58 protein-coding genes, 1 pseudogene and 1 riboswitch (2 of these 60 running past the window's edge) are annotated in these 57,671 nt (G+C 34.6%); of the genes and pseudogenes, 13 read left to right on the forward strand and 46 right to left on the reverse strand.

The genetic code is table 11. The features are described from left to right. The 5 genes from thiS to OH814_RS12670 all read right to left on the reverse strand — a co-directional run. Positions 1 to 58: the 5' portion of a sulfur carrier protein ThiS gene (thiS, locus tag OH814_RS12650; RefSeq protein ID WP_074230369.1), read on the reverse strand. The gene continues 149 nt to the left of window position 1, outside the view; the window shows 58 of its 207 coding nt (coding positions 1–58); the start codon lies at positions 56 to 58; its stop codon lies beyond the left edge, outside the window. Between the two features lie 57 nt (positions 59 to 115). Continuing rightward, a riboswitch (TPP riboswitch) is annotated at positions 116 to 216 on the reverse strand. Between the two features lie 285 nt (positions 217 to 501). Further along, positions 502 to 1,182, reverse strand: a complete 681-nt coding sequence (locus tag OH814_RS12655; protein WP_308828467.1) for an RNA pseudouridine synthase — start codon at positions 1,180 to 1,182, stop codon at positions 502 to 504. Positions 1,183 to 1,185: 3 nt separating this feature from the next. Next, on the reverse strand, positions 1,186 to 1,509 hold the full coding sequence (locus tag OH814_RS12660) for a hypothetical protein (RefSeq protein WP_279196901.1): 324 nt from the start codon (positions 1,507 to 1,509) through the stop codon (positions 1,186 to 1,188). After that, positions 1,509 to 2,324: a 3-methyl-2-oxobutanoate hydroxymethyltransferase gene (gene panB / locus OH814_RS12665; protein WP_115620930.1), complete on the reverse strand. Its 816-nt coding sequence runs from the start codon at positions 2,322 to 2,324 to the stop codon at positions 1,509 to 1,511. Before panB ends, OH814_RS12660 begins: the two co-directional genes overlap by 1 nt. Positions 2,325 to 2,383: 59 nt before the next feature. Then, positions 2,384 to 3,097, reverse strand: coding sequence for a Crp/Fnr family transcriptional regulator (locus OH814_RS12670; protein ID WP_074230373.1), 714 nt, complete (start codon positions 3,095 to 3,097; stop codon positions 2,384 to 2,386). A 90-nt stretch (positions 3,098 to 3,187) separates the two neighbouring features. Between OH814_RS12670 and OH814_RS12675 the strand changes: the two genes are divergently transcribed. The 8 genes from OH814_RS12675 to OH814_RS12710 all read left to right on the forward strand — a co-directional run bounded on the left by OH814_RS12675 (position 3,188) and on the right by OH814_RS12710 (position 12,028). Next, the gene (locus tag OH814_RS12675) at positions 3,188 to 5,563 is read left to right on the forward strand and encodes a heavy metal translocating P-type ATPase metal-binding domain-containing protein (protein ID WP_308828468.1); all 2,376 of its coding nucleotides are present in this window, start codon (positions 3,188 to 3,190) and stop codon (positions 5,561 to 5,563) included. 109 nt (positions 5,564 to 5,672) lie between these two features. Beyond that, a complete protein-coding gene (ccoS, locus tag OH814_RS12680; protein WP_076561988.1) occupies positions 5,673 to 5,894 on the forward strand; it encodes a cbb3-type cytochrome oxidase assembly protein CcoS in 222 nt (73 codons plus the stop codon). 5 nt (positions 5,895 to 5,899) lie between these two features. Then, entirely contained in the window at positions 5,900 to 8,158 is a 2,259-nt protein-coding gene (gene ccoN, locus OH814_RS12685) for a cytochrome-c oxidase, cbb3-type subunit I (RefSeq protein WP_076561989.1), read from the forward strand. An 18-nt stretch (positions 8,159 to 8,176) separates the two neighbouring features. Continuing rightward, on the forward strand, positions 8,177 to 8,374 hold the full coding sequence (locus OH814_RS12690) for a cbb3-type cytochrome c oxidase subunit 3 (RefSeq protein ID WP_076561990.1): 198 nt from the start codon (positions 8,177 to 8,179) through the stop codon (positions 8,372 to 8,374). A 10-nt stretch (positions 8,375 to 8,384) separates the two neighbouring features. Next, positions 8,385 to 9,263, forward strand: a complete 879-nt coding sequence (locus OH814_RS12695) for a cbb3-type cytochrome c oxidase N-terminal domain-containing protein (protein ID WP_076561991.1) — start codon at positions 8,385 to 8,387, stop codon at positions 9,261 to 9,263. 95 nt (positions 9,264 to 9,358) lie between these two features. After that, entirely contained in the window at positions 9,359 to 10,813 is a 1,455-nt protein-coding gene (gene ccoG, locus OH814_RS12700; RefSeq protein ID WP_308828393.1) for a cytochrome c oxidase accessory protein CcoG, read from the forward strand. 10 nt (positions 10,814 to 10,823) lie between these two features. Next, a complete protein-coding gene (locus tag OH814_RS12705) occupies positions 10,824 to 11,276 on the forward strand; it encodes a FixH family protein (protein WP_308828394.1) in 453 nt (150 codons plus the stop codon). Further along, on the forward strand, positions 11,267 to 12,028 hold the full coding sequence (locus OH814_RS12710; protein WP_308828395.1) for a sulfite exporter TauE/SafE family protein: 762 nt from the start codon (positions 11,267 to 11,269) through the stop codon (positions 12,026 to 12,028). Before OH814_RS12705 ends, OH814_RS12710 begins: the two co-directional genes overlap by 10 nt. A 64-nt stretch (positions 12,029 to 12,092) precedes the next feature. On the opposite strand, the gene OH814_RS12715 is transcribed toward OH814_RS12710, so the two are convergent. The 29 genes and pseudogenes from OH814_RS12715 to OH814_RS12855 form a co-directional block, all read right to left on the reverse strand. After that, complete coding sequence (locus OH814_RS12715) at positions 12,093 to 12,293, reverse strand: hypothetical protein (protein ID WP_308828396.1); 201 nt, start codon at positions 12,291 to 12,293, stop codon at positions 12,093 to 12,095. Positions 12,294 to 12,422: 129 nt separating this feature from the next. Beyond that, positions 12,423 to 12,866, reverse strand: coding sequence for a hypothetical protein (locus OH814_RS12720; RefSeq protein WP_308828397.1), 444 nt, complete (start codon positions 12,864 to 12,866; stop codon positions 12,423 to 12,425). Positions 12,867 to 13,414: 548 nt separating this feature from the next. Then, on the reverse strand, positions 13,415 to 13,861 hold the full coding sequence (locus OH814_RS12725; protein WP_308828398.1) for a hypothetical protein: 447 nt from the start codon (positions 13,859 to 13,861) through the stop codon (positions 13,415 to 13,417). After that, complete coding sequence (locus OH814_RS12730; RefSeq protein ID WP_308828399.1) at positions 13,858 to 15,087, reverse strand: RHS repeat-associated core domain-containing protein; 1,230 nt, start codon at positions 15,085 to 15,087, stop codon at positions 13,858 to 13,860. The genes OH814_RS12725 and OH814_RS12730 overlap by 4 nt, the downstream gene beginning before the upstream one ends. Before the next feature lie 393 nt (positions 15,088 to 15,480). Beyond that, entirely contained in the window at positions 15,481 to 15,819 is a 339-nt protein-coding gene (locus tag OH814_RS12735; protein WP_308828400.1) for a hypothetical protein, read from the reverse strand. 10 nt (positions 15,820 to 15,829) lie between these two features. Next, the gene (locus OH814_RS12740; RefSeq protein ID WP_374990571.1) at positions 15,830 to 16,669 is read right to left on the reverse strand and encodes an RHS repeat-associated core domain-containing protein; all 840 of its coding nucleotides are present in this window, start codon (positions 16,667 to 16,669) and stop codon (positions 15,830 to 15,832) included. Positions 16,670 to 16,805: 136 nt separating this feature from the next. Continuing rightward, positions 16,806 to 17,258: a hypothetical protein gene (locus OH814_RS12745; protein ID WP_308828401.1), complete on the reverse strand. Its 453-nt coding sequence runs from the start codon at positions 17,256 to 17,258 to the stop codon at positions 16,806 to 16,808. Between the two features lie 16 nt (positions 17,259 to 17,274). Then, the gene (locus OH814_RS12750) at positions 17,275 to 18,162 is read right to left on the reverse strand and encodes an RHS repeat-associated core domain-containing protein (RefSeq protein WP_308828402.1); all 888 of its coding nucleotides are present in this window, start codon (positions 18,160 to 18,162) and stop codon (positions 17,275 to 17,277) included. Positions 18,163 to 18,218: 56 nt separating this feature from the next. Further along, positions 18,219 to 18,677 carry a hypothetical protein gene (locus OH814_RS12755; protein WP_123886617.1) on the reverse strand — a complete coding sequence of 153 codons (459 nt, stop codon included), beginning with the start codon at positions 18,675 to 18,677 and terminating at the stop codon, positions 18,219 to 18,221. Further along, entirely contained in the window at positions 18,649 to 20,523 is a 1,875-nt protein-coding gene (locus OH814_RS12760; RefSeq protein WP_308828403.1) for an RHS repeat-associated core domain-containing protein, read from the reverse strand. Before OH814_RS12760 ends, OH814_RS12755 begins: the two co-directional genes overlap by 29 nt. 44 nt (positions 20,524 to 20,567) lie before the next feature. Continuing rightward, positions 20,568 to 20,699: a hypothetical protein gene (locus OH814_RS12765; RefSeq protein WP_308828404.1), complete on the reverse strand. Its 132-nt coding sequence runs from the start codon at positions 20,697 to 20,699 to the stop codon at positions 20,568 to 20,570. Positions 20,700 to 20,977: 278 nt separating this feature from the next. Further along, positions 20,978 to 21,613, reverse strand: coding sequence for a hypothetical protein (locus tag OH814_RS12770; protein ID WP_308828405.1), 636 nt, complete (start codon positions 21,611 to 21,613; stop codon positions 20,978 to 20,980). Continuing rightward, a complete protein-coding gene (locus OH814_RS12775) occupies positions 21,598 to 23,043 on the reverse strand; it encodes an RHS repeat-associated core domain-containing protein (RefSeq protein ID WP_308828406.1) in 1,446 nt (481 codons plus the stop codon). Before OH814_RS12775 ends, OH814_RS12770 begins: the two co-directional genes overlap by 16 nt. A gap of 25 nt (positions 23,044 to 23,068) precedes the next feature. After that, on the reverse strand, positions 23,069 to 23,305 hold the full coding sequence (locus OH814_RS12780) for a hypothetical protein (protein WP_308828407.1): 237 nt from the start codon (positions 23,303 to 23,305) through the stop codon (positions 23,069 to 23,071). Positions 23,306 to 23,317: 12 nt separating this feature from the next. Next, positions 23,318 to 23,602, reverse strand: coding sequence for a hypothetical protein (locus OH814_RS12785; RefSeq protein WP_308828408.1), 285 nt, complete (start codon positions 23,600 to 23,602; stop codon positions 23,318 to 23,320). A 123-nt stretch (positions 23,603 to 23,725) separates the two neighbouring features. Further along, positions 23,726 to 23,962, reverse strand: coding sequence for a hypothetical protein (locus OH814_RS12790; protein ID WP_308828409.1), 237 nt, complete (start codon positions 23,960 to 23,962; stop codon positions 23,726 to 23,728). Positions 23,963 to 23,973: 11 nt separating this feature from the next. After that, entirely contained in the window at positions 23,974 to 25,065 is a 1,092-nt protein-coding gene (locus OH814_RS12795) for an RHS repeat-associated core domain-containing protein (protein ID WP_308828410.1), read from the reverse strand. Positions 25,066 to 25,093: 28 nt separating this feature from the next. Next, entirely contained in the window at positions 25,094 to 25,567 is a 474-nt protein-coding gene (locus OH814_RS12800) for a hypothetical protein (RefSeq protein WP_308828411.1), read from the reverse strand. Beyond that, on the reverse strand, positions 25,542 to 26,441 hold the full coding sequence (locus OH814_RS12805; protein ID WP_374990572.1) for an RHS repeat-associated core domain-containing protein: 900 nt from the start codon (positions 26,439 to 26,441) through the stop codon (positions 25,542 to 25,544). Before OH814_RS12805 ends, OH814_RS12800 begins: the two co-directional genes overlap by 26 nt. Before the next feature lie 95 nt (positions 26,442 to 26,536). Next, entirely contained in the window at positions 26,537 to 27,064 is a 528-nt protein-coding gene (locus tag OH814_RS12810) for a hypothetical protein (protein ID WP_308828412.1), read from the reverse strand. Continuing rightward, complete coding sequence (locus OH814_RS12815) at positions 27,061 to 27,936, reverse strand: RHS repeat-associated core domain-containing protein (protein WP_308828471.1); 876 nt, start codon at positions 27,934 to 27,936, stop codon at positions 27,061 to 27,063. The genes OH814_RS12810 and OH814_RS12815 overlap by 4 nt, the downstream gene beginning before the upstream one ends. A 54-nt stretch (positions 27,937 to 27,990) precedes the next feature. After that, the gene (locus OH814_RS12820) at positions 27,991 to 28,431 is read right to left on the reverse strand and encodes a hypothetical protein (protein ID WP_308828413.1); all 441 of its coding nucleotides are present in this window, start codon (positions 28,429 to 28,431) and stop codon (positions 27,991 to 27,993) included. Positions 28,432 to 29,076: 645 nt separating this feature from the next. Next, positions 29,077 to 29,259 (reverse strand): annotated as a pseudogene (locus OH814_RS20650) (RHS repeat-associated core domain-containing protein); the annotation flags it as partial. A gap of 31 nt (positions 29,260 to 29,290) precedes the next feature. Next, entirely contained in the window at positions 29,291 to 29,779 is a 489-nt protein-coding gene (locus OH814_RS12830; RefSeq protein ID WP_308828414.1) for a hypothetical protein, read from the reverse strand. Continuing rightward, positions 29,757 to 30,734: an RHS repeat-associated core domain-containing protein gene (locus OH814_RS20655; RefSeq protein WP_374990575.1), complete on the reverse strand. Its 978-nt coding sequence runs from the start codon at positions 30,732 to 30,734 to the stop codon at positions 29,757 to 29,759. The genes OH814_RS12830 and OH814_RS20655 overlap by 23 nt, the downstream gene beginning before the upstream one ends. A gap of 86 nt (positions 30,735 to 30,820) precedes the next feature. After that, a complete protein-coding gene (locus OH814_RS12840) occupies positions 30,821 to 31,114 on the reverse strand; it encodes a hypothetical protein (RefSeq protein ID WP_308828415.1) in 294 nt (97 codons plus the stop codon). A gap of 109 nt (positions 31,115 to 31,223) precedes the next feature. Then, positions 31,224 to 34,772 carry a DUF6443 domain-containing protein gene (locus OH814_RS12845; protein WP_308828416.1) on the reverse strand — a complete coding sequence of 1,183 codons (3,549 nt, stop codon included), beginning with the start codon at positions 34,770 to 34,772 and terminating at the stop codon, positions 31,224 to 31,226. A 9-nt stretch (positions 34,773 to 34,781) separates the two neighbouring features. Then, a complete protein-coding gene (locus OH814_RS12850) occupies positions 34,782 to 37,595 on the reverse strand; it encodes a hypothetical protein (RefSeq protein ID WP_308828417.1) in 2,814 nt (937 codons plus the stop codon). A 6-nt stretch (positions 37,596 to 37,601) separates the two neighbouring features. Further along, positions 37,602 to 39,272, reverse strand: a complete 1,671-nt coding sequence (locus OH814_RS12855) for a T9SS type A sorting domain-containing protein (protein WP_308828418.1) — start codon at positions 39,270 to 39,272, stop codon at positions 37,602 to 37,604. Positions 39,273 to 39,559: 287 nt separating this feature from the next. On the opposite strand from OH814_RS12855, the gene OH814_RS12860 reads away from it, so the two are divergent. Next, positions 39,560 to 40,123 carry a hypothetical protein gene (locus OH814_RS12860; RefSeq protein ID WP_308828419.1) on the forward strand — a complete coding sequence of 188 codons (564 nt, stop codon included), beginning with the start codon at positions 39,560 to 39,562 and terminating at the stop codon, positions 40,121 to 40,123. Positions 40,124 to 40,253: 130 nt separating this feature from the next. Here the strand turns inward: OH814_RS12860 and serS are convergent, their stop codons facing one another. The 4 genes from serS to OH814_RS12880 all read right to left on the reverse strand — a co-directional run bounded on the left by serS (position 40,254) and on the right by OH814_RS12880 (position 44,556). After that, complete coding sequence (gene serS, locus OH814_RS12865) at positions 40,254 to 41,522, reverse strand: serine--tRNA ligase (RefSeq protein WP_076561996.1); 1,269 nt, start codon at positions 41,520 to 41,522, stop codon at positions 40,254 to 40,256. A gap of 114 nt (positions 41,523 to 41,636) precedes the next feature. Then, a complete protein-coding gene (locus tag OH814_RS12870; protein ID WP_308828420.1) occupies positions 41,637 to 42,143 on the reverse strand; it encodes a hypothetical protein in 507 nt (168 codons plus the stop codon). Between the two features lie 26 nt (positions 42,144 to 42,169). After that, complete coding sequence (locus OH814_RS12875; protein WP_308828421.1) at positions 42,170 to 43,414, reverse strand: oligosaccharide flippase family protein; 1,245 nt, start codon at positions 43,412 to 43,414, stop codon at positions 42,170 to 42,172. Next, positions 43,411 to 44,556 (reverse strand): glycosyltransferase, encoded by a 1,146-nt coding sequence (locus OH814_RS12880; RefSeq protein ID WP_308828422.1) that lies wholly within the window; start codon positions 44,554 to 44,556, stop codon positions 43,411 to 43,413. The genes OH814_RS12875 and OH814_RS12880 overlap by 4 nt, the downstream gene beginning before the upstream one ends. A gap of 55 nt (positions 44,557 to 44,611) precedes the next feature. Here OH814_RS12880 and OH814_RS12885 point away from each other — a divergent pair, with 55 nt between their 5' ends. Beyond that, a complete protein-coding gene (locus OH814_RS12885; RefSeq protein WP_308828423.1) occupies positions 44,612 to 45,424 on the forward strand; it encodes a class I SAM-dependent methyltransferase in 813 nt (270 codons plus the stop codon). On the opposite strand, the gene OH814_RS12890 is transcribed toward OH814_RS12885, so the two are convergent. The 6 genes from OH814_RS12890 to OH814_RS12915 all read right to left on the reverse strand — a co-directional run bounded on the left by OH814_RS12890 (position 45,421) and on the right by OH814_RS12915 (position 52,529). Beyond that, entirely contained in the window at positions 45,421 to 45,912 is a 492-nt protein-coding gene (locus OH814_RS12890; protein ID WP_308828424.1) for a hypothetical protein, read from the reverse strand. The genes OH814_RS12885 and OH814_RS12890 overlap by 4 nt on opposite strands. 23 nt (positions 45,913 to 45,935) lie before the next feature. Next, positions 45,936 to 47,066, reverse strand: coding sequence for a hypothetical protein (locus OH814_RS12895; RefSeq protein WP_308828425.1), 1,131 nt, complete (start codon positions 47,064 to 47,066; stop codon positions 45,936 to 45,938). 29 nt (positions 47,067 to 47,095) lie between these two features. After that, the gene (locus OH814_RS12900; protein ID WP_076562003.1) at positions 47,096 to 47,881 is read right to left on the reverse strand and encodes a (Fe-S)-binding protein; all 786 of its coding nucleotides are present in this window, start codon (positions 47,879 to 47,881) and stop codon (positions 47,096 to 47,098) included. A gap of 83 nt (positions 47,882 to 47,964) precedes the next feature. Continuing rightward, a complete protein-coding gene (locus OH814_RS12905) occupies positions 47,965 to 49,296 on the reverse strand; it encodes a (Fe-S)-binding protein (RefSeq protein WP_308828426.1) in 1,332 nt (443 codons plus the stop codon). Between the two features lie 11 nt (positions 49,297 to 49,307). Further along, positions 49,308 to 50,258 carry an MlaD family protein gene (locus tag OH814_RS12910; protein ID WP_308828427.1) on the reverse strand — a complete coding sequence of 317 codons (951 nt, stop codon included), beginning with the start codon at positions 50,256 to 50,258 and terminating at the stop codon, positions 49,308 to 49,310. Positions 50,259 to 50,387: 129 nt separating this feature from the next. Beyond that, positions 50,388 to 52,529, reverse strand: a complete 2,142-nt coding sequence (locus tag OH814_RS12915) for a peptidylprolyl isomerase (protein WP_308828428.1) — start codon at positions 52,527 to 52,529, stop codon at positions 50,388 to 50,390. Between the two features lie 258 nt (positions 52,530 to 52,787). Between OH814_RS12915 and lon the strand changes: the two genes are divergently transcribed. Continuing rightward, positions 52,788 to 55,196, forward strand: a complete 2,409-nt coding sequence (lon, locus tag OH814_RS12920) for an endopeptidase La (RefSeq protein ID WP_308828429.1) — start codon at positions 52,788 to 52,790, stop codon at positions 55,194 to 55,196. 75 nt (positions 55,197 to 55,271) lie between these two features. Further along, positions 55,272 to 56,384, forward strand: coding sequence for an AI-2E family transporter (locus tag OH814_RS12925; RefSeq protein WP_115620908.1), 1,113 nt, complete (start codon positions 55,272 to 55,274; stop codon positions 56,382 to 56,384). Positions 56,385 to 56,459: 75 nt separating this feature from the next. On the opposite strand, the gene OH814_RS12930 is transcribed toward OH814_RS12925, so the two are convergent. Beyond that, positions 56,460 to 56,708, reverse strand: coding sequence for a hypothetical protein (locus tag OH814_RS12930; RefSeq protein WP_308828430.1), 249 nt, complete (start codon positions 56,706 to 56,708; stop codon positions 56,460 to 56,462). Between the two features lie 142 nt (positions 56,709 to 56,850). Here OH814_RS12930 and OH814_RS12935 point away from each other — a divergent pair, with 142 nt between their 5' ends. Then, positions 56,851 to 57,228, forward strand: a complete 378-nt coding sequence (locus OH814_RS12935) for a MauE/DoxX family redox-associated membrane protein (RefSeq protein ID WP_308828431.1) — start codon at positions 56,851 to 56,853, stop codon at positions 57,226 to 57,228. Positions 57,229 to 57,315: 87 nt separating this feature from the next. On the opposite strand, the gene OH814_RS12940 is transcribed toward OH814_RS12935, so the two are convergent. Beyond that, positions 57,316 to 57,671 carry the end of an acyl-CoA dehydrogenase family protein gene (locus OH814_RS12940; protein ID WP_201133039.1) on the reverse strand. Its footprint extends 1,003 nt past the window's final position, so only the last 356 of its 1,359 coding nucleotides appear in the window; the start codon falls outside the window, past its right edge — the gene reads right to left on this strand; the stop codon is at positions 57,316 to 57,318.

Here is a 57,671-nt window from a genome sequence, read left to right on the forward strand (position 1 = left end):
CCAGCGTTTTGGGAAGTACATCAAAATTTCTTAGTGTGTGATTGATTGTGAGCTCCATTCCTAAATTTTTAAATATACTTTAGGAATGCCCATCATTGTACAATAGAATGTACAGCAAAGTCATCTCACTTTTTCCTACGCTAGTATGATCTAGAAATCAGGTTCAAAGGGTAAAGTCTCAGCCTGTTTTGTCAACAGACACCCCTAAAGTTGGGAGCGAAGTTAGACATTTTTTTAAAATGGACAAAATTTTTTGAAAGAGATGGGAGTTTAGAAGATTAAGCTTGGAAGCTTTAAGTGCTTGAAAATATTTTTGCCACGAAGACACGAATGTTTTTCATCTTTAACGTAATAATATTCGTGCATTCGAGGCTTATAAGTTTTTTAGAAGTTGAAATGAAATATTCTGCAAGCCCATACTTAAGATAATTTCAATACAAAAAAAATGGAAACAAGATGATCTCCAGTTTCCATTTTTTTACTTATTTCTATATTTAATATTTATTCTTCACATGCTCTCCAAATTGCGTCATTCTGCGGAACGGGAGCAACAATTGTCACCTCCTCTTTTGTAACAGGATGTATAAACTGAAGTTTTCTGGCGTGAAGATTTATTCCGCCATCGGGATTTGAACGGGGCGCACCGTATTTTAAATCACCTTTAATCGGAACTCCGGTTTTTGATAACTGTGCCCTGATTTGATGATGCCTACCGGTTTCCAAATCAATTTCCAAAAGCAGATAATTATCTAACGCTTTAATTACATTATAAGTAAGAATTGCTTCTTTTGCCCCTTCGGTCACTTTCGTAAAGACGATCGCTTTATTATTTTTCTCGTTTTTCTGAAGATAATGAACCAATCTTTGCGTTTGAGGAATCATTTCTTTAGCAACAACCGCCCAATACGTTTTCTTAATTTCACGGTTTTTCACCATTTGAGTTAATCTTGAAAGCGCTTTTGAAGTTTTAGCATAAATGACCAAACCAGAAGTTGGGCGATCAATACGATGTACCAAACCCAGAAAAACATTTCCGGGTTTATTATCTCTTTTTTTGATGAAATCTTTAATAGAATCAAGTAAAGGTTCGTCGCCGGTTTTATCGCCCTGAACGAGCTGCCCTACTTTTTTATTGATAACTAAAAGATGATTATCCTCAAAAACAATCTGCTCTTCCATAATACCTTAACGATTCTGTGATCTGCTTACAAAAGAAATAACAACTCCGCCTAAAAGACCAATCGTTTTTATGATGTTAAGACTTGAATCGATTGGTAAAAATGCGCCGATGATACACAAACCTGCCGCAGCGTACATAGGATACATAAATTTTGTGTGCATCAACATTCTTCCCTGCACGATAAAACTAATTCCAATTAAAATATAAAATAATCTTGCCGAAAGAAGATAGTTAATATTATCCGGGAAAATTTTAAACCAACCCGCTGCTAAACAAATGATTGCTAAAATTGATAAAATTCCTTGTGTTGCCTGTAAATTACTTTTCATTAATAGCTTTCATTTTGGTTAGGGAAATCAGCATTTTTCACGTCTTTCACGTATTGAGAAACTGCTCCTGTTATTTCTGTATATAAATCGAGGTATCTTCTTAAGAATTTTGGAGAGAAACCTTTATTCATTCCCACCATATCATGATACACCAAAACCTGTCCGTCACAATGAGCTCCGGCTCCAATCCCGATTGTTGGAATCGAAATGCTTTCCGTCACTCTTTTAGCCAAATCTGCTGGAATTTTCTCAAGAACAACTCCAAAACAGCCCAATTCTTCAAGCAATTTTGCATCGTTGATCAATTTTTCAGCTTCAGCTTCTTCTTTAGCTCTCACTTTATACGTTCCAAACTGATAAATAGACTGCGGCGTTAATCCCAAATGTCCCATAATAGGAATTCCGGCGTTGATTATTTTTTTAATCGATTTTGAAATTTCTTTTCCACCTTCAATTTTAATAGCGTGAGCACCCCCTTCTTTCATCATTCTAACTGCAGATTCTAATGCAATATCAGGATTACTTTGGTAGGTTCCGAAAGGTAGATCAGCAATTACCAATGCTCTTTCTACACCTCTTACCACACTTTGAGTATGATAAATCATCTGATCTAATGTAATAGGAAGTGTCGTTTCAAAACCCGCCATTACATTGGCTGCAGAGTCGCCGATAAGAATGGTATCAACCCCACCGGCATCAACCATCTTTGCCGTTGTAAAATCGTAAGCGGTAAGCATTGTTATTTTCTCCTTGTCGAATTTCATTTTTCGTAAGGTTTCTGTAGTAACTCTTTTAATTTCGGAATGAACAGACATAATGTATATGATTGTTTTAAGTTAAAAAGTCGGCTTTCGCCGACTTAGATATTTGAATTTTACAAAACTACGTGTCCTAGTTTCATTAATTTATCGTGGTTGAGAATTTTGATGTTTCTGCCGTCTACTTCGATGAGACTGTCCCCTTTAAATTCGGAGATCAATCGGATGGCACTTTCGGTAGCCGTTCCGATGATATTGGCAATTTCTTCTCTCGTCAAAGAAATTTTGATGAAACCTTCAGGATCAGTTCCTAACTTTTGTTCCAAAAGAATAAGGATTTCTGCCAATCTTTCTCTTACTGTTTTTTGAGCCAAGAAAGTAATCGTATTGGAAGACTCTCCCAATTCGTAAGATATTTTCTGAAGCATCACAAAAGATAACTGTGGATCTACTTCTAATAAGTCCATAAAAATATCTGCAGGTAAGAATGTGCATTCAACATCCGTCATTGCTTCAGCCTTTGCTTGAAAATTTTCTCCACACAACAATGCACGATATCCTATAATATCACCTTCTTTTATAAATCTAAGAATTTGATCTTTACCAAAAGATCCTGATTTGGACAATTTAGCAGCCCCTTTTTCTATTACGTAAACCCCTTTCGGAGTTTCGCCATCGTCAAAAACGATATCGTGTTTTTGAAAAACGAGTTTCTTTTTTGCGTTGATATATCTTTCATAATCAGTATTGGAAAGTCTTTCTTTAAAGGATTTATCATTAAAAACCCTCGCGAATCTTTCTTCAATAGCAATCTGTTGTTCCTGCGACATTGTAATATGACATTTATCACAAAAATAGAACATTTAAACTCTATAAACAAAAAAAAATGTTATAATTTTGTAAGTCAATAATTTATGAAGGTGAGCGAGAACTGTTTTCATTGCGGACAAGGGATAGAAAAAGAAAGAATTTCTTTTGACGAAAAAATTTTCTGTTGTACCGGCTGCAAATCTGTTTATGAAATTTTAAATACCAATAATCTCAGTAATTTTTACGAGCTAAACAAAAAAGCAGGAATCAGGCCTGAAGAAAACTCTTCTCAATTTGACTATCTTGACACCAAGGAAATTTTTGACAGAATTACAGATTTTTCTGAAGGCAATACAAGTCTTGTCACGTTCAGAATTCCGGTAATCCACTGTTCTTCTTGCATCTGGCTATTAGAAAGCCTACACACTTTACATAAAGACATTCACTATTCTCAGGTTAACTTTACAAGGAAGACCCTGCAGATTTCTTTTAACCATAACGAATTAAAATTAAGCAATTTAGCTAAATTCTTAACCAATCTTGGTTATAAACCTGCAATCAACCTTGAGACAGTTGACAAGAATGAAGATAATCTTGACAAATCTCTACTTATAAAACTGGCGATCGCAGGATTTGCTTTTGGTAACGGAATGTTTTTGGCCTTCCCGGAATATATTGGCGGAGAAGATTACTGGATGGAACATTACAAAGGTTTATTCAGAATCTTAATGTTTTTACTCGCTGTTCCGGTTGTGTTTTATTCTGCATCAGACTATTATAAATCTGCCTGGTATGGTCTAAAAAACAAGATCGTCAATATTGATGTACCAATTGTATTGGGAATTTTTGTTCTGTTTGCAAGAAGTATTTACGAAATCGCTACTGACTACGGTCCAGGATATTTCGACACCTTGTGCGGACTTCTGTTTTTTATGCTTTTAGGGAAAATTTTCCAGAAAAGAACGTACAGTTCGCTTTCTTACGACAGAGATTACAAATCGTTTTATCCAATTGCGGTTACCAAAGTTGATTTTAATGGTAAGCAAGAAAACATTTTACTTTCAGAGATTAAAATCGGGGATCGAATTTTAGTAAGAAATCACGAAATCATTCCCGTTGATGCTATTTTGATTAGCGGAAATGGTAATATCGACAACAGTTTTATTACAGGCGAAAGCGAAAGCATTTCTAAAAATCCAGGTGATAAAATCTTTGCCGGAGGAAAACAAATTGGCTCATCTCTCGAACTTGAAGTTATTAAAAACGTTGATCAAAGTTATCTTACCCAGCTTTGGAATAAGGAAGCTTTCAAAAAACATGAGACCGGACTTGACACCTTAATCAATGAAATTAGTAAATATTTTACCTTTATTATATTAGGAATCGCAATTGTTGCCGGAATTTATTGGTATTTTATTGATTTGGAAACGATGTTCCAGGTTATTTCTGCTGTTTTGATTATCGCTTGTCCTTGCGCTTTAGCATTGTCTTCACCATTTACTTTCGGGCACATTATGAGAATTTTAGGCCGAAATAAATTTTACGTAAAAGACACGATAACGATTGAGAAAATTGCAAAAGTTGACGCTTTAGTTTTTGATAAAACCGGAACGATTACACACCGGAAAAAATCAAACATTAGATATGAAGGTTCTGAAATTCAGGAATTTGATTTATTAAATATTAAAAGTTTAGTTAAAAACTCAAATCATCCGCTTTCAAAATCTCTGTATGAATTTTTGGAAGTACAAGACGACTATTTCCCTGTTGACAACTTTGAGGAAATCTCAGGAAAAGGATACGAAGCGAGCGTACGAGGAAATATCTATAAAATAGGTTCAGCAAAATACAACAATCAAGAATCGAAAAATCTTGAAACCGCAGTTTACATCAGCAAAAACAATGAGTTTATCGGAAAATTTATTTTTAAAAATGAATACCGGGAAAATCTTAGAAATCTGTTTACAAAGCTGACCAATTATAAAATCTTCATTTTGAGCGGTGATAATGCTTCTGAAGAAAACCAGCTTAAAGAGATCATTCCGAATTACAGCTCGATGGCTTTCAATCAAAACCCTGAAGATAAGTTGAACTACATTAAAGAACTTCAGGACAGAGGTTTAAAAGTTATCATGCTTGGTGATGGCTTAAACGATGCCGGAGCTTTAAAACAAAGCAACGTAGGAATCGCAATTTCCGACGACAGCAACAGCTTTACGCCATCTTCAGACGTCATCATGAACGGAGAAAAAGTATCGCAACTTGACCATTATCTGAATGTTTGTAAAGGCTCAATTACCATCGTAAAACTCACTTTTCTGATTAGTTTCCTATACAATGTTGTAGGTTTAACGTTTGCTGTAACCGGAAATATGAGCCCATTATTTGCAGCTTTAATTATGCCTGCAAGTTCGATTACCGTCATTTCATTCACCACGATTTCTACCTGGATTCTCGGAAGGAAGTATTTCAAAAAACAGCCTTAAAAGCCCTTATTTAGACTGATTTTAAATTAGAGAAAGCCCGTATTTCGTGATAATTGTCATTATTTTTCACTAATTTTGAACCCCGAAAATAGGTTAATTTTGTTGTCAAATGGATATTCTATATTTAATGATCTTATGCAGCGTTTCTTTGGCTGTAGTTTTTCTGGTCGTATTTATAGTTTTCGCCAGAAAAGGGCAGTTTGAGGACGATGAGTCTCCAGCTGTACGAATACTTTTTGATTCCGGTGAAGTAAAGGAAAAAGAAGAGCCTGGCAACAAAAACGATAAGGAAAAAGGAGATAATAATAAATTTGAAGAAAAAAGTGAATAGTTAATATGGAGACACAAAAGTTTAGTTATGACAACAGTATTGTTCGTGCATTCCTATACGCGACCATAGTTTTTGGAATTATAGGTTTCGTGTTTGGACTTACGGCAGCATTGATGCTTTTCTATCCTGAGCTTCCTGAGTTTTTGTTTGGAACTGACGATACAACAATCAACAGTCTTGCATCAGGAAACATACAAGGGTTAATCAATACCAACGGTGCGTTAGGGTTTGGTAGAATAAGAATGCTACACACCAATACGGTAATTTTTGCATTCGTATGTAATATTGTTTATGTAGGGGTTTACTACTCTACTCAAAGATTATTAAAAACAAGAATGTACAGCGATACTTTATCGTGGATTCATTTTTGGACATGGCAATTTATGATCGTTGCTACGTTTATCACATTCTTTATGGGGATCAACACTTCAAAAGAATATGCTGAGCACGAGTGGCCAATCGATATATTAATCGCAGTTTCGTGGATCATTTTCGGAGCGAACATGATTTTAACGATTGCAAAAAGAAGAGTAAGACACCTTTACGTAGCCATTTGGTTCTATCTTGGGACTTGGGTTGCCGTAGCGATGCTTCACATATTCAACAACTTAGAAGTACCTTTAACGTTCTCTGGCTGGAAATCTTATTCAGCTTATGCAGGAGCAAAAGATGCCATCGTACAATGGTGGTATGGTCACAATGCGGTAGCATTCGTATTGACGACTCCGGTATTAGGTTTAATGTATTATTTCTTACCTAAAGCTGCTGACAGACCTGTATTTTCATACAAACTATCAATCATTCACTTTTGGTCATTGATTTTCGTATATATCTGGGCTGGTCCTCACCACCTTCAGTATACTGCATTACCGGCATGGGCACAAGCAGTGGGAACTGGTTTCTCGATCATGCTTATTGCGCCATCTTGGGGAGGTATGCTAAACGGTCTTCTTACCTTAAGAGGAGCTTGGGATAAAGTACGAGAAAATCCTATTTTGAAATTCTTCGTAGTTGCAGTTACCTGTTATGGTATGGCAACGTTTGAAGGACCTCTTTTGGCAACAAAAAACATCAATAAAATTGGTCACTTTACAGACTGGGTTATCGGTCACGTACATTTAGGAGCATTAGGATGGAATGGTTTCATGGCATTCGGTGTTATCTATTATTTGGTACCGATCATGTGGAGAACCAAAATGTGGTCTGTAAAATTAGCTAACTGGCATTTCTGGTTGGGTACTTTAGGAATTATTTTCTATGCTGTCCCAATGTATATTGCTGGATTTACGCAAGGTTTGATGTGGAAACAATTCAACCCGGACGGAACTTTATTGTGGAAAAACTGGCTAGATACCGTTACCGCAATTATTCCTTACTTTAAAATGAGATTCGTAGGTGGATTATTCTATCTTTCAGGAGGTCTTTTAATGGTGGTGAATGTTTACATGACAATCAAAAAAGGATCTTTCCAAAAAGAAGTTCCTGCAGAGGCACCAGCTTTGGCTAACATCAGCAACAGACGTAAAGAAGGAGAAGGTCTTCACCTTTGGTTAGAAAGAATGCCAATCTTGATGACAGTTTTAGCATTACTTACTATTTCTATAGGTAGTATGGTAGAAATCATTCCTACTTTATCATTGAAGAAAAGTGTCCCTACAATTTCTGCGGTGAAACCTTATTCACCATTAGAATTAGAAGGTAGAGATTTATATATCCGTGAAGGTTGTAACGCTTGTCACTCGCAAATGGTAAGACCATTCAGAGACGAGATCGTAAGATTTAACGGTAAAAATGGACAGTACTCTAAAGCTGGAGAATTTGTTTACGACAGACCTTTCCTTTGGGGATCTAAAAGAACAGGACCAGATTTGCATAGAGAAGGTGGTAAAAACCCAAGTTCTTGGCACTATAAGCATATGTACAACCCAAGACAAACGTCTGCAGGTTCTATTATGCCACGTTACCCTTGGTTGATTTCAAATAATCTTGACCGTTCTCAAATGGTAGACAAAATCAAGTTTATGAAAAACACCTACGATGTACCTTATACAAAAGCTCAGATTGATACTGCAGATAAATGGGCAGATAATCAGGCTGCGAAAATTGTAAAAGATATCTTTGTAGAGGCAGCTGACCTTAAAGAAGCTTATGCTAAAAGACCTCAGGGAGAACTAGAGAAAAAAGAGATTATCGCTCTTATCGCTTATCTTCAGAGATTAGGTACAGACATTAAAACGACAGAAATAAAAACAGCTAGTAACTAATAATATTAAAAGCTTACTATGATTCCTCAAAACTTTAAAGATATATTATCCAATACTGAAAATGCAGGTTTGTATCAAACATTGGCTCTGATTTTCTTTATGTTGTTTTTCATAGCTTTGATAATCTATGTTTTTAGCAGGCCTAAAAAATATTACAAAGAAGAAGAGCACGCTCCACTTGGGGATGACGAAGATGATTTTAATTTAAAAAATTAAACTATTTATTATGAGACAAAGAACACCGGTTGTTGTAAACATTTTAATAATAACAGTATTATTAGTAATATTTTATTATTTATTTGTTCAGAGCTACTCGTTTTTAGCTTCACCATATTTCTGGGGAACTGTTGTGATCAGTGCTATTTTGGCATACATTCACAGCGCTATCGGAGATTTGATTGAGAACAATAAATTTAAAAAATTAACGGCTGAAGAGAAGTCTGCTTATTTAAATGAAAAGAAAATTCCTTTTCTTAGAAGACAATATGATGCAGCTTTCAAGAAGCAATCAGACACGCACGAAAAAGATATTCTTATCGACCACGGTTTCGATGGAATTATGGAATTAGATAATCAATTACCAAAATGGTGGTTAGGTTTATTCTATTTCGGAACTGTATTCTGTATCGTTTATATTTGTGCATATGCTTTTACAGATTTTGCACACCCAATAAGCGAATACGATAAAGAATATAAAGAACAAGAAGCTGCAATTGCAAAATATCTTGCAGATCAACCACCAGTAACAATAGAATCGGCAGTTTTCTCTGAAGATAATATTGCAGCAGGTGAAGAAATCTTCAAAACAAACTGTGTATCTTGTCACTCAGATGGTGGTAAAGGAGGTATCGGACCAAACCTTACAGATAATTTCTGGCACAACCAACCTGAAAAAACATTATTCAAAAACGTATTTCACGTAGTTGAAAACGGTGTTACAGGAACAGCAATGCAGGCTTGGGGTAAAAATGGAGTTCTTCCAGGAGGTGATATTGAAAAAGTAGCAGCTTACGTATACTCTATCAACCAGCTAAAAAAACCAATTACACCTAAAGAAGGAGGCGCACCACCATATGGTGATGAAGCTCATTGGGAAAAACAGTAATTAAAAAAAAATATAAAGCATATGAAAAACATAATTTGTTATTAGATAAAAATAGTAACGAATTATGTTTTTTCGTTTTTTAAAACCTAATATAAATGTCAAAAATAGATGAAGACATCGCTCGCGGTGGACAGGGGCAGGTTTTAGACCCTGAGACCTATAGAGATTCTATAGGCACAATGGAACAATCCGGGAAAAGAAAATGGGTTTTTCCAAAAAAACCAAAAGGTAAATACACCAATTACAGAAACCTCGTAAGTTATACGCTGCTAATTGTATATTTTGCCATTCCGTTTATTAAAATCAATGGAAATCCGTTCTTTTTATTTAACGTTATCGATAGAGAATTTTTTATTGCAGGACAGCCATTTTATCCGCAAGATTTTTTCATCCTTACACTAGGCGCTATTGCATCTCTTATTTTCATTATTATTTTTACGATTGCATTCGGAAGAATTTTCTGCGGGTGGATTTGTCCTCAGACAATTTTTTTGGAATCTGTCTTTCGTAAAATAGAATATCTGATTGAAGGAGATCGTAATAAGCAAATGAAGCTTGACAGACAAGAGTGGAATACAGAAAAAATCTGGAAAAGAAGTTTAAAGTGGTCGGTTTACGTTGTTATTTCTTTAATCATTACCCACTTTATGTTCATGTATATTGTAGGATATGAGCAAGTATTAGACATTATTTCTGAAGGGCCATTTACTCATCCTACCAACTTTATGGTGATGATTCTGTTTACGGCTGCTTTTTACTTTGTGTTTGCATGGTTCAGAGAGCAGGTTTGTACACTGGTTTGTCCCTACGGAAGATTACAGGGTGTTTTAATTGACAAGGAAACCATCAATGTATTCTACGATTATAAAAGAGGTGAAAACCGTTCTAAATGGAGAAAAGGTGAAGACCGAAAAGCAGCAGGAAAAGGAGATTGCATCGATTGTTATCAGTGTGTGGTAGTTTGCCCTACCGGAATTGATATCAGAGACGGGCAACAGCTGGAATGTGTAAACTGTACGGCATGTATCGATGCTTGTGACGAAGTGATGGAAAAAGTTGGTTTACCGAAGGGTTTGGTGCGTTATGCATCCGAAAAAGAAATAGAAACCGGCGCTCCGTACAAATTTACCGGAAGAATGAAAGGCTTTGCAGTCGTTTTGGTCTTATTGGTAGGATTTTTAGGATATTTACTCTCAAGTCGTGGCGAGATGGAAGCAAAATTCATTAAACCCGCTGGCAGTACTTTCTTTGTAAAAGACGGGAAAATACTCAATACATACAACTATACTTTCCTTAATAAAACAAACGACAAAAAAATTGTTACGATCAAAGTAATCGAGCCTGCCCATGCAGAAGTGGGGTACAGCTCATCGAGCAAAATTACTGTAGAACGTGACAAGATTTCTAAAGGGACGATCAACATAAGCTTTCCGGAATCGGAAATGAATCTGTCTAAACAAAACATCACTATCGGCGTTTATGATATGAAAGGAAAATTGATCGATTCTTATCAAACGTATTTCGAAGGACCTTTTAAATTACAGTTTTAAATTTTAAATTATGAAAAATTTCACTTGGGGACACGGTATTTTTTTAGCTTTAGCCTCATTTATTATATTTATTTTATCAATGATTTTTCTTTTTCCAAACGGACAGAAAAACTCTGAAATGGTGACCGACAAATATTATGAAGAAGAACTTCTTTACCAGTCTGTAATTGATGCTAAGAAAAGAGCAGACTTACTTGAAGAAAAACCGGCGTATTCTCAATCCGTTGAAGGAATTAAATTGACCTTTCCAGAAGGTATCGACAACTCAAATTCTGTGGTAAGTTTTGTCTTAAACAGATCTGATGATCAAAATTTGGACGTTAAAAAAACAGTGAAACTAGATGCTAATCGAGCATTCGTTATTCCCGCTTCGGTCTTGAAAAATGGTAATTATACTTTAAGACTCCATTGGATAAAAGATAAAATCGACTACAGACTCGATTATGACGTGATATGGAAATAGCATTGATTATATCCGCAATTGGTTTAGGCTTCGCATCCGGTTTTCACTGTATCGGAATGTGCGGTCCCATTGCGTTATCAATGGGTTTAACCAAAAAACAGGCTACGAATTACTATCTTCAAAATCTCACGTATCAGTTCGGGAGAATTGCCACTTATGCTTTTTTAGGTGCAATTTTAGGAATTGTAGGTCAGGGGTTTGAGATGGCGGGTTTTCAGCAATATCTTACGATTGGAGTGGGAGTTTTGCTGATCATCATGGCATTATTTTCATTTGGTGGAAAAGATTTTGCCTCAAAAATTCCTTTTATATCTAAATTTCTTTTTAAAGTTAAATCAAACCTCGGAAAACTGCTTCAGAAAGCAGATTACCGCTCAAGATTCACCACTGGTATTTTGAATGGATTTTTACCATGCGGAATGGTCTACATGGCTTTAACGGCAAGTCTTGCAAGCGGCGGAATTTGGCAGGGAGCTTCTTTTATGGCTTTATTCGGATTGGGTACACTTCCATTTATGTTCACGGTTGTTTTGGTAGGAAATCTGATGAACCAGGCATTTAGAACTAAAATTTTAAAAGCAATTCCTGTTGTAATGATTATCCTTGGTGGATTGTTTATTCTACGAGGTCTTGAACTTGGAATCCCTTACATCTCTCCGCCATCGGAAGCAATGAAGGTTTCTCCGGAACATGATGTGAATTGTCACAACACAGACCCTAATCATAAACATAATGTGGTAACGTGTCATTGATTTTGGTATTATAGTTCTGTTCATTATACAAAACAGAACATTATATACCACAAAAGAGGCTATCTCAAAGGTGAGACAGCCTCTTTTTGTTTATCAGCTCAAAGTCGGAAGACTTCGCACAGCGGGGTTCTTTACCATTGTACTTATAATCTTTATACGAACCGCCAAAAAATGCATTTCCTGTTTTCAAATGATTCATCCCAAAAGGATAATAATCATTAGCATCTGTAATCTCAGGAACATCTTCGCTTTCTACTAAGCTCACCATTATCTGCCACACGATGCCATCTTGCGGTAGCGGAGGTAATAATCATTCGCATCTGTAATCTCAAGACACCTATCCTTTAGTTCAGCCCTATTGTTTCCCATGATAAAATCGTGTGAGAGCGGGGGCTTACTTAAATTGTATTTCTAATCTTGTATTATTATTCCTAAAGTATTTATTATTTTTATCGCATATAATTGGATTCGTATCTCCCATCGAAATAATCTCAATATTGGAATTATTAATATACTTACGTAAACTTTTTTTCAATGCATCTGAATAAGCTTTATTCAATTTTGAGTTGCCCAGAAAATAATTTATATAAATTTTCACTTTTCCATCAGAAGACTCGGTAAATTTTTTAAATTTTATAAGCTCATCATTATTAAAAAAACGTCCATCTCTATTTTGAAGCATATCAATCACTACTAAATCGCCTGTTTTTAAACTATCCACATAACCATAACGAATATTTTGTCCAAAACAAGAACTGATGTAATTAGTGAAAAGAAAAAAACTAAAACACAAGAAAAAAATGTTATTTTTTCGGTAAATTCTTAATAGCACTTTCATGAAAAATAGTTGTTTTATTTGTTATTTTTGGAGGATTGTATTTAATCGTATTTTCTTTTTTAATCGTAAATCCCCCATGTTACAGAAAATGATTTTTCACCATTTATAATCATTGAAGATTTCGCATTCCAATTAACATCAGAACCTTAAGAAAATAACAAAAATGATATTAAATATATTAATTTTTCCATTTTTCTTACTTTTTATGATAACCATTCTTTATTGAAGTAACTTCTTCTTGATTATAGTAAACTGTTTTCCTAGGATTGTACATAAATAGGGTTACTGTTCTTGGAAAGCTAGAGCTACTTTTTTTATCACCTTGAGATACATTGTGCCGGGTAATCTCGATTTTTCAAAGTCGTTCCCATTCCGTTTAGCCAGCTCAAAGTCGGGAGACTTTTCATAGCGCCCCCCCAAATTATTTTATCAACCAAAAGTCACAAACTTTACACAGGTAGATTTTATTCTCAAACTGATTAAGCTATAAAGTATTATGTAGTAACAAAGCCACTTGGTAGCTTTGTTACTGAGGGTTTAAATTAAATTCACAAAATCGTTATGATTATATTTGATTCTCCCATTTGTTTGTAATTCTCATCATTTATTTTTAATAAAGACTCCTGACAACCATTAGCAAAAATATCTTTAACAATGATACCTTTGCGTTTAAGAATCAGATCCAAACTTTTTTTAAGAGATTCTGTTATCCTAATACTATATGTGGGGATATTGCTATAACAATAATTAATTTGAATCTCAACTTCAAAATTCTTTTCTTTTATTCTTTTAAGAAAATCTACTAAATTATCTAAAGTTGGATTTTCACTATATAAAAATCTTCCATCAGTATTATATGGTAAATTTGAAATTATTTTATCATTTTTTTGATAAGAATTACTTTCAATAATACCGAAAAAAACTTTATTCCTGCTGTTCTGACCATTAACATTTATAAATACACTAATGGTCAATAAGAAAAAAAATATTTTCATTTTTTATTTATTTTAGGTAAATTTTTGATGCCAATATTGTGGAAAACACTGGTCGCAGAATTAATTGTAGGCTTTCTATAAGAAACCTTACCATCTTTAGTAATTGAGAAACCATATTTTACCGTAAAACTTTTCTTTCCACCTATTATCATAGAATTTTGAGCATCCCAATTAACAATACCATTAGAGTTTGGACGTCTTTGAGGATCATCGGAAAAATCTGTTAATGATGGATGATTAAAATATTCACTTTTTGTAGGGTCGGGATTTCCGAACCCATTATCAACTCTTTCTTCAGCTTTTTGTTTAAAATCTTCTAATCCTATATTTGAATCAAAATTAGGGACATTAGATTTAAAAGTTTGAAACCAGCCAGAATTTTCTTCATCATCTGTAAATGCTGGTGAAAAACTCATTTGAATATTTGGACCGACATTTCCTCCTTCAGCATTTTTGTAACTATCATTCCATTGATCCATATAAACAGTACCATCTCCATTTGGTAGTGTATAAGCTCTGGAGTCATCCTTATCACTTACATACGAATAAGAGCTTTCTTTACCCTTATAATTCGTTTTAAATTCTTTTTGACTGTTAGTATTATTATCCCAAAATACATTTCCTGATTTCTTATCTTTAATCCAACCTAACCCCTCCATTCCTGTTGGATCTATATAATTGACTGAATTTTGAAATGTATAAGCATATGGAGTCCATTCTGGATATTTCTCCGCCAGCGGATCCACAACACCCCATCTTCCAATATCCGGCATATAGAATCTCGCTCCATAGTCATACATGCCGCTTTCCTGAAGTTCCTTCCCGTTGTACTTATAAGCTTTATACGAACCGCCAAAGAAAGCATTTCCTGTTTTCAAATGATTCATCCCAAAAGGGTAATAATCATTAGCATCTGTTATTTCAAGAATACCAAAACTGTCTCTACCAAAACTCACCCTTGCATTTCCTAAATGATCTTTATACTGGTAAATATACTGATCTTTCTGGTAATCGTAAAAACCTTCTGCCGTTGGGAAAAACTGCAAGTCCTGTGTTTTCAAAATGGCAGCAATTCCACCAATAGGATTGATTATTCCCGGATCTGAAGGCTCAATAAGATCCTCGAGACTGAAGGCTTCCATCTCCATTGCTCTCCTGGTTTCTACCGGTGCTGCAAGTAATAATTCTACATCTCCCGGATCGCCACCGCCGCCCAATGTTTCCACTTTTGTATTCTTGTATTGGAATCCGTCGAGATAATCGGTAACGTCAGTGGTAACAATAGCATGATACTGTACTCACCGTATTTCCCCTAACCTTTGAGCCTTCCACACGATATGTATGGCTAATTATAACTAAATCCTATTCCGTCTCGTTAATCGAGGTTTTTTTGGCTTATTTTGATTCATACTTTTCAATGTTATAATATCCACCGCCATAATCGTTCATTGTAATTACATATCCATTTAAAAACATTTCGTAAAGAACTGTTTTTAAACTTGACATATTAGGTAATTCTTTTGGAATCAATATAAAAGATTCTTGTTCTGACTGCAAATATCTTTTTTTTATATTTTCAATATTCATATTTGATATGCTTTTATCAATATCATAAATATTTAAAAAATAACCTTTATTCTTATATATATATCGATATTCTCTATTTTTAATAGATTACTCTTCGTAAATAAGTCTGTTAAAAAAGCATTTAAGTTATTTTTATAAGTTTCATCATAATGATCTTGATAAAGTTTATATAAAAAAGTTATATTGGTCTCTATAAGTTTATCATCGTCGGTTTTGAAATATAAATAATAATTAAAGTAAGGGGAAGGCAATCCATTTTCTATAGAAGAGAGTCTCTCTATAAATTCTGGATTTGCTTTTTCATTTTTGCATGAATAAAATATTAATCCGAAAGAAAAAATTAATATCAGGTATTTTATTTTGTATCTCATAACTATAATATTATTTTTTCTTTTTATCATCTTCTGGCACATTATAATTTAGCGGGGTATGATTAATAGGTATACCTCCATAAGTTGTTCTTGCCGGTAATTTTTCTATTTTTCGTGCTTCATTTTCAGTTTTTACAGCCCTTTGTTCAGATGGGTTATCCGCATCACTTGTATTGGTTGCATCGGATTGGTTATTAGTATCTTTATCATACTGGTGTTGCATTTCGTGAGCTACTGTACTTAAATCAGAATTTGGAACACCTTCTGTTTTCTTAAATCTATCTTTTTCTTCCTGACTTGAAAGATTAAATATAGTTTGAGAACCTCCGTCTGGAGTTCCTTGTACACCTGACCCTTGATTTGGAGTTTGGGGGTCAAAAATATAATGCTTATTCTCACTGTTTTCAAGATGATGCAACATTGCTTTTAGAACTTTGCTATCTGAATGCTCAATTTTTCTATAAGCTCTTGCCAGTCTAAATAAATTTTGACTTACTTTATCTTTTCTACCATCGTATTTTTGTCCTTTTTTATCTCCATTTAAATAATAAAAATTCCCTTTATTATATTTTAAATGTACTTGGTTTTTTTCATTTACCATTTGTACAAAAATAATATCTCTTCCGTCTGGGTCAATGTAATTGATTGGATTGTCTACAGCATAGTTATAAGACGACCATCTTCTGTATTTATCTGCCTTCTCGTCTACCACTCCCCATCGTCCGATATCAGGCATATAAAATCTTGCACCATAATCATACATTCCGCTTTCCTGAAGTTCCTTACCATTGTACTTGTAAGCTTTATATGAACCGCCAAAAAATGCATTTCCTGTTTTCAAATGATTCATCCCAAACGGATAATAATCATTAGCATCTGTAATCTCAAGAACACCTGCGTTGTTTTTTCAAAACTTATTCTTGAGTTTCTTAACAATTAATTCTCTCTCACTAGCTCTGATACATTACCAAATCCACCTAGTATAGTTATTTTTTTACTGAGTTAAATTGCTCTTTTGTAATTATTTTTTTTTCCAACATTTTATTAAGGTAAAATAAAGCTTCTTTTTTATCACTGATGGGTAACTTGCTTATATCCACTTGAGATAAATCTTTATAAGGATTTATATTATTTTTTTCACACAAGGCGTTAAAATAATGTAAAAAAGCTTTTTTATAATTATATTCTTCAGCCATTATTTTTGAATAGTACATTAATGTATCTGTTCTTGCTTCCTCATTAGAATCCATTAAATGATAGAAGAGCTCAGTGTATGCCACAGTATCTCCTTTAGTTTTAACAAGATTTATAATGCTATCATAATTTGAGATAGAATTCATTGTAATAATTTCTTCACCACCTTTAGGTTGATACTGTTGATTTTTCTTTTGACAAGAAAAATGAAATAAAAATATTAATATAATTACATAATTTTTCATAATTTATCCTACTTATCTAATTAAATAATCTGTCCCATAAGTTTCTTTGGTCTTTTCCTTCAGGCTTTGTATTTCCTGGCTGTTGTTTTATTCTTTGTCCATTTTGAAAAGAATTCCAAGAACCAAATATTCCTGATGAAATAGGTTTCTCACCTTTTTTAACATCACCATTATGATTTGCGTTTTTTGTTCCAACTGGACCAACCTCTTTTCCGAAACCAAAACCATCTCTTTCATCCGGAGCAATTATTGTAACCCCTTTCATCTCTTTTGAATCGGATATTTTAGAAGCTACTGGATCTATAACATTTCCTATTTTATCAAGTGTATATCTTCCTACTCTACAAGAGTGTAAAACAACGGTAAAGCCGTCTTTACTTTCAGAATTTTTCCATAAATCGCTACCTTGATTTAAAACATTATTAAGATCGCCACCATCATTAATTGTTGTTTCTCCTTTATATGTTTCATTATATAACGCCGCAGGATTTCCGTGAGCAAAAACATGCACAGTTTTAGTGTTTGGATTATCTTTATAAAGGCCACTATTTGCAGCTTTAGTTATAGCTTCATTCTTTTTGACATCTTTGAATAAAATAACTTCCAAGCCTTCGAGTTCCCTTCCATCAATAACTCTATTTTCTGAAAAATTATAATGCGATTGATAAGCATACTTTTCAGAAAGCGGATCAATATTAAAGAATCTACCAACATCTGGCATATATTCACGCCATTTAAACAAGTAAAAACCTGTTTCCTGTAATTCCTGCTCTTGAAATTTGTAATTTTTATACGAACCACTTCCAAAGAAAGCATTCCCTGTTTTCAAATGATTCATCCCAAAAGGATAATAATCATTAGCATCTGTAATCTCAAGAACATCTTCGTTTTCTACTAAGCTCACCATTATCCGCCACACGATGCAGTCGTGCGGTAGCGGGGAATTGGCTTTCTTGTTGATTACTTTTTCTTTTCCTTATATCGTGTAAGAATCAAAACTCCTTCGTAATTATCACGCTTTGTTCCCTGTAATATAATAGTATCACTATTATAAAAAAGAATTTTCCTTTTGCTTTTGTTATAGTTTTTAGTTATAGGATTAAATATAGATTCAATACTAATAACAGAATCATTGATAATAAACCATTTTTCAGGATTATACATATCGTCCTTCGGTATGGTATCTAAATTCTTGGTCGTAGAATTATTGATATATTGAATCTGTCTTCCGTCTTTAAAAAACTCTTTTACTCTATAAGGGTAGAATGAATGATCTTCATCAATACTATAAGAATACCATTTCCTACTTGTTTCTCCAGTAAAAACTGATTTTATTTTATCTTGTTTATTTTCTTTACATGAAAAAAATAAAACAGTAATTATAAATAAACTAATCGCGGGGATTTTTAATGTCTTCATATGGTTTTGCTGGATAAGTGCTGTTTCCTACACTAACTGTTATTGTTGTACTTGTTGGTAAATTATTTCCTCCGTTGTATGCAGTAATGGTCACACCTCCTGTATTTCCTGTACTACTATTATTATAATCATTAATCATATTCATATGATTAGTACCATAACTAGATTCTTTTTCTGCTGCATTAAGTACCCGTTGACTAAAACTTGCAGCTTGCCCGTAACGATATGCTTGGGTTGTCTTGCCAAAGTCAGGATGCCTAGCTTCATTTAAGTACACCTTAGAATGTAATTCAAAGCTGTAATCACCTTTTTTACTTTCATTTTTATGCCCAAATTTTCCTCCTTCATGATTCAAGGTAGATCTGATATTGTAAGCATTATTGTAAGTGCCATTACCTAAATCTTTAATATTAAAGAAAATATTACCCCTATCATTATTATATGCAGATCCTCTAGATCCTTTATACACGCCCGTGTGTCCAGATATACCTTTTGCACTTGCATAATGTGATAATAAATTTGATACCGCTTTGGTTGTTCCACGAGTGCTGTAATCTAATTGAGATAAACTTGCAGCTCCTGTATTACCTTTTAACTGAGATAATTTTGTGGCAGAGCTATTAGTATGTACAACAACATTGTTTGTTTTCTTATTATCGGTTCCAATATAACGTCCATATTTATTAAAGTGATCATCAGCGGGAGCTCTTCCATCCGGATCAATAAATCTGATTGGATTATTAAACGCATAATTAAATGGACTATGACGAGTCATCTTTTCCGCCAGCGGATCCACAACACCCCATCTCCCAATATCGGGCATATAGAATCTTGCACCATAATCATACATTCCCGTCTCCTGTAACTCCTTTCCGTTGTACTTATAAGCTTTATATGAACCGCCAAAAAAAGCATTCCCAGTTTTCAAATGATTCATCCCAAAAGGATAATAATCATTGGCATCGGTTATCTCAAGAACACCTGCGCTGTTTTTACCAAAGCTCACTCTCGCATTTCCTAAATGATCTTTATACTGGTAAATATACTGATCTTTCTGGTAATCGTAAAAACCTTCTGCCGTCGGGAAAAACTGCAAGTCCTGTGTTTTCAAAATGGCAGCAATTCCACCAATAGGATTGATTATTCCCGGATTTGAAGGCTCAATAAGATCCTCCAGACTGAAGGCTTCCATCTCCATTGCTCTGCTGGTTTCTACAGGTGCGACAAGCATTAATTCTAAATCTCCCGGACCGCCGCCTAACGTTTCTATATTTGTTTTTTTATACTGAAATCCGTCCAGATAATCGGTAAGCTCCGTAGTAATGGTCATATTCTGAAAACCTGTTACCGTACTTACCGTAGTTTTCCTAAGCTTTGAGCCATCTGCACGATAAGTATGACTGACATCAAAAGGAGAATTAAAGCCCATATTGATCTCATTGGGAAGGTTCAGAAAATTGTATTGTATTGATGAAATACCTTTTCCAGACATGCTGAGCATATTTCCGTTCAGATCATAATTAATAGGATAAGTCGGAGGATAATTCTCATATCCTGTCTGGTTTTGCGAACTGTCGGTAATTCCCGTAAGCTTATTTCCTCCTTCAGCGTAAGTGTAGGTAAGATCGTCGATTACCGTTGCCGTATTGGTTCCGTAGCTTACTACCGAAGTTCTGTATAGATTGGTAATGTTTCCATTCAGATCATAATCTAAAGATTCTGTATTCTCTTTGCTGTTAGGATTATTCGGGTTTTGGTAATATCCTGCCAGTAGCCTGTTGAGTCTGTCATAAGCATAGCCGTATCTTTCAGGCGTCGTGGATGGATTTTGTCCTATCACCTCCACAGCTCTCCAGTCTACCTTGGCAATGTTTCCGTTGTATTTTGCTTTTACATCTTTCCATGAAACTGGGTAGAGCTGGGATTTTCGATTCCTTCTTTGTGATTGTATTTTATGTTATAAGAAAACAGTTTACCTCCCAAATTGCCCAAAGCCATCTGGTCTTTATTGATATGGGTCATCCAGCCACGGATATTGTAGGTATAATTGATGCTTTGAAGAGTATTTCCTACCTTTTTATTGGCTAGCTGAGACAGCTAGTTGTAACTGTTTTCGGCAAGCAGCTCTTTGTATTGTTGTCTGATGATAATGCTGCAAAAGCCTGTTTTGGGCATCATACACAAACCGTTCTTTTACGGCTATTCCTGATTCACCCTCTTTTCTCAGGGTAACCTTGCAAAATGCGAGGTTTTTATCTTCAACGGAACGAGCGAGACGCTCGCGCCAGGGATATTAAAAATTAATATAAAGCACGAACTTTTTTAAAATACTCCTGAACAATATTCTTATTGTCTGTAAATATATAGGGTATATTTGATTTGCTTACCTCATCATAAAGTGTTATTTCAGAAGACTCAACTCTAAATAAGTACATCGGCTTTTTAGCAATTAATTTTTGTTTTAAAAACAAAGACATTATTTGTGTATTCTTATCAATATATAATGAATCTACCTGTACTGAATCTTGATTCGCAAAATATACATTTCGTATTTCATAGTTATAGCGAATAGAATAACTGCCTATGCGATTAGGATTAATATTTTTGTTTTTCTCGAACCAAGGTAAAAACATATTAAGATCATTCTGTCCAACAATATAGGTCATTTGTATGTTGTGATTTTTCACAGCTGCCAATTTTAAAACCATATAAGGAGCAATGGTAGCTTCTTCTTTAAGCCTTCCTTTTGTATCAAAAAGCTGAATTGAAGGAGCTCCGTCATCAGTGGTATATCTAACACGTACTATATCTGTTTTGCCCGCACTTATTTGATAAGAAAAACCAACGCCCTCAAAATTATTAAAATTAGAATTTCTACAAGATAGAAATAAAAATAATAGCAAAAGTAGAACGATGTTTTTTATTTTGAACCCCATATTATTTTACTTTTCGTTTTTAATCCTTGAAGTGTTGTTACGTTTTCATAACCTAAACGTTGAAAGAAATTTGAGTTAGAATCTTCACCATATGTAGGTGAGCCAACTTTTTGAGCTTGATTTTTCCAGTAAGAATTTTTAAAGAAAAGACCCCATTTACTATTACCTGATAAATTAAAACCTCCTGCATTCAACATAAAATCAATTTTGGATTGCCCCGTTAATGAAGCAGCTCTACCTGCTGCGAAATTTCCAACATCTCTAGCTGACACATACACACCTTCTGAAATTTGTGACCCAGCATATAAACCGCCTCCATTTTGGCTTTTATAATCATATTTATCACCATTTCCACCATTCATAGCATAGTTTTGCCTTGCTGTAAAACCTACGCCAAAATTGTTTTCAAGGTCTTTATTAATTTCATTAGTAAAGTTGTTCAACCAATCTCTTGCTTGATAAGAACCAAAATTTATTTTACCTGCTGATCGACCATTTCCATCGAACTCTGTAAAGGAATTCCAAACTAGTGTAGACCCCATTTTTTCCCCATCTCCAGAGGTATTATTTTTTGAATACTTTTGATTAAGTTCCTGTTTAGTCTCTTCGGAATTACCTTCATGTCGATAAACTCCTAAGTCCCCATCATTATAAACCGCAACGACATTTCCAAATTTATCTGTATGAGTGCTTTCTGTTCCACGACCATCTGGATCAATAAAAAGAATAGGATTATTAGCAGCATAATTAAAAGGGCTAGAGTTATTATATATTTCCGCCAACGGATCTACAACACCCCATCTCCCAATATCCGGCATATAAAATCTCGCTCCATAATCATACATTCCGCTTTCTTGAAGTTCCTTCCCGTTGTACTTGTAATCTTTATACGAACCGCCAAAGAAAGCATTTCCTGTTTTCAAATGATTCATCCCAAAAGGATAATAATCATTAGCATCTGTAATCTCAAGAACACCAAAATTGTTTTTACCAAAACTCACCCTTGCATTTCCTAAATGATCTTTATACTGGTAAATATACTGATCTTTCTGGTAATCGTAAAAACCTTCTGCCGTTGGGAAAAACTGCAAGTCCTGTGTTTTCAAAATGGCAGCAATTCCACCAATAGGATTGATTATTCCCGGATCTGAAGGCTCAATAAGATCCTCGAGACTGAAGGCTTCCATCTCCATTGCTCTCCTGGTTTCTACAGGTGCTGCAAGCAATAATTCTACATCTCCAGGACCGCCACCGCCGCCCAATGTTTCCACTTTTGTATTCTTGTACTGGAATCCGTCGAGATAATCGGTGACCTCAGTGGTAAGAATAGCATTATGGTAACCCGATACTGTACTCTCCGTATTTTTCCTAAGCTTTGAGCCGTCTGCACAATAGATATGGCTGACATCAAAAGGAGAATAAAAACCCATATTGATCTCATTGGGAAGGTTCAGATTATAAAAGATTTAATTTATATGCAATATATGTGAGACCCAAAAACAGCAAACAAAATATAATAAGCCCTATGAAAGAATTGTAAAAACCTTGACCAAAACCATGTATTTCTTCCTTGTCACTTGCAAAATCCTCTCTTTTCAAATTATTATTAAAAATCCTGAAAAAATAATATCTTGTATTTAAACCTAAAATTTGGGTAATTAGTCCCCCGAATATTATTTCAAGTAAAGTCATAATACTATTTTATTAATTAAATTGAGGTCTATAACCTACATTTTTATTCAACCAATTCCGAATAGGACTATTTGGTTTTGCGGCATTTACAGCACCTGTAACAACAGGTCGTGTTATCATCCCCTTTCCGACAGTGCCATTCACAAAATCTACTCCTCTGTTTAAAGTATTATTTATTACTCCTCTGGCTCCAGTGGCAGGACCAAATCTGCTTAGAACACTCAGCCCTTCAGGCATAAGAGAGTTAACAGCTTTAGCCCCTTTTGCATATGGAGCAACTGTAGCTATCGTATTCACTAAAGCATCCGCTTATTAGTAATTAGGTGTACCATCCAAATTTCTATAATTTCCTCATAAAGGGTTTGACCATTTGAGTCTTTCCATAAGTCCTCCATTATAAATCCGCGAGATCGGGAGAAGTTATAAAAGATGGAATACATCTAACATATAAACTATTCCAAAAGATAAAAAGAAAAACACTATAATCCCTATAAAAAAATTATAAAGACTTTGTCCTAAACCATTTATTTCTTCCTCATCATTTACAAAATCCCCCTTCTTTAAATTCTTATTAAAGAGCTTGAAAAAATAATATCTAGTATTCAAGCCTAAGAATTGAGTAATAAGTCCTCCGAATATTATTTCCAATAAGTTCATAATATTGTTTATTAATTAAACTGAGGTCTGTAACCTACATTTCTCTTTAACCAGATACGAATAGGGCTATCCGCCTTTGCAGCATTTCCGGCACCTGTAACAATAGGCCGAGCGATCATTCCTTTTCCTACTGTACCATTTACATAATCCACCCCTCTATTTAAAGTATTATTTATCACTCCTCTTGCACCGGTTGCAGGCTCTAATTTGCTTAGTATACTCATCCCTTCTGGCATAAGAGAGTTTACAACTTTAGCACCTCTTGCATAAGGAGCAGCTGTAGCTACTGTATTTACTAAAGCATCTGCCTGCTGATAATTAGGTGTACCATCCAGATTGCCATAATTTCCACCCAATGGATTTGACCATTCTGGTCTTTCCATAAGACTTCCATCGAAAATTTGTGCAGTAACGTAAGTACTATTAGCTATTCCATATAAAAACTTTGCAAAGAAATTATTTGAACCAGCCCATTTCTCAGTTAAATCTAACTTTTGTTCACTCATAAATGTACCAGATGGAGCATTAACTGTAGTTCCCGCACCTGTAACAAACGTATTGTTTATACCGGAACCATCAGAATTATTAGTTACTGAACCGCCTTCATTTAATGTGTAACTATATCCTCCGGCACCCAAAAATCCGTTACTTGAAATTGTAGCGGAAGCAGAGACAGCAGTTACATCTTGATAACCCGCAGCTTCTGCCTGAGCAACCGTTTGTACATTTGGATTGTAAGTCCATGTCGATGCTCCATTAACGTTTTGCCTAATCCAATCAGTTCCTTGTCTTCCATCGGGGTCAATAAACATTATTGGATTGTTGTAAGCATAGTTATAAGGGTTCCATCTTCTTGAAGTTTCAGCAAGCGGATCTACAACGCCCCATCTTCCAATATCCGGCATATAGAATCTCGCTCCATAGTCATACATCCCAATCTCCTGCAACTCCTTTCCATTGTACTTGTAAGCTTTATACGAACCGCCAAAGAATGCATTTCCTGTTTTCATATGATTCATCCCAAACGGATAATAATCATTAGCATCTGTTATTTCAAGAACACCTGCGCTGTTTTTTGCAAAACTAATTCTTATCTGCCACACGATACAATTGTGGGAGCAAAGGGAATATTCATTTGTTTTTATCACAATCGCTTTCCATAAAAATCTGGGTTTTATTTAAATCTTTAATAAATCTTTTATCCACAAAATAAAGCGCTCTTTCATCAATTATTGACTGTCTTCCTCTTTCAATATTAGATATATTTTGATCTGCTTTCTCAAAAAATGAATCAAAAAAATCAATAATTTGCTTATCTTTTTCTTCACCCAAATCAAAGATTATTAAAGATCCTTTATAATTGTAAATCTTAATTCTCTTAGATAGATTATCGTTGTAATCCATTTTTGCAAAGCCAAACAGATATTGACTGTCACATCTTTTAATTAAGCTTAATTCAAAAAAAACAAATTTTTTTTCGGCAATTATCTTTTCTATATAATTGTAAAATTCTTCCTTTTGATGATTCTGAGCAGAACATCCAAAGCTCAATAAAAGAATACATAATAAGGCACCTAGTTTAATCTTTTTTAAATTTTCCTTCATAAGCTTTAATTATTTGAGAGTTATTATATATGATAGTTGTATTATGCGCCGGAACATATATGAAATTGATAGCTTTAGGAGCAGATTCAGCAGAAACTCTATCTCCTACATTTGTCTTATTCATTACCTTAAAAGTGTAACCATTTTCTTTTGTTGGAAATTTTGACATCCTAAACCCACTAGGATTTAAAGGTCCCGAAACTTGTGCGGGGCTCCATGTCCCTGGATGTAAATGTCCATCCAATTTGACATTATCGCCACCATATACAGGGGATACAGAAGATTCATTTCCGGATGTATAAACCACTGTATTGTCCGTACTTCCAATATCAGCAGTCTGGATACCAAATTCGGATTCAATATCTCCTGCCTTCATCCAATCACCTACTTTATTAAAATATTCCAATCCTTCTGCTTCATTCTGTCCAAAATCCATATATTTATCACCTTCCTGATTGTATCTGTGTTGATTTTTAGACACATAGCCTTTTTCTCCAATCTCATATCCCCCATCATTACTTTGTTTTAACTTTCTGTCGTTTCCTTCTCCTTCGAAATTTTTGGATGTATAGATAACATCTGTTTTAGAATCTTCTCTCCACTCCAAATTTCCATTTTTATCCATTTCATAGATGTCTTCATTTCTTCCATCTGGGTCGATGAAACGAATAGGATTATTATATGCATATCGATAAGTTGACCATTGTGTGTCTAATTCCGCCAGCGGATCCACAACACCCCATCTTCCAATATCCGGCATATAGAACCTTGCACCATAATCATACATTCCGGTCTCCTGCAACTCTTTACCGTTGTACTTATAATCTTTATACGAACCGCCAAAGAATGCATTTCCTGTTTTCATATGATTCATCCCAAAAGGATAATAATCATTAGCATCTGTAATCTCAAGAATTTAGCTCAGCCTTATATCTTCCAAAATAAAATAGTGTGAGAGAAGGAGATATATTAAGAAGATATATCTAAATAATTAGAATATAAGATATGCCAATATCCTTTTTCTTTATTGTAATAAATATAGATAAAATGATATTTATTGCTATTATTAATTATAACCCCTTTTTTTTTATCTAATAAAATTAAAAATGAGTTTTTCTTATTTTCACTATTTAGTAATACTTGATCACCAGTGTAATTAGTTGTGGGATTAGTTGTTACATTGTTGAAAGATATATACTTTTTATATTTATTTTTTTTAAAATTAAAAATATCTACTTCTCCCATATCATATATATCAAGCAAATTATTTTTAAACTTTCCTTTAAAGATTATAACTGTAGGATATAATAAACTATCTATCTTCATAACTTTAGTATATTCCTTAAATGAACTTCTTGAGTAAGCATCAATAATTTCGTCTTCAAAAGATGTTCTTACCGGAAGAAAACTAATTTGCTTTTCTTCTTTTTCTGAAAGAATTTGACTTTTAGAATATGAAATACAAAAAATAAAAATTATTAATAAACATTTTTTCATTCTACAGGTATTTTAGGATTATTAATTATTTTTTCGATCTGTTTTGGAGTTATAGTAATATTAGTTCCACCTGGGACAGGAAATGGACTTTCTTGCGCAGAAGAGTTCATAGCATTTGCTTCTTGGATTTCTTTTTCTAATGGTACAGTAGAATTTTTCTCCCATGAATGTGGCAAACCACCACTATGACCTAGTTCGTGAACTGATCGTTGCCCAATCTGTTCCAAATCTGCTAAATCACCATTACTATTAGTGGTTATTACTACTTCTATATTATTAGTTATTGGACTGTCTGTAAAAGCTAACCCTCCAATCATTGATGTAGTAAAGCCTTTAATTCTGCCTTTTTCATCTTTAATCGGAACTGATGTTTTACCAATAGGATCTGACAGACTTGTCACAAATTGTTTAGAGGGATCCGCATTCTCATTGAATTCGTAAGAATAGGTGGCCTTCACGCCATTGACAGAATAGGCTTTTTCAAAATCCGATTTCATCCTCTCTGCAATTGGTACTAAATTACCTTTATATGATGACTGATTTCTAATTATTGCGTGATTATGTATGGACTTACCATCTGTAGATTTAGACCATTCCAAACCTTCGAGTTCCCTTCCATCAACAACTCTATTTTCAGAGAAATTATAATGCGATTGGTAAGCATACTTTTCACTCAAAGGATCTATGTTAAAAAATCTTCCTACATCCGGCATGTAATTTCTCCACTTAAAAGAATAAAAGCCCGTCTCTTGTAATTCTTGTCCTTGGTACTTATAAGCTTTATACGAACCACTTCCAAAGAAAGCATTTCCTGTTTTCAAATGATTCATCCCAAAAGGATAATAATCATTTGCATCTGTAATCTCAAGAATTTAGCTTAGCCTTATTATCTTCCGCAATAAAATTGTACGGTAGCGAGGGAAAAATTATTTTACGATTTCACCATTTGATTTAAATTTTATCTGAAATGTATTTTCTCTATTATTGATAACCTTTTTTATATCTTGTTCTTTTCCAAGTTTTTTAATAACATCTTTTCCATCTTCTGCGAACGAAAAATATTCATCAGAATAAAAATAAAAAGGAATCAATTCTCCTTCTAGAAATATAGCTCTATTACTATGTTGCAACCAAAAAGCTTCCGAATCATTAGAAACTGTATTTAAATATAATAAATAAGTATCAGAATCTCCCTTTTCAAAAACTATACATATTTTTTTGTTAGCTCCTTTTCTTTTTTGAACTTCTTTGTAAAGTATTTCTTTTACATTAGATGGAAGAAAATATATTATACTTGGTTTGATTTTTTGTGTTTGGCAACTTACTATTAATAGCAGAAGAATTGCCATTGCTAAATATTTTTTCATTATGGATTTTTTTGTTTATCTACATGCATTCTTAAAGCATCTTGACCAATGTTCTGGCTATTTGTAGTACTAATATTTTTAGTTTCTACTCCGTTTGGCATTACTCTATGAATTGCATTTCCATTTGTTTGTATTCCCTTATATGAGTCAACAGCGTGGATAGGTATGCCATAGCTGTTTGATGTGTTTTTATCAATTGTTGATGTCCCTGAAATATTTGTTTTGTTAGCTTCCTGCGTTAAGTTATGTGTATGTACTTGTTAAAGCGATTAAACTAGTTCCTGTAAATGTCTGCTTGATAACATTTCCTGAATTATCACTTCGAGAATCTATAGACATACTTGTTTTTCCATCTGTCCCATCTGCTCCTCGCATTGAGGTTACTTCTGCTGTTGGAACATCTCCTCTTGTAACTTCTAGACCTACAAAAACTTGTCGCTCTTTTGTCTGATCAGCAATTGTTTCATTATTAGCATTATTGATATCTGAATTTATTTGAGTATTATTTACTGTCACTACGGAGCTAGCTGCTTGCAAAGCTTGTGTTGCTGGAGCTGACAAAGATCCTCCATTATCAGAGCTTATAGTGTTCCAGTCAGTTCTATTGATAACTCTTACATTTTTAGTTGCAGGTGTAGCAAACATTCCATCAGGGTCAATAAACCTAATCGGATTGTCCCAAGCATAATTGTAAGGACTGTAACGGGTCATCTTTTCAGCAAGCGGGTCTACAACGCACCATCTTCCAATATCCGGCATATAAAATCTTGCACCGTAATCATACATTCCCGTCTCTTGGAGTTCTTTACCGTTGTACTTGTACTGATAATTAACCTCGCATTTTGCGAGGTTTTTTTATTTATCTGCTCAAAGTCGGGAGCCTTTTTACTGCGGGGAGACTATCAATATAACATAAACCTTTCAAGTTATCAGACCTGTATATGTTATCCATACCCCTCTCTCTACAGATCTCTGTTTGTTTATCAAATTTTATACAGTCTGGAACAAATTCAAGAGGGCTGCCTGTTGCTACATTTTTAGGTATGTAATCTTCCGGTATAATTATTCTATTAAGATTAAATAAATTATATTTATCTCCTAACTTAATTGTCTTACAATTAGTAATTACTTCTTTCTTTGAGACAACTTTATAGGTTTTTTTCTCAAAACTTAAGTATACTAAATAATAATTATTAATTGAATCAATTTTGAAAACAGTATACTTTGGTTTATCATCAACTTCAATTTTCTTGCTTACATGATTACTCACACAGCCAAACTGCAATGCTAAACAACAAAAAATAGATAAAAAAAACATTTGTTTTTTAATATGGTGTAAATGTTCCATTTGGATATTTTGTAAAAATTATGTTACCACTTGAAATAAATTGGGCACTCTTCACATTATTGCCTGCAGGTCCAAATGAAAAGCCAGCTGGATTCCGAAGGATTATCCCATCGTTTGTAATATATTGAATCTCAATACTCCCTCCTGGTTGCTTAACAGCTGCGTTGTGAGCCCTAGAATAAACACTTGCGGGATTTGCTGCATCAGCCTGAGTTGCAGCACCTACATAATTACTCTCGGCTTTAGATATTAAACTCCCTTCATAAGCTTCTGAAACTTCGTGCAATACACCCTCTCCAGGTTTACTGGCAAAATCGCCCATCCTTCCTAATATTTCAGGATTAATTGCTTGTTCTGCTGTGACTACTCCAGTAGCTGCATCTAAAGAGTTTCCTAAAAATGCACCTCCATTATGTGTTATACCAGTACTTGTAGTAAGTGTGTTTTCAGCAGCTACATCAACTAAAACAGAATGATTGTTTATGATTTTAGCAACTTCGGCAGCATTCCCAGATAAAGCTCCTGTAGAATTTTGAGTATAACGAACATTTCCACTTGTATCCCTTGATAGTGTAATGTCAGAGCCTGCTGATTTTTGCAATTCTTTTAAAGCTTTATCTGCTGATCCACCATTTATACGAATATCAGTAGCCTCTCTACCATCCGGATCGATAAAACGAATAGGGTTATTAAAAGCATAATTGTAAGGACTATGTCTCGTCATTTTCTCAGCTAGCGGATCTCCGACTCCCCATCTTCCAATATCCGGCATATACATTCTCGCGCCATAATCATACATTCCCGTCTCTTGGAGTTCTTTACCGTTGTACTTGTACTCTTTATAAGAACCGCCAAAGAAAGCATTTCCTGTTTTCAAATGGTTCATCCCAAAAAGGTAATAATCATTAGCATATGTAATCTCAAGAAACTTTACAATTAGAACCCATCGAAAAATTAAGCTGTCTTTTTATAGAAGCCTACAATTGTTGAAGTGCATCTTGATTTTTAATCTCATGGATTGCAAATCCGCGAGATCGAGTTCTAATCTGTATAAATAGGTTCTCTATTTGTATATAACACATCTAGCGTATTTCTCATTCCAATAAAAAGAATGCTGTATTTCTTATTCATAGATAATTTATATCTTTCTCTTTCATATTTTACATAAATAAATTTTACATTTTCATTTAATGCAAATTCTAAAACTTTTGAATTTCCACTTATTTTTGTATTGATACTTTCGTTGATTTTAGAACCTTGGAAAATTATCATATTATCATTCGTTTTAATAGAAATTTTCTCATTATTGATGTCATTATCATATAATTGAATCATTAATCTATTTTTTCCATTAGCTTTTTCTCCATCTACTGCTTCTGTATAATGAATTTCTGGAACAGAAAAACAACTACAAAAAAATAGTAGTGCAGATAATAACCATATTTTACTTAGTTTTTTCTTCTGGAACATTTTGTATTATTATATCTCGTTGTTCTGGTATCATGCCATTACCCATCCTTGGAGCGTGCATAAGATTCCATGTTTTTACTTCGTTTTTAATTGGATTCTTCTTATCTGTATCATGTCTCAGTCCAAAAGTATGTCCAGTTTCATGCGCAGCTGCTTCTCCAGTCATAGTTTTTCCATTTGGAACTACTTGCATATTATTTTGCTGGCTATTGCCTATATAACCATTAACAGGGTCTGCATCTTTCCCTTCTAATTGTATCATTCCTCTTACAACCGTATCATCTTTGACAGTAACCGGATTCCCTTGAGTATCCAATACTGTATCAACTATAGAAATTGAATAATCACCATCTTTTACAGTACTTACGGTTTCAAAATTAATTTTTCCAATTTCAATCTTATCACCATTAGTTAATGATCCATTATATGAGTTTTTCATATTATTAACATAGCTTGTTTGAAAATCCTTCATATTTTCAGATGTAAAATTCTTAGCACCATTTACTAATTTTATATCAGCATTTAGTGTATGAGTTTTTGTTCCATCTTGATTCAGCGTTGTTGATCTTACCCATTCTAAACCTTCTAATTCTCTTCCATCAATAACTCTATTTTCAGAGAAATTATAGTGAGACTGATAAGCATATTTTTCAGATAGAGGATCAATATTAAAGAACCTACCCACGTCGGGCATGTAGTTTCTCCATTTAAAGGAGTAGAAGCCTGTTTCCTGTAACTCTTGTCCTTGGTACTTGTAAGATTTATACGAACCGCCAAAGAAAGCATTTCCCGTTTTCAAATGATTCATCCCAAAAGGATAATAATCATTAGCATCTGTAATCTCAAGAATACCAAAACTGTCTCTACCAAAACTCACCCGTGCATTCCCCAAATGATCTTTATACTGGTAAATATACTGATCTTTCTGGTAATCGTAAAAACCTTCTGCCGTTGGGAAAAACTGTAGATCCTGAGTTTTCAAAATGGCAGCAATTCCACCAATAGGATTGATTATTCCCGGATCTGAAGGCTCAATAAGAGCCTCAAGACTGAAGGCCTCTATCTCCATTGCTCTGCTGGTTTCTACAGGTGCGACAAGCAATAATTCTAAATCTCCCGGACTACCGCCTCCCAATACTTCCATTTTTGTATTCTTGTACTGGAATCCGTCGAGATAATCGGTGATCTCAGTGGTAACAGTGGAATTACGGAAACCCGTTACTGTGCTCACCGTATTTTTCCTAAGCTTTGAGCCGTCTGCTTTGTATAATGTAGTGGTATAAAGGTTTTCATAACCGTTTCTGTCTATACTTATAGTATTGGGCAGGCTCAGATGATTATATTCTATACCGAAAATTCCTTTGTCAAACATCCTTGTCATATTGCCGTTTGCATCATAATCTATTGGCCATCCTCCACCTTCATATCCTGCAAAATTATTGGACAGGTCATTGATATTAGTAGCTTGGTTTCCATTATAGGTATAGCTCAGATCATCAATTACCGTTGCAATATTAGTTCCTATACTGAATACGGAGGTTCTGTATAGATTGGTAATGTTTCCATTCAGATCATAATCTAAAGATTCTGTATTCTCTTTGCTGTTAGGATTATTCGGGTTTTGGTAATATCCTGCCAGTAGCCTATTGAGTCTGTCATAAGCATAACCATATCTTTCAGGCGTCGTGGATGGATTTTGTCCTATCACCTCCACAGCTCTCCAATCTACTTCGGCAATGTTTCCGTTGTATTTTGCTTTTACATCTTTTCCAGGAAATTGGGTAGAGCTGGGATTTTCTATTCCATCTTTTTGATTGTATTTTATGTTATAAGAAAACAGCTTGCCTCCCAGATTGTCTAAAGTCATCTGGTCTTTGTTGATATGGGTCATCCAGCCACGGATATTGTAGGCATAATCGATGCTTTGAAGATTGTTCCCTATCTTTTTATTGGCTAGTTGAGACAGTTCGTTGTAACTGTTTTCGGCAAGCAGCTCTTCCGTATTGTTGTCTACCTGATGATAATGCTGCAATAGCCTGTTTTGGGCATCATACACAAACCGTTCTTTTACGGCTATTCCTGATTCATCCTCTTTTCTCAGGTGATAAGTGTATACTTTTTGCGGACTTCCCGAGAAATCAAGCTCCGATTCTGTTTTCGTATAGCCTCCCAAATGGTTAATAGAATGACTTCCGACCGCTCTTCCTTTCTGATCGTACCAAGTGTAATTCTTTGTCCAGTTGTCGTCTTCAATGTTTTTTATATAACTAGCCAACGGTAAACTTTTGGTACTGATGTTTGAGTTTTGAGCGTCTTGTGAAAGAATATCCTGTCCTAAAATCTGTGTAGGAATTGCAGGAGTGTCCGACGGATAAGTATCGTAGTAGTTGACAGACAATACGGTTTCTATCTGATTATAAAATGCATTGGTATAATAAATCCGCATTCCATTTCTGGCAAAGCCTCCGCCTCGTTCTTCAATAATAACATAATTATCAGTTATAGTTTGTAATCCTCCACGATTTTGACCGGGAAGGGGCATAATTCCTGTATAAACTACTCTTCCAAACTTATCATATTTTGTGATGAGCCATTTGGAGTCTGATCTTAGATTAGCATCCTGTGTTGCCACAAGACGGTCTGCTTTATCATACACCATATATTCCCAATCTTTTCCCGGAAGCTTCTTTTCAACAAGGCGGTTTCTGCCGTCATATTTGTATTGATAGCAAAGATTATTTAATGTTACATCAGGAAATGTACCCGTGGTTAAACTTTTAACCGCTTCTACTGCTAAAGGTGGAATGACATAAGCCAGCTGATCATAATCATTGTAAACATAATAAGTATCTGCATTTTCTGTGGCACTGATTGCCTTGCTTACCATTAAAACCTGGCCTTGACCATTTTTATATTCAATGGTCGTATTTCCGTCTTCATCCGTTACCGTATTTTTGTATAACCGGGCACTACCATACGAAGGTGATAAAGTAAGTTGCGATTCGAAAGTGGTATAGTTAAATGTGGCTGTAAACTTTTTCACCTCTCCGTCAACATTCGCATCGTAATTAAACGTCACAGGATGGGCTTGCCAGTCTGTGCCGGGCTGTACCTGAGATAAAACCCTGTCTAAAGGTGATGCTTCGAGATTGGAATGACCAAAAGCAAAATTATCACCATAATACGTCGTGGCTGAAGATTTTACGCCTGCTTGAATGCCGCCATTCAAGGTATTCATCGGGGCAGGAAGCCAGGAATCGACCTGTCTGCCGAAACCGTCATATTCAATATGATTTACCATATCTTTTCCTGTAGGTGATGCTTTTACATTCACAACCTGTTTAGCTCTGCCTAAACCGTCAAAATACTGTACTGTTTCTGCTGTCTTTGAAGCGCTCGCTCCATTATAGTCTAAATAGGTTTTAGAATAAACATAGTTTTCATTTGTGCTCAGGTTCAAAGTCTGACCATGGGAAAGACCCACTACAAACAGTGCACTGATCGGAAGGATTATTTTTTTCATATCTGGTTTTTAGTGTTTGTAGTTGTATAGGAATTCTTTTATGATTTTACCGTTGACATCCTTGATGCTTTCCAACCTGTTTGCAGAATCATATTTGTAAATTTCTCGGATTCCTGATGGCGGGGTAATACTCGTTACTCCAATCAGTGGATCATAGGTATAGGTGGTAATTTGAGCATTTTGTAATGCTATGCTTTTTCTGAAAGCATCCAATTTATCAATTAAAGTTTGCTCAGTGCCTGCATTAATGTCAGCATCGGAAGCAATGATAATTTCTGATGCCAATCCGTTTACTACAGAATAGGATAATCCTGTTACTTTTGCAATAGGCTGGGTGGAGTTGTAGCCCCAAATGATTGTTGTAGGAATATTTTCTTTTGTCGTGTATTGTTGGAGGTTACCTTTGGAATCATACTGATCGTAAGTAATATCTGTGGCAACTATATTCAGTAAATCTGTAGAATTTACTTTATAAGGTAAAACTAATCCAGAGGTTTTTGTATCAGCTTCAGATTGGCTTAAAGGATATAAAGTTTCTGATTTGGAAATTATTTTTCCATTTTTTTTAGTCTCTGTTTCTAATGGAATGCCCACTATATTTTTATATAATAGATAATTATTCTGTTTGTCAGATGCATATTTATAAAATGTTTCGTGTATTGTATGATTAGAATCTATTTGTCTCTCCTGTATCACATTATTTTTATTAATATTAAACAAGTCATTTTTTATAGTTTCTTTTTCTGTTTCAACTACTCCTTGACTGAAATAATCTTTACTAATCATTTTTTCGCTTTGTATATATGAAAGCTTATACCTTTCATCAAAACCTAATAATTCTCCCGTAAGAAAATTTCCAAAATTTATAAAATTATAGATATAATTGTTTTCTTTTTGTTTAATGTGAGTTTCATTATAAATTTCGGATTTGTCTAATATTCCAAACTGTGTATTATAATAATTAGGTCTCATTATATGATTACCTATCGGCGTTACAGGGTAATCTTCTGGTATTTTATAATAGTATTTGGTATATCCCTTATTGGTAACTTTAACGTTTTTATATACATAAACAGATGATCCACTAGATAAAGCTAAACCTGCATACATAAAATTATACACTGTATGCCCGCTTGATTTCGAATTATCATTAAAGTCTTGATAATTATATTTTTCAGAAAGAGAAGGAATTACTGAATTTTTGTCGGTAAAGTATTTAATCTCCTTAATTCTTAAATTGCCTCCTGTGGGTGCAGTAGATTTTATGAAACCGTTCTGATAATTAGCTGCAAAAACAGCATTTTCACTAAAAGATGGTACAGTGCTCTTATTATATTTTAAGCTTGCAAAATAGTCTCCACTTTCTAATGGAAGTGTCATAATAGAGGGATTTAAATAATTAAGCCATGAAGATATTGCGTCATAGTTATTTCCATTTTTTTTAAATAACATGAGTTCCCAAAATTGCCCTGGTACATTACTTTGTATAAAAACATTAACAGTTTTATTTTCGGTTAAGGTAAAAAAAGGTTTTTTGTCGGTTGGGTTAAATGAATCGAAAGAAACTGCAGATAAATCAACATACTTTGGTGTTGGAGTATCGAATTCTACAAATCCTGTCGGTTCAACTTCAAAATCATATTCGATTTTACCACCAGTTGAAAGCGTAACTTTGTTTATAGCCCAAGAATACAAATACATATTTTCGGCTCTTACAGGATGTGTAAATAAGGTATAATCAAACTGTGTATTTTCTATTACTTGTCCATTTTTATCAATTTTTGAATATGACATCAATTGCCGTGGCTGCATTTCATTAGTTACAAAACTACTGTGATCTCCTTGATAATTAAATGTGTATTTTTGAACCTGAAGGTTATTCACATCTTTTAAAACAATTCTTTCGATATTCAGTCCTTCATGTTTTCTAATTACAGGATAAACATCAGAATTATAATTTATTTCTATTCTACCCCTATCTTTTATCTCTATACTTTTTAGCTTTTGACTGGTACTATTACTGCCAACCACCCCATTATAAGGGTAATAATTATATTTTACAATTTCTACATTATTTTCATCAAGAATAGATGTCAGACGAAAAGTACTTTTATAACCTAGATCAAGATACATAGGCTTAGAAATCAAACTGTCTGTAACACCATCTTTAGCTTTAATCATGTGGGTTGTGTAATGCATAAAAACATTAGTCTGAACAGACGTATCATAAATATTAAACTTATATTTAATTCCTGAAGTATTAGTTACAGTAAAAGATTGAAGAAGAAGTGTGAGGTTATCGTTTGTTCTTTCATAATCAATTTTTGATTCAAAATCAGAAAGAGGTTGCATTGAGAACGTATTATTAACAATGTCTCTAACAAATCTGAAACGTCCTGATTCGTCTAACGTTGAAAAGCTGTAAATATCATCAAATATATTTTTTTTATACCACTGGGAAAAGAATTGGCTAAACCTTTCATCTATATCATCATTAATTTCTCTGGAAATTGCACCTAATCCTAAAAGTGACCATCCTTGTCCCATATCTCCAACCCATTGCGAAGGTGCAATACCTCCCGAATGATAATTTAATGCTAGTTTAATATTTACTTTTTTATTATTCGTTGGAATATTAAAAAGATCATAGGTTATATTGGGAACACCGGTCTGAATTGAAACAGGAACATTGGCATATGAACTCATTGAAGATGCTGTAGGGTTGGGCTGAGTAATACCCAAATTCATTTCAGCACCTGACTGCTGCTGTGCATTGATAAATTTTGTTAAAACAATCAATATTAATAGTATTATTTTTCTCATGTGTTTTTATTTTTTAATTAATTTAGCATTAGCAGTCTTCTCAGTATCCGTTTTCACAACGACCAAATACGCCCCCTGAATCAAATTCTGCGTATTAATTTTAGTTACCTTATTCTTGGTTTTCAAACTCTGAAGCTGTCTTCCTCCCATATCGTAAATAATAATATCCGCTTCCTTAAAGCCTTGATCTGAGCCTGTCGAAGAGTCAAATCCGATTTCAACGTAAGCATAATCCGATACCGGATTAGGATAAATCTTAATATTCTGTTTTTCAATTAGCTGATCAATTTGGCTGTCTCCGAGTTTTAAAATCTTCCAGTTTTCTTTGCCTAATTCTTCGGCGCTTGTTCCCGCCAAAACAATAGAACCGTCCTTATTCATTTTCAGATCAGAAAGTCTTTCTTCTTTTTTTCTGGATTCTCCTTTTACATGTTTTCGCCACTGCTCGTTTCCATTATTGTCGATATAAAGCATCCAGAATGTTTCATCATCAGCTTCAATCCTTCCTTCAGCCTGCGTATAACCTCCCAACAGTATTCCTTTGGTTAGGTCTTGGTTCTTTTCTCTTTTATCCTGGCTCTTATTAATAACATTCATTCCCATCAGGATATCACGGTTTTTAAAATTGTAAGATTTCTGCCACTGTTCTTCCCCTTTTGTGTTTAAAGAAATCAGCCAAACATCAGTTCCTTCTTCAATTCCCACAGTTTTGTTTCCCGATCTTTCCGATCTCGATTCTCCACCGATAATATATCCGGATGAAGTAAAAACCATGGTTCTTAAATGATCATCACCCGTGCCTCCAAAATTCTTTTCCCATTCAATTTTATTGTCTTTGCTGAGCTTGATTATCCAATAATCGCCTTCACCGAAGTTCTCAGTGGACTTGGAATAATTGATAGATGATAATTGATCGTTGATTTTATTACTCGACGGTTTATCATTCATCATTGATCTCTTATCATTGATAAACTTTCCACTTCTAGAGTATACTCCAAGCAACGCTCCTCCGTCTGGAGTCGGGATCATTTTTTCTACTTCATCCAAACCTCTTCCACCTAAAATTAATTCTGAAAGAACTTTTCCGTCCTTATCCAGTCTTGTTACCGTCACATCTTTAGAGCCGAATCCACCTGAAGCATTCTGAACATTTCCTGCCACCATAAAACCAAAGTCTGCGGTCTGAATCACAGATCTTGCCTCTTCATCCTGAGAAGTTCCCAGAGTTTTCTGCCACAATTCATCTCCGAATTCATTAATTCTGATCAGCCAGATATCAGATCCACCTTTAGAAGCATCTTTTTTATCTAAACCTTTTCCCGAATAGGAAGTTCCCGCCAAAAGAAAACCACCCTCCTGCGTAGCAACTGTTGCCGATAAAAAATCGTGGTTTTGTCCTGAGAAATATTTTTCCCAGACTTCTTCCCCTTGTTGATTAAGTTTTACGAGATGAAAATCGTAGCCGTTATTCTGCTTTGAAGCTACAGATGACACTGCAGTTTTACCTGCTGCCTGAATACTACTCCCTGTGATAAGATATTGCTGATCGACTGTGGTGGTGACTTGTGAGAGAAAATCCTGAGTAGAAGATTTAATGTCTTTCTGCCATATCACTTTCTGAGAATAGAATACAGCAGCTGTACATACAAGTAATGCACTCGTGTAGAGTTTTTTCATAATTTGTGTTTTTGTATTTCTTCTTGCTAATTTAACTTTTTTTAACTAATTATAAAATCTCCTAATTGAGAATTAGTAACAGTTTATGATTATCAATATTTTAAAAGTAAATCAATATAACAACAAATCAATATGTATTAAGCATATAATTTTATTCATTTGATAAGGTTTTTTTGCTTTTATTCTGATTTTAAATAAACCTAAATTTTAAAAATAAGTTAAATATTCATCACGTGTTGATTAATTAATTAGATTTGACAGATTATTAATCTTTAAAAATACAAGTGATGGCAGAAAGTAAAAACAACATTGTAACTCATGGATTGAGTGGAAAAGTAGGTGACTTATTGGTATTTAGCCAAAGAAATGGTAAAACCATCGTATCTAAAGCACCAAAAGAAAGAACAGGTGAACTTTCAGATAAGCAAGAAGTACAGAAACTTAAATTTCAACGAGCAGTTCTATATGCTAAGACAGTGGTGAATGATCCTGATAAAAAGCAGATGTATGAAACAATGTCTGATGATTCGAAAGGAATTAGCGCATATAATGTTGCAGTAGCAGATTTACTGAATGCACCAAAAATTCAGGAAATCAATCTTTCTGCTTACACAGGAAATCCTGGTGATACCATCAGAATTATCGCAACAGATGATTTTGAAGTCTTACTGGTAACCGTGAAAATAGAAAATGCAGACGGTTCTCTTGTAGAGGAAGGTAATGCTGTAAGTAATGGTGCTGAGTGGATTTATACCGCCACAGTTTTAAACTCAGATTTATCAGGAGACAAGATCACAATTACTGCTTCTGATCGTCCTGCCAATATGACAGAAAAGTCTGAAACACTATAATTAAGCAAATCTGTTTTTGACGGAGAAACGACGGAGACATGACGGAACGATAGCCTATCAAAATTGGCTGTCAAAATGACAAAAACCACCGAAATTCGGTGGTTTCATTATATAAAATAAATTCTAAATTTTAATTAATCAATTCAAATCTCGCATATTCAGCGATTTTCTTAGGAAGTTTAATTCCTTCTGCCGTCTGATTATTTTCAAGCAAAGCTGCCATAATTCTTGGCAATGCCATCGCAGAACCATTTAAGGTGTGCACCAACTGAGATTTTCCGTCTGCTTTATAACGACATTTCAATCGGTTTGCCTGGAAAGTTTCAAAATTAGAAACCGAACTTACTTCCAACCATTTTTCCTGAGCGGCACTCCAAACTTCAAAATCATAAGTCATTGCAGCGGCAAAACCTGTATCACCACCACAAAGTCTTAATACTCTGTACGGCAACTCAAGATCTTCTAAAATAGACTTGATATGCTCTACCATTTCTTCCAAAACAGCATAAGAATTTTCAGGCTTTTCTAATCGTACAATTTCTACTTTTTCGAATTGGTGAAGACGATTCAAACCTCTTACGTGAGCTCCGTAACTTCCCGCTTCCCTTCTGTAGCATTGTGAAAATGCTGTGTTTTTAATTGGAAGATCTTTTTCATCCAACAAAACATCACGGTATAAATTCGTCACAGGAACTTCCGCTGTTGGAATCAGATATAAATCATCTGCATTGATGTAATACATCTGCCCTTCTTTATCCGGCAATTGCCCAGTTCCGTAACCAGAAGCTTCATTCACAACATGAGGAGGATTAACTTCAAGGTAACCTGCATCCGTATTTTTATCTAAGAAATATTGAACCAAAGCTCTCTGAAGTCTCGCTCCTTTCCCGAAGTACACAGGAAAACCAGCTCCGGCGATTTTTACTCCCAATTCAAAATCGATCAGGTTATATTTTTTTGCCAGTTCCCAGTGAGGAATTGCTCCTTCACCTAAACCTTCCACATCATGAGACTGATAAATAATTTCGTTATCATCTGCAGAAACACCTGCTTTTACCAATTCGTAAGGAACGTTTGGAATCTGATACAAAATAGTAAGCAAAGATTTCTCAATCCCTTCAAGCTGTAACTGTAATTCTTTACTCGACTCTTTGAACTGTGCTGTTTTAGATTTGGATGCTTCAGCTTCTTCTCTTTTTCCTTCTTTCATTAAAATACCAATTTCTTTGGAGATTTTATTGATCTCGGAAAGTTGCGAATCTAATTCAAACTGAATTTTTTTTCTTTCTTCATCGGTAACGATAGCCTCGTCTACCAACTCAAGATTCTTGAATTGTCTTTTCTTAAGACCTTCTAAAACGCGTTCTTTATTGTCGCGCAAAAAATTAACCTGTAACATAAATTAGTTGTTGGGTGTTTGATGATGGGTGTTTAATGCTAAATTTGATGAAGAAGCTTTTTGATAACTTCCATCATCCTGCATCACACATCCCGCAATTATGCAAATTTAAGATTATTTTATGACTGTAGCCACATTCGGTTGATCCGGAACTTTTGTAAACACCAATTGGTTGTTATAAAGTACTCTCGAAACTTCAAAGACAGTTGGTGACGAACGATAAAATATTTCGAGCTTATCTTCAACTACAGGAGCATTCTGCGTTTCGGATATTTTCTTGATCAAAGAAACCTGAATTTCAGATCTATAAATTTTATTTCCATCCGAATCATCTTCTACAAACTGCCTTGTTGCTCCTGCAAGATACTCCAGATAGTAAGTGGAATCAGCAAGCATTTTACGATTATAGCTTACATTCACATTATCTTTTTCTGCCAGTTCATCAATAAAAGAAACCCCGGTATAAGAACCTATTTCTGTCGGTTTCAAAAGGTCTTTTCCTGATGAATCTTTGATATAAATATTTAAAAGCTGATCTATTTTCTGCAGAGAATCTTCATCACTTCCGCAACTGAGAAGAGTGAGACACATACATAATATCCCCAAAAATGAATTTTTCATAGTACAAAGGTAAAGAAGATTTGTAATTAAGGAAGCTTTCTTAAATATAAAAAGAAAAATAGAAGATATCCACATCCTGAAATAAGCAATGTAGAACTCATAGCAACTCCCATCCCAATAACACCATAGACAGGGATTAGCAGATACGCTATAACTGGCAAAAGTATAAGGGAGAATAGGCTTATCCAAGTATTTACTTCAATTTTACCTACTGCAGGTAAAAGATTGCCATAAAGGTTACGTGTAAGCATCCCAAGATTAAAACCAATGAGGAGAATCATCAATAAGCTAGAATTGGCTATGTAAGCACTCCCAAAAAAAAGCTGTAAAATGTAGCTATCAAAAAGGAAAAAGAATATAAATATCCCGCCACAGATCGGTAGAAATATTTTGTGAAAATTCTTAACATAAGAAGTTAAGAATGCTTTATTTCTATAGTTTTTTGAAAGTATCGGAAAATCGGTTTGCAAAAAGCTTATCGCCAAAAATGTTATATTTGAAGGGATCAAAATAGCGACCCTATAATTGGCGACCGCATTTTCGTTCATCAAAAACCCAACCATAAGAATATCCAAAGAGAACAATGCCTCTGAGATAAGCGACGTAACCGCAGTAAAAATTCCGTAGCGCCACATTTCCTTATGGTTTGGGGGAACAAATTTCTTGAGCGAGTAAATGTCTTTTCTAAGCCAAAATAATGATAGATAAGGCGTAATAGCAATGGCCATGAGATAACCGTAAAACTTGAAAAAATAAGTAAGCACGAATACTAAGAGCAGGCCCCCTATATTAATGACGTTGTTGATTCTTGCAAAAGTTTGGTTTTCCCCTGTAATCCTATAAAAAGCCTGAATATGGCTAACAAAATAATATCCACCCAACCTTACCGCGCAAAAAATGAATACGTTCCAAATTTCTTCATATATATCAAAATAAAACAATGAAACACTTAAAAAAGCTATAATCAGTAAGATTTCGAAAAAAATCCCTTTGAAAAAAAAGTAGGAAGAGATTTTCAATTTTTGAGTTTCGTCCAATGAAATAGAACCAAATCTCATCAAGCTTTGTCCGCTACCGAAACCAGTAAAAGGTAAGAAAATTGCCAAAACTGAAAGGACTATGCTCAAAATCCCAAACTCGTTTTCAGGAAGAAGCCTGATGATCAATAAAGAACCCGCAAAGCCACAGACTTTAGCAATTAAAAAAGATAAGAAAACATAATGACCCTTATTATTAAAAAAACTTCTTAAAAAATCTTTTAGGCTTTTCATGATCTCAAACCTTTAAGAACTTGAGCATAAATAGCTGAAAATTTCATGGCAATCATTTCTTGTGAGAACGTATCTTTTGCATACTGAGAAAGAAATGACAGATCATCGTTCCTATCGTGTTTTAACATTCTAACCATTGCAGAATATAATTCAGCCTCATCTACTTTTTTAAGTAATATCCCCGCATTGTCCGGAAAAAACTCTCCTATACCTCCAACATTTGTAGAAATCACTTTGATTTCGCTTGCAAAAGATTCTGCAATCACACAAGGTTGATTCTCATCTTCACTGAAAAGAATAAAACAATTGGAACTTCCCATTCTATCAGCAATCTCATTTAAAGTCTGAATTCCAAAAACTGTGATTTTATCTGAAAACTTTGAATTTTCCACCTTGTTTCTAAGTTTATTGAGTATCTCATCATTTCCATCCCCACCGAGCTGAAATCTGAAAACAAATCCTTTATCTAAAAGATTTAGAGCCACATCCAATATTTTTTCCGGGTTTTTTCTGGGAATCAAATTAGAGACATGGATAAATGTGAATTCGGTATCAGCTTTTCTTTGAGGGACGAATAATTGAGTATTGACGACATTCGGAACAACCATCATTTTAGTTGTTATGCCCAAATCTCTTAGACCCAAAAGCAAATCGTTGGAAACAGGCAAGATAAATTCAGCTTGATTTCCAATAATGACAGCAGTTTGTTTTATAATTTTAGAAGTTACTTCGGCATTTATTTTTCTTAAAGCTGTCCAATGTTCAGTCACTACAAATGGAATCTTGTACTTCTTCTTCAAATATACTGCAAACAGCATATTATTATGAAGAATATTGGCATGAACCAAATCAGGCTTCTGCAATTTGGAAAAGCCCTTATTATAAGCTTTCATTCTCCGAAAAAAATTCTTAACAGGATTTTTGGAATTTTTATAATAAACAATTAAAGTTCTAATACCATTTATCAATCGATCATCAAACAAGTATTTTTCATCTTGGTCAAAATCTCCGATAGTGTGCAGTATTTCTACATTATGAACCAAAGAAACCGCTTCAGCGTGTCTTTGTACAAAATTACCGTTGGTGGGTTCTATTTTATTAGGAAACCAGGAAGAGATAAAGAGGATGTTTTTTCTTTCCAAAATTTATTTAGATGTATCTTTGTTTGCCTATTTACAAAAAACAGACTCTAACAAAATGAACGCTAAAATTAATAAAATTCTTTCTTTTATCCGAATAATTATTAAAAACCCGAGTCATATCAATCTTGTTCTTAATAACCAGATTGTGATGAATGAAGAATTTAAAAAATATTATCCCAATTTTATGTCTTTGCCTCAGATAGATATGCGACAGCTCAATGATGAAATCCCAGAAAATATTCAGAGCTTTTTGCTCGACGGAAGTTCACTGATTACTGATCTTCTGTTGCTTTCTACTCTGTCTGTCAGAAAAGAGGTAAATTCTTATCTCGAAATCGGCACCTGGCGCGGAGAAAGTGTGTACAATGTCGCAAAATATATTGACGATTGTACCACGATCAATCTTTCAAAAGAAGAAATGAAAACGATGGGATTAAATCCCAAATATGCAGAGCAACATGGTATACTTTCCTCCAAAAACCCAAAGATTCTCCATTTAGAAGGCCATACTAAAAATTTTGATTTTAGTAAGCTCAACAAAAAATATGATCTTATTTTTATTGATGGTGATCACAGCTACGAAATGGTATTGAATGACACCAAAAAAGTCTTCAATCACCTTGTACACGACCGTTCTATTGTGGTATGGCACGATTATGCATATAATCCACAAAAGATACGTCACGAAGTTTTCCGGGCAATTTTAGATGGTGTTGGTAAAGAAAACCATTCTTATTTATATCATCCTCAAAATACGATGTGCGCGGTTTTTATCAAAGATAAACTTACCTCTTCTCCTTTTGATGAAATGCTGATTCCTGAAAAGTTGTTTAACATAAAAATCCAAGAAGAGAAGTTCAAAGGCTAATCCAGATAAAACCCAGCCCAACTTCTTTTCAGAGGAAGTAAAAAATCTGAAAGGAAGGCAACGTAAGTCGATTTTGAAAAATCAAAAACTTCGATGTCGTTAGAAATTTCACCATTTTTCAATCCATTTTTGAAGTCAGTAAGCTTCAGTGTCTTTATTTCTCCATTTTCTACGAAAGCGGCTTTCATACGGTCGAAAAAGCCAAGCCCAAATTCTTTGTCCAATTCACGAAAAACACCCGTTAAAGAATCTATAGAACACCCCGAAGCAACTTCTTTATCCTCATCAACACAAATTACCACAAATTGGTTTTTTTCTATTTTAAATGAAGAAGATAGTGGTTTTCCGTGAGCTGCCCAATTTGCTAGAAAATCATAAAGTTTTTCTGTGATAATTTTTGCTTCTTTAGTTGTAAAAGGTCTTGAAGCGGGATATATGATAACTCGGTAATCGTTAGTTTCTACTATTTCAGAATTTTCAATTTTCATTGTCTATTAATTAAAGAGTAAAATTACGTAATTTTCCTGAGTTGGAAACCATTGTATTTCTTGCATAATGCATTTAGAAATATAATCAAAAGTAGAACTACAAATCCTATAAAGAATCTCAGGGTACCACCTTGAGGGAAAAATAGAAATTTAATATAAATATTTGCAAAAAACAATATTGCTAAAACTCTCAACCATGTATCTTTTGAAAGATAAAAGGTAGAACATAATAAAACAATGGAAACTAAAGTAATTCTTTTAAAGTTGATCAACTTAAATACGACAAGATCCCAATAAGCTTGAAATGTAAATTCTGCTTTTTGAGCTGAGATTATAGGTCTCCGGTAAATAAAACTGTCGTAAAAAACGTCTTTCCACCCTGGATAATTGTAATATTTAATGATCGCAACATAAATGATTACAATGGAAAATCCTTGAATAATTAAACTATAACTAATCTGTTTATCTTCTTTTAAATATTTAATAACCAAAACTACAAAAAGATAGCTTATTGCAAAAAGCACATAATCTGGTCTGATTAAAACGCAGCAAAGCAGAAAAATAAATTGTAGTAGTTCGGATTTTTTTTGAAGCACACTTATGATAAAAAGCATTAGAAATACAAAAACCAACATATCAGGTGTTGGATTTTGAGCCATGTCTCTTACCGGGGGAAGCCAGAAAATAAACAGAGAAAGCAATGGCGCTATAAAATGGTTTTTCGGAAAAAACAGTTTTAACATATAAAACAGAAGTAATCCCGATATAAAATAAGAGAAAATATTAACTAAAAGAACAGAGTGAGGTCCCGAAAATCCTAGTTTATACAAAAAATAAACCGCAGCATTAAAACCTATTTTAATATTATAATATGGCAATTGTTCGCCGAAAGCCGTATAGTCTGCATAGAAAACTTCATTTGGATAATTAGAATGCACAATGTCATTAAATTCTGCTTTTGATGCCTCTTTTTCAATATCAGAATATACCTTTTCGTGTGCTTTTTTTGCATCATCAGGAAATTCCCAGGAATAAACGCTGCCTAAATATCCAGGCATATCCCAATCGTAAACCCTATTCTGATAGCAGGAAAAAGTAAGAAAACTTAAACCTATAATAAAAAAAAGAAAGGATAAACCCCATTTTAAATTCATAACGCAAGATTATCCTTTCTGGAAAATATTTATAAATCTTCGGCTTCAGCCAAAAGTTCTACGATATCTTTTACTTCAACTTCGTTATTTTTATTGAAATGTTTCACACCATCCGTCAACATCGTGTTGCAGAACGGGCAACCTGTTGCAATGATCTTCGGCTCGAAAGAAAGCGCTTCTTCTGTTCTTTCCACATTTATATCTTTTTTTCCTTTTTCAGGTTCTTTAAACATCTGTGCTCCACCTGCACCGCAGCAAAGACCATTTGTTTTGCAACGTTTCATTTCAACTAATTCGGCATCCAGCTTTTCTAAAAGCATTCTCGGAGCTTCATACTCATTATTGGCTCTTCCCAAATAACAAGGGTCGTGGAATGTGATTTTTTTTCCTTTGAAACTTCCGCCTTCAATCTTCAGTCTGCCCTCATTCATCAACTCTTTTAAGAACTGTGTGTGATGAATTACTTCATAGTTTCCACCTAAATTAGGGTATTCATTTTTAAGAGTATTAAAACAGTGCGGACAAGCCGTAACGATCTTTTTTACTTCATAAGCATTCAGAACTTCAATGTTCGTCATTGCCATCATCTGGAAAACAAACTCGTTCCCTGCACGTTTTGCAGGATCACCGGTACAGCTTTCTTCCTGTCCTAAAACAGCGAATTCTACACCTATTTTATTTAAAATTTTGCAGAACGCTTTAGTTATTTTTTTGGCTCTGTCATCGAAACTTCCAGCGCAACCTACCCAGAAAAGAACTTCCGGAGATTTGCCTTCCATTGCGTATTCCGCCATTGTTTTTATATTGAAATCCATATCAGTTTCAAATTTATCAATATAACAGTGTAACAGTTTACCAATGATTGTTACCTCGTCACATTTTTACATTATTAGATTAATTATTCTTTTGCCCAATTCAGACGGTCAGCCTGATTGTATTGCCAAGGAGCGGCATTGTTTTCTACATTGGTCATCATCAGATTTAATTCTTGTGGCGCTGCAGATTGCTCCATCACCAAGAATCTTCTCATTTCGAAAATAATAGAAAGTGGATCTAAAAGCACCGGACAAGCCTCAGTACATGCATTACAAGTAGTACAAGCCCAAAGTTCTTCTTTTGTGATGTAATCGTTCAACAACTTTTTACCATCATCTTCAAACTTCCCGTTTTTGTCGATGTTTCTTCCCACTTCTTCCAAACGGTCTCTGGTCTTCATTAAAATCAATCTCGGAGACAGTTTTTTACCTGTAATATTTGCAGGGCAAACAGAAGTACATCTTCCACATTCTGTACAAGAATAGGCATTTAAAAGCTGAACCTGATTCAAATCAAAAACATCTTCAGCACCAAATTTCGACGGAACTTCTTCAGTACCTTCAGCCGGAGCTGCGTAAGGATCTGCATTAGGATCCATCATCAATTTTATTTCTTTGGTAACAGATTCAAGATTATTGAATTTTCCGTACAAATCGAGATTGGCGTACCAAGTACTCGGAAAAGCAAGGATAATATGTAAATGTTTAGAATAATAAAGGTAATTCATAAAGAACAGAATCCCTATAAAGTGAAACCACCAAGCTCCTCTTTCAACAATTTCCAGAAAAATAGTATCAAAACTGAAAATTTCTAAAAATGGTACTAAAGTCATTTCACTGATTGGAAAACTTCCATGCGCTGCCAAAACTCCTCTTTGCTGTAAAATGAAGTCTGAAGAATTCATTGTGAAGAAAGCAACCATTAAAGCAAACTCAATAATCAAAATCCAGTTGGCATCATTTTTTGGCCATCCGAAAAGCTCTTTCATCGTTAATCGCTTAACTCCGTAGAAATTTCTTCTAATAAAAAACAATACAACACCAATGATCACCAAAATGGCCAGAATTTCTAATGTTGCTGTGAAAAAATTATAGAAAGTATGTCCGAAAATTGTTGCTAAGAACCGATGAGTTCCAAAGATCCCGTCAACAATAATTTCTATTAATTCAATATTAATAATTACGAAACCAACATATACAAAAAGGTGTAAAATGCCCGCAATAGGTCTTTTTACCATTCTGCTCTGTCCCATTGCGACTCTTGCCATAGTTTCCCATCGCTCAGCTTTTCTGTCACTTCGGTTGATTTCTCTTCCTAATCTGATGTTTCTGTAGATTTTATAAAGACTTTTTCCGAAAAGCCCAAAACCAGCAATAAGTAAAATCAGGAAAAATACATTATCAAGATACTGCATAGTGTAGAGGTTTAGTCTTTACTGTTCTTACCAAAAACTGAGAAATTGATATATCTCTTAGGATTAGCCTTCATATCCTCAATCAAAGAATTCAGATTGGTAGATGCAGAATTCAAATTGTTATACAACTGATCGTCTTTCATGATCTTCCCTAAGCTACCTTCACCTCTGTCAATACCAGAAATCACACCGTTTAATTTCCCAACAGTTTGATCCAAATTGGCAATTGTTTGATTCAATTGTTTCGTATCAATGCTTTCTGCAAGATTTCCGTATTTGTCTAAAGTTGTCTTACCGCTTTGCATTGTTAAACTTGCTTCATCAAGAACTTTCTGAAGTTTAGGATCGTTGTTTCCAACCAATCTGTTTACACTTCCGGCTGTATTTTCCAATGCACCAACGGTTCTGTTTAGATTATGAAGCAATACTTTTATTTCTTCTCTGTTTTGAGCATTCATCACCTGGTTGGCGTTTGCCATCAAAGAATCTACTCTATGCAAAACAGTCTGCAACTGGTCTTTCACAGGACCAACCTGAGATGAAAGACTGTTCATCATTCCTAATTTGAATGCACCTTTCAAAGTATCACCATCTTTAGCAGTAGGACCACCGTAAAAAAGATTGACTCTCATTTCTTTACCGCCCATTAAGCTAGGTTCAAAAATTTCAAGATTTGAATTTTTTGAAAATTCAAAATTATCATCTACGGTAATTTTTACAATAAAGTGCAATTTGCCATCTTTGCCTGTCTGAGGGATGATTTTATCAACCTGCCCTACTTTGAGACCATTAATGGAAACCGGGGAAGACTGTGTAAGTCCTTCCACATTATCATATTTTGCGTAAAATATATTGTCGGTAGTAAAAAGGCTTCTGCCTTTCATAAACTGAAATAAAATCACAAAGCCAACAATGGCTAAAAGTGCGATTAAACCAGCCTTTAATTCTTTACTGAATTTCACTTGTTAAATTTTTTCTAATGTAGCAAATATAGCACATTTTAAATTAATGTTTCTCTCTAATGCAGTGGGTCAAATACAAAAAAAGCGCCAAAATTATTTTGGCGCTTTTTTATTTTTTAAATCAGGATGTTACTGTTGATTTCCAAGTTTACCCCAGATCTCAATTCTATAATCATCGATATCTGCATTGTCTTGTAAGCTCTTTAACCAAGACTGACCAAACATTCCTGCATTTCTCTGAGTAACAGACTCTGTAAATTGTTTTATGTCGCCAGGTTGCTTATTGATCGTTTCACTCTTTTTAACGATTACATAAACTCCGGTACCACCTTCGATCGGGTTTGAAACTTTTCCTTTTGCAATACCAAAAGCAGCACCTGCAACTTTAGGTTCCATCGCTCCTGCTACAGAAGGATTAAGCATATTAACCTGCGCAGACTGTTTTGTTGTTGCAAATTTTGCAGCAACCTGATCCAGGCTTCCTGCTTTTCCGATTTTGTCAGAAATTTGTTTTGCAGCCAATTTATTCTGAACTACTGTTTCTATCTGATCTCTTACAGATTCAGGATCAGCAAGACCTTTTTCTTGTTTTCCGTTTAAGTAAACAACTACTTTATCTCCTGTACCTTCTACAGTGAAAAACTCTGTATCACCTTTCTCTCTTTTCTTATCAAAAGCCCAAGCGATGATTTCGCCGTCTTTATCAGTTCCTAAACCTTGAAGCTGACCGTCAAATCTTTTTGCTGATTTAGCATTTGAATATTGATAGTTTGATTTTTTAGCAATATTTACAAAATCATTGAATGATTTCCCTTGAATCTGTTGGATAAATCTTCTTGCTTTTTTATCAACCTCAGCTTCTGTAGTTTCAGAAGGTTTGATTGTTTTTACGATATGAGCAACTTTGTACCCCATCGTTCCAGCTTTTTTATCTTCAATATTGATGATATGATAACCAAATTCAGTCTCAGCTAAACCTGTAGAACCTTTAGGATTATTTGCTAAAAACGCTAAGTATCCAGGGGCAAACTGACTTTGAGGAGTCGTCCAGCCCACACTACCTTTTCTTTCAACAGCACCTGGCTCATCAGAAAGCTTAAGGCCTTCAGCAAATTTTGCAGGATTACCTTTAATGACAGATAGTAAGCTGTCAGCAATTTTCTTTGCTTCTTCTTTAGTTCTCGTTGCCGTAGATCTTTCAGCACCTTTGTAAGCGATCAAGATATGATTTGACAATGTAGAATCTGAAGGTTTTTTATCAATTAATTTAGATAATACATAAAGATTCTGCTCCTTGTAAGGACCGAAAACCTGCCCGATTGCAGCAGTTTCAATTTTTCCCTGTAATGCTTGAGGCATTTGATTTGCCTGAACATAAGCATTATTGTAAGGCATATCTGAATTTGCCATTACAAACATAGAATCATTTGTTGTGTTTTGGAAGTTTTCTTTTCCATCACTAGCATCAGTACCTCCTGAGAATATTTTAGTAATTTCTTTTTGCACTGCAGCTTCATCCGCCGGACTTGGCTGAGAAGGGAAAAAAGCAATTCCTAAATTTCTGCTTGGCTCAGTTTTAAACTGTATCGGATGCGCTTTGATATAATTTGCTAAATCTTCAGTCGTAACTTTGATTTTATTTTTCTGAAGATATGATGCGTAATCTACTTTTACAAAATCGATATCAGCAAGCTGATCTCTTTCTTTCATCAATTCTTCAGCTTCTTTTTTACCTGTGGTGATTCCGGCAGAAACATTGGTGAATACCTGTCTTGCCATAATTCTGTACTCAATGGTTTTTCTAGTCTTCAACCATTGGCTGTATCCTTCAGGGTTTGTATTCTGTAAGGTTTCAATTTCTTTTTTTAATTCCTGAAGCTTGAAATTTCCTTTTTCGTCATAAAGCTGTTGGTTTTGCGCAAACATTTGATCAAACTGCAGCTGGTTCCAAAACAGATCATCTGTCATTTCAAAGCCCATTTTTTCAAATTGCTGTTTTACCAGCTTCGATTGTACCAATAATTGCCAAGCCTGCTCTTCTAGACCGTTTTTCGGCTGCCCTTGTTGATCCGCTTGCTGCTGTAATACGAAAAGCTGGTCATTAAATTCTTCACGAGTAATTTTCTCACCATTTACTTTTCCTAAAACATCAGGGTTTTTACCAAAAACCTTATCAAGGCTTTCCGGGTTTACCAAAAACGCTAAAAGCGCCAATGCGATCATTCCCATCAAAAGCCAAGGTCTACTCCTAATCTGTCCTAAAATTGCCATTTTATAAATATAGTTTTTATATCAGTGTGCGAAAATACACATTTTTAAGAAATTACAGAAATATAAGTCGTTTTTTTAATTTTTAAAATTTAAATACTCTTAAAATGGAAATTTTGACCGTATTTTTTGATGATTAACAAATGGCATTAATATTGTCAACTTTATACACAGTTCATACATATTGCTTTCTCTAAGCATATTGTAAATTATCATTGTAACGACTTAAACTGAAGATGACAATTTGTCATTCGATTTATTATGACAGAATTTGAAGATATAAATTTTGATGATATTCTTGGCGACGGCTTTAATATTGTAGCCGAAGAAATCAACCTTTCAGACTTGAATATGGATCATGAGAAAAGCTCTGAGCAAAACATTTTCCCAATACTTCCGGTAAGAAATATGGTAATGTTTCCTAATGTAGTTATTCCTATCACTGCAGGAAGAAAGGCCTCAATACAGCTGCTTGAAGAAGCACAGCAAAACGGTGATTATATTGGTATTGTAAGCCAAAGAAACTCTGACATTGAGCAACCTACCGAAAAAGATCTTTATCACACCGGTACTTTAGCGAAAATTATTAAAATCATTAAACTTCCTGAAGGAAATATCACTGCGATTACTAAAGGATTCCATCGATTTAAAATAAAAAGAATACTAGAATCTCAACCTTATTTTAAAGCTGAAATAACTAAATTAAAAGATACCAAAGCTAAAAATAAGGAGGAATACGAGGCATTACTCGAAAATATTAAAGATTTAGCCCTAAAAATTATTGAGCTCGATCCTAATATTCCGAATGCGGCTAACTTTGCTATAAAAAACATCAGCAATAACGAAGATTTACTGAATTTTGTAAGCACAAATGCCAATTTCCCTTATCTGGAAAAACAAAAACTTCTGGAAGAAAAAAGCTTGATGGAAAGAGCCAAAAAGTGCTACGAAATGATGCATGAGGACTTCCGAAAGCTGGAACTCAGAAACCAAATTCATCAAAAAACCTCTAAAGATCTGGACAAACAGCAGAGAGAATATTTTCTGAATCAACAAATCAGAACCATTCAGGATGAATTGGGAGGCGGGCCAGAAAGTGATGTTGAAGATTTACTTAAAAAAGGGAAAGATAAAAACTGGAAACCTGAAGTAGAAGAGCATTTCCAGAAAGAAATAGGAAGACTGCAAAGACAAAACCCTAATTCTCCGGATTATAATGTTCAGAGAAATTATCTGGATTTCTTTACCGATCTACCTTGGGAAACCTTTACAAAAGACACTTTCGATATCGAAAAAGCAGAAAAAGTTTTAGATAAAGCTCATTTTGGTTTAGAAGATATCAAAAAAAGAATTTTAGAACACATGGCTGTTTTAAAATTGAAAAACAACATGAAATCCCCTATCCTATTATTGGTAGGTCCTCCCGGGGTTGGTAAAACATCTCTCGGAAAATCTGTTGCTGATGCTTTGGGAAGAAAATATGTACGCGTTTCTTTGGGCGGACTTCATGACGAGAGTGAAATCCGCGGTCACCGAAAAACGTATATTGGTGCAATGGCCGGAAGAATTCTTCAGTCTATTAAAAAATCGGGCACTTCTAATCCTGTAATTGTTTTAGATGAAATAGATAAAGTAGGAAAAGGAATGCACGGCGACCCTAGCTCAGCATTGCTTGAGGTTCTTGATCCTGAACAAAATAATTCTTTCTACGATAACTTCCTTGAATTGGGTTATGATTTGTCTAAAGTAATGTTTCTGGCAACAGCAAACTCGCTTTCGACGATTCAAACTCCGCTTTTAGACAGAATGGAGGTCATTCAGATCGCAGGTTATACTTTAGAGGAGAAAATTGAAATCGCCAAAAGACATTTGATCAAAAAACAACAGGAAGAAAACGGTTTGACAGCAAAATCTTTCAAACTTGGAAATCCTGAGCTTAAACATATCATCGAAGCACACACTTCAGAAAGCGGCGTAAGAACTTTAGAAAAAAGAATTGCCGCAATCGCACGTTGGGTTGCTTTACAGACTGCTTTGGTAAGAGAATATGATACCAAAATTACAGTTAACAAAGTTGATGAAATCTTAGGCGTTCCAAGACCGAAAAGTTTATCTGAATTAACAGATGTTCCCGGAGTAGTTACCGGATTGGCGTGGACAAGCGTTGGTGGAGACATTCTTTTTATCGAAAGTATCACCAGCAACGGAAAAGGAAATCTTACGATGACCGGAAATCTGGGAACGGTAATGAAAGAATCTGCAACAATTGCGTTGGAATACATCAAAGCCAAGCATGAAGACCTAGGAATCAATGAAGATGACTTGGAAAAGAAAAACATACACGTTCACGTTCCGGAAGGCGCAACACCAAAAGACGGACCTTCTGCAGGAATTGCGATGCTGACTTCTATGGTTTCTTCATTCAAAAATAAAAAAGTAAAACCACACCTTGCGATGACCGGTGAGATTACGCTAAGAGGAAAAGTACTTCCGGTAGGCGGAATTAAAGAAAAACTACTCGCCGCAACTAGAGCCGGCATTACAGAAGTAATTCTTTGCGAAGCCAACCGAAAAGATGTAGAAGAAATAAAGCAAGACTATCTGAAAAACCTGAAAGTAAACTACGTAAGCTGGATGAAAGAAGTACTTGAACTGGCCATCGAAAAATAAATTTTCAACAATAAACTAAAAACCTCATCTGAAAACGGTGGGGTTTTATTATTTTTATACAGCAGATTTTTAATTATGAATTTTATAAAACTTCCATTTCTCCTGAAACTTGCATTAGCAGTGATTTCAATCATCGGAATAGGTTACCTTATCAAATTGGGGCAAAGTATTTTGGCTCCGTTTTTTTTGGCATTTTTGTTGGCGATGCTTTTTTTACCGCTTGCTAATTTTATGGAGCGAAAATTAAAGTTCCCAAGATCTGTGTCTACGATTGTTTCGGTAATGATAATGTTGATTATTCTTACAGGGATGCTCTATTTCTTTGGATCGCAATTATCCAGTTTCAGCAGAGATCTTCCGCACCTCAGCAAGCAGTTTAATTTGGTTTTTCACAATCTGCAAAACTGGGTATCACATACTTTTAATGTAAAAATTGATGAGCAACTCGATTATTTGGATCAGGGCTTAAACAAGCTTTTGTCTTCATCAGGAATTATTCTTGGCTTTACGTTCGGAATTTTTTCTACAAGTTTAGGTTTTATGGTATTTTTCATTCTGTTTTTCATATTCATCTTAAATTACAGAAGGATTTTAAATAATTTTATCGTCAATGTTTTCAATGAAAAGCATAAAGCAAGCGTGCAGGAAGTCGTTTCAGAAGTAAGAATTATGACGAAGAGATACATTATCGGGCTTTGTCTTCAGGTAATTATTGTTTCAGTACTTGCTACGATAGTTCTTACTATTTTAGGAGTAAAATATGCGATTTTACTGGGTGTTTTAACGGGATTATTAAACGTCATTCCTTACATCGGTATCGCTATTTCGTTATTAATTTCTTGTTTTATCGCATTTGCAACCGGCACTGTTTCTACCTGCGTTTATGTAGCAATAGGCTACGTGATCGTTCATGCCATTGACGGAAATATTGTACTGCCTTTTGTGGTTGGCTCAAAAGTGAAAATCAACGCACTATTTTCTTTTATCGGAATTCTTTTAGGCGAACACCTTTGGGGAATTTCAGGAATGTTCCTATGTATTCCGGCTATTGCGATCATTAAAATTATTTTTGAAAGAGTAGACGGTTTAAGACCTTGGGGGAAATTGCTGGGTGAAGATGACAAACCCAATAAAAAGAAAAAAAGCTACAAGATCTCTAAGAATATCACTTTAAAGGAAATGGATTGATTTATGAGTGATAAGCAATTGGTAATGAGTACTATTTTATATTAAGAAAGCCTTCAGATTGAAGGCTTTTAATTTTTATAATGCGCAAAGCGGGCTCGTACCGTTCGGACATGTTTCCGTACAATAGATATACGTTCCGCTATCCGTACAATATCCGATAGGATCTCCCGGATCAGTCGGTCCACCACCGCCACCTAAACATGGATCTCCAGGTGGGATTTTGCATGGACAACCAATTGGCCCGATATCACATTTTCCGGGACCACCGCCCCCTAGAACTTCTCTTAAATCTATACGATTCAGTTTTTTAAGATTTTTCAACATATTATTCGTTTTAATTTCTTGGTCTCACAAATATATCAAATCAAAAGACACATCTATATAAATTTCTCAATGTTTTTAAAAATTAATTAGTTTTTAATCAACCGATTATAATTTTATTTAATTTTAATGAAAAATATTACGCATGAAAATTATCAAATTTATCATCTGTCTCCTTTTCGGGTTAATGTTTGTCAATGCCGGATTAAACAAGTTCCTCAATTACATGCCAATGGAAAAACCCACTCCCGAGCAAATGGAACTTTTTGCAGCATTTGAAAAAATCTTCTGGCTGATGCCGCTAGTGGGTGCTGTAGAAATTGTCGGTGGATTATTATTTATCTTTCCAAAAACAAGAGCTTTGGGCGCCATTGTTATTTTGCCGGTAATGGTAGGAATTGTAATTCATGTTTTCACGATGGATAAATCTCCAATGGGAATGTCAATAGCCGGTGTTTTATTTTTAATTAATCTTTGGATGCTCATTGATAACAAAGAAAAATATAAAGCTTTGCTGAAGTAATAATGTGAATGGTGAATGGTCAATTCGCTCCGCTTGTCAATTTTTCAATTCACTTGCGAAGCAATATTCACAATTCACCATTGACCTTTAAACAAATGCACTGAAGCCAGTAATTGATCTGCCAACAATCAGTGAATTGATCTCTTTTGTTCCTTCGTAAGAATAAATAGCTTCTGCATCAGCAACGAATCGGGCGACATCATATTCAAGTAAAATTCCGTTTCCCCCCATCACTTCCCGTGCTCTGGAAACAACATCTCTCGTACGCATTGTACAGAAAACTTTTGCTAAAGAAGCGTGCTCGTCTTTTAAAATTCCTTCATCCTGCATTTCAGAAAGTCTGAAAACCAGGGTTTGCATCGCAGTCAGATTCGACAGCATTTCAACCAAATGTCCTTGAATCATTTGAAATGAAGCAATTGGTTTTCCGAACTGCTCTCGTG

It is taken from the genome of Chryseobacterium sp. CFS15 (genome assembly GCF_031118795.1).
Classification (GTDB): domain Bacteria; phylum Bacteroidota; class Bacteroidia; order Flavobacteriales; family Weeksellaceae; genus Chryseobacterium; species Chryseobacterium indoltheticum.

Excerpts from the sequence above, each read along its gene's own strand:
- OH814_RS12660 (WP_279196901.1), bottom strand. The coding sequence starts at position 1,509 with ATGAAAAGTAATTTACAGGCAACACAAGGAATTTTATCAATTTTAGCA.
- panB (WP_115620930.1), bottom strand. The coding sequence starts at position 2,324 with ATGTCTGTTCATTCCGAAATTAAAAGAGTTACTACAGAAACCTTACGA.
- OH814_RS12670 (WP_074230373.1), bottom strand. The coding sequence starts at position 3,097 with ATGTCGCAGGAACAACAGATTGCTATTGAAGAAAGATTCGCGAGGGTT.
- ccoS (WP_076561988.1), top strand. The coding sequence starts at position 5,673 with ATGGATATTCTATATTTAATGATCTTATGCAGCGTTTCTTTGGCTGTA.
- ccoN (WP_076561989.1), top strand. The coding sequence starts at position 5,900 with ATGGAGACACAAAAGTTTAGTTATGACAACAGTATTGTTCGTGCATTC.
- OH814_RS12690 (WP_076561990.1), top strand. The coding sequence starts at position 8,177 with ATGATTCCTCAAAACTTTAAAGATATATTATCCAATACTGAAAATGCA.
- OH814_RS12695 (WP_076561991.1), top strand. The coding sequence starts at position 8,385 with ATGAGACAAAGAACACCGGTTGTTGTAAACATTTTAATAATAACAGTA.
- ccoG (WP_308828393.1), top strand. The coding sequence starts at position 9,359 with ATGTCAAAAATAGATGAAGACATCGCTCGCGGTGGACAGGGGCAGGTT.
- OH814_RS12705 (WP_308828394.1), top strand. The coding sequence starts at position 10,824 with ATGAAAAATTTCACTTGGGGACACGGTATTTTTTTAGCTTTAGCCTCA.
- OH814_RS12710 (WP_308828395.1), top strand. The coding sequence starts at position 11,267 with ATGGAAATAGCATTGATTATATCCGCAATTGGTTTAGGCTTCGCATCC.
- OH814_RS12720 (WP_308828397.1), bottom strand. The coding sequence starts at position 12,866 with ATGAAAGTGCTATTAAGAATTTACCGAAAAAATAACATTTTTTTCTTG.
- OH814_RS12725 (WP_308828398.1), bottom strand. The coding sequence starts at position 13,861 with ATGAAAATATTTTTTTTCTTATTGACCATTAGTGTATTTATAAATGTT.
- OH814_RS12735 (WP_308828400.1), bottom strand. The coding sequence starts at position 15,819 with ATGAGATACAAAATAAAATACCTGATATTAATTTTTTCTTTCGGATTA.
- OH814_RS12740 (WP_374990571.1), bottom strand. The coding sequence starts at position 16,669 with ATGAATCATTTGAAAACAGGAAATGCATTTTTTGGCGGTTCATATAAA.
- OH814_RS12745 (WP_308828401.1), bottom strand. The coding sequence starts at position 17,258 with ATGAAAAATTATGTAATTATATTAATATTTTTATTTCATTTTTCTTGT.
- OH814_RS12755 (WP_123886617.1), bottom strand. The coding sequence starts at position 18,677 with ATGAAGACATTAAAAATCCCCGCGATTAGTTTATTTATAATTACTGTT.
- OH814_RS12765 (WP_308828404.1), bottom strand. The coding sequence starts at position 20,699 with ATGACCCATATCAATAAAGACCAGATGGCTTTGGGCAATTTGGGAGGT.
- OH814_RS12770 (WP_308828405.1), bottom strand. The coding sequence starts at position 21,613 with ATGGGGTTCAAAATAAAAAACATCGTTCTACTTTTGCTATTATTTTTA.
- OH814_RS12775 (WP_308828406.1), bottom strand. The coding sequence starts at position 23,043 with ATGGGTTTTTATTCTCCTTTTGATGTCAGCCATATCTATTGTGCAGAC.
- OH814_RS12780 (WP_308828407.1), bottom strand. The coding sequence starts at position 23,305 with ATGACTTTACTTGAAATAATATTCGGGGGACTAATTACCCAAATTTTA.
- OH814_RS12790 (WP_308828409.1), bottom strand. The coding sequence starts at position 23,962 with ATGAACTTATTGGAAATAATATTCGGAGGACTTATTACTCAATTCTTA.
- OH814_RS12800 (WP_308828411.1), bottom strand. The coding sequence starts at position 25,567 with ATGAAGGAAAATTTAAAAAAGATTAAACTAGGTGCCTTATTATGTATT.
- OH814_RS12805 (WP_374990572.1), bottom strand. The coding sequence starts at position 26,441 with ATGAATCATATGAAAACAGGAAATGCATTCTTTGGCGGTTCGTATAAA.
- OH814_RS12810 (WP_308828412.1), bottom strand. The coding sequence starts at position 27,064 with ATGAAAAAATGTTTATTAATAATTTTTATTTTTTGTATTTCATATTCT.
- OH814_RS12820 (WP_308828413.1), bottom strand. The coding sequence starts at position 28,431 with ATGAAAAAATATTTAGCAATGGCAATTCTTCTGCTATTAATAGTAAGT.
- OH814_RS12830 (WP_308828414.1), bottom strand. The coding sequence starts at position 29,779 with ATGGAACATTTACACCATATTAAAAAACAAATGTTTTTTTTATCTATT.
- OH814_RS12840 (WP_308828415.1), bottom strand. The coding sequence starts at position 31,114 with ATGATTCAATTATATGATAATGACATCAATAATGAGAAAATTTCTATT.
- OH814_RS12845 (WP_308828416.1), bottom strand. The coding sequence starts at position 34,772 with ATGAAAAAAATAATCCTTCCGATCAGTGCACTGTTTGTAGTGGGTCTT.
- OH814_RS12850 (WP_308828417.1), bottom strand. The coding sequence starts at position 37,595 with ATGAGAAAAATAATACTATTAATATTGATTGTTTTAACAAAATTTATC.
- OH814_RS12855 (WP_308828418.1), bottom strand. The coding sequence starts at position 39,272 with ATGAAAAAACTCTACACGAGTGCATTACTTGTATGTACAGCTGCTGTA.
- OH814_RS12860 (WP_308828419.1), top strand. The coding sequence starts at position 39,560 with ATGGCAGAAAGTAAAAACAACATTGTAACTCATGGATTGAGTGGAAAA.
- serS (WP_076561996.1), bottom strand. The coding sequence starts at position 41,522 with ATGTTACAGGTTAATTTTTTGCGCGACAATAAAGAACGCGTTTTAGAA.
- OH814_RS12870 (WP_308828420.1), bottom strand. The coding sequence starts at position 42,143 with ATGAAAAATTCATTTTTGGGGATATTATGTATGTGTCTCACTCTTCTC.
- OH814_RS12875 (WP_308828421.1), bottom strand. The coding sequence starts at position 43,414 with ATGAAAAGCCTAAAAGATTTTTTAAGAAGTTTTTTTAATAATAAGGGT.
- OH814_RS12885 (WP_308828423.1), top strand. The coding sequence starts at position 44,612 with ATGAACGCTAAAATTAATAAAATTCTTTCTTTTATCCGAATAATTATT.
- OH814_RS12890 (WP_308828424.1), bottom strand. The coding sequence starts at position 45,912 with ATGAAAATTGAAAATTCTGAAATAGTAGAAACTAACGATTACCGAGTT.
- OH814_RS12895 (WP_308828425.1), bottom strand. The coding sequence starts at position 47,066 with ATGAATTTAAAATGGGGTTTATCCTTTCTTTTTTTTATTATAGGTTTA.
- OH814_RS12900 (WP_076562003.1), bottom strand. The coding sequence starts at position 47,881 with ATGGATTTCAATATAAAAACAATGGCGGAATACGCAATGGAAGGCAAA.
- OH814_RS12905 (WP_308828426.1), bottom strand. The coding sequence starts at position 49,296 with ATGCAGTATCTTGATAATGTATTTTTCCTGATTTTACTTATTGCTGGT.
- OH814_RS12915 (WP_308828428.1), bottom strand. The coding sequence starts at position 52,529 with ATGGCAATTTTAGGACAGATTAGGAGTAGACCTTGGCTTTTGATGGGA.
- lon (WP_308828429.1), top strand. The coding sequence starts at position 52,788 with ATGACAGAATTTGAAGATATAAATTTTGATGATATTCTTGGCGACGGC.
- OH814_RS12925 (WP_115620908.1), top strand. The coding sequence starts at position 55,272 with ATGAATTTTATAAAACTTCCATTTCTCCTGAAACTTGCATTAGCAGTG.
- OH814_RS12930 (WP_308828430.1), bottom strand. The coding sequence starts at position 56,708 with ATGTTGAAAAATCTTAAAAAACTGAATCGTATAGATTTAAGAGAAGTT.
- OH814_RS12935 (WP_308828431.1), top strand. The coding sequence starts at position 56,851 with ATGAAAATTATCAAATTTATCATCTGTCTCCTTTTCGGGTTAATGTTT.